The 57,671-nt window shown below is 71.1% G+C and carries 47 protein-coding genes (1 of these 47 running past the window's edge); 23 read left to right on the top strand and 24 right to left on the bottom strand.

Annotated features, from left to right (window positions below; all coding sequences use genetic code 11):
• Positions 1–247, bottom strand: the beginning of a protein-coding gene (locus tag K8612_RS36575) for a response regulator (RefSeq protein WP_223765637.1). Its footprint begins 2,348 nt before the window's first position; only the first 247 of its 2,595 coding nucleotides appear in the window; its start codon is at positions 245–247; the stop codon falls past the left edge of the window.
• 399 nt (positions 248–646) lie between these two features.
• Here K8612_RS36575 and K8612_RS36570 point away from each other — a divergent pair, with 399 nt between their 5' ends.
• The gene (locus K8612_RS36570) at positions 647–1,684 is read left to right on the top strand and encodes a fatty acid desaturase family protein (RefSeq protein WP_223765636.1); all 1,038 of its coding nucleotides are present in this window, start codon (positions 647–649) and stop codon (positions 1,682–1,684) included.
• 327 nt (positions 1,685–2,011) lie between these two features.
• Positions 2,012–4,177, top strand: coding sequence for a glycosyl hydrolase family 18 protein (locus tag K8612_RS36565; RefSeq protein ID WP_223765635.1), 2,166 nt, complete (start codon positions 2,012–2,014; stop codon positions 4,175–4,177).
• A 79-nt stretch (positions 4,178–4,256) separates the two neighbouring features.
• On the opposite strand, the gene K8612_RS36560 is transcribed toward K8612_RS36565, so the two are convergent.
• Entirely contained in the window at positions 4,257–5,006 is a 750-nt protein-coding gene (locus K8612_RS36560) for a lysophospholipid acyltransferase family protein (RefSeq protein ID WP_223739151.1), read from the bottom strand.
• A gap of 198 nt (positions 5,007–5,204) precedes the next feature.
• Between K8612_RS36560 and K8612_RS36555 the strand changes: the two genes are divergently transcribed.
• On the top strand, positions 5,205–6,098 hold the full coding sequence (locus K8612_RS36555) for an oxidoreductase (protein WP_223765634.1): 894 nt from the start codon (positions 5,205–5,207) through the stop codon (positions 6,096–6,098).
• A 7-nt stretch (positions 6,099–6,105) separates the two neighbouring features.
• Here K8612_RS36555 and K8612_RS36550 read toward each other — a convergent pair whose 3' ends face one another.
• The 3 genes from K8612_RS36550 to K8612_RS36540 all read right to left on the bottom strand — a co-directional run bounded on the left by K8612_RS36550 (position 6,106) and on the right by K8612_RS36540 (position 8,872).
• Complete coding sequence (locus tag K8612_RS36550) at positions 6,106–6,957, bottom strand: alpha/beta fold hydrolase (RefSeq protein ID WP_223765633.1); 852 nt, start codon at positions 6,955–6,957, stop codon at positions 6,106–6,108.
• A gap of 428 nt (positions 6,958–7,385) precedes the next feature.
• Entirely contained in the window at positions 7,386–8,147 is a 762-nt protein-coding gene (locus K8612_RS36545; protein ID WP_255672727.1) for an SAM-dependent methyltransferase, read from the bottom strand.
• Positions 8,148–8,311: 164 nt separating this feature from the next.
• Entirely contained in the window at positions 8,312–8,872 is a 561-nt protein-coding gene (locus K8612_RS36540) for a NifU family protein (protein ID WP_223739148.1), read from the bottom strand.
• Positions 8,873–9,012: 140 nt separating this feature from the next.
• On the opposite strand from K8612_RS36540, the gene K8612_RS36535 reads away from it, so the two are divergent.
• The 4 genes from K8612_RS36535 (at position 9,013) to clpA (ending at position 13,350) form a co-directional block, all read left to right on the top strand.
• Entirely contained in the window at positions 9,013–9,453 is a 441-nt protein-coding gene (locus tag K8612_RS36535) for a hypothetical protein (protein ID WP_223739147.1), read from the top strand.
• A gap of 63 nt (positions 9,454–9,516) precedes the next feature.
• Positions 9,517–10,677, top strand: coding sequence for a GNAT family N-acetyltransferase (locus K8612_RS36530; RefSeq protein WP_223739146.1), 1,161 nt, complete (start codon positions 9,517–9,519; stop codon positions 10,675–10,677).
• Between the two features lie 60 nt (positions 10,678–10,737).
• On the top strand, positions 10,738–11,064 hold the full coding sequence (locus K8612_RS36525) for an ATP-dependent Clp protease adaptor ClpS (protein ID WP_014399347.1): 327 nt from the start codon (positions 10,738–10,740) through the stop codon (positions 11,062–11,064).
• 3 nt (positions 11,065–11,067) lie between these two features.
• On the top strand, positions 11,068–13,350 hold the full coding sequence (clpA, locus tag K8612_RS36520; protein WP_223739145.1) for an ATP-dependent Clp protease ATP-binding subunit ClpA: 2,283 nt from the start codon (positions 11,068–11,070) through the stop codon (positions 13,348–13,350).
• 69 nt (positions 13,351–13,419) lie between these two features.
• Here clpA and K8612_RS36515 read toward each other — a convergent pair whose 3' ends face one another.
• The 8 genes from K8612_RS36515 to fabI form a co-directional block, all read right to left on the bottom strand.
• Positions 13,420–15,039 (bottom strand): methyl-accepting chemotaxis protein, encoded by a 1,620-nt coding sequence (locus tag K8612_RS36515; protein ID WP_223739144.1) that lies wholly within the window; start codon positions 15,037–15,039, stop codon positions 13,420–13,422.
• A gap of 43 nt (positions 15,040–15,082) precedes the next feature.
• Positions 15,083–16,150, bottom strand: a complete 1,068-nt coding sequence (locus K8612_RS36510) for a chemotaxis protein CheB (RefSeq protein WP_223739143.1) — start codon at positions 16,148–16,150, stop codon at positions 15,083–15,085.
• The gene (locus K8612_RS36505; protein WP_223739142.1) at positions 16,147–18,306 is read right to left on the bottom strand and encodes a response regulator; all 2,160 of its coding nucleotides are present in this window, start codon (positions 18,304–18,306) and stop codon (positions 16,147–16,149) included. The genes K8612_RS36510 and K8612_RS36505 overlap by 4 nt, the downstream gene beginning before the upstream one ends.
• Positions 18,296–18,841, bottom strand: coding sequence for a chemotaxis protein CheW (locus tag K8612_RS36500; protein ID WP_223739141.1), 546 nt, complete (start codon positions 18,839–18,841; stop codon positions 18,296–18,298). The genes K8612_RS36505 and K8612_RS36500 overlap by 11 nt, the downstream gene beginning before the upstream one ends.
• Positions 18,838–20,067, bottom strand: coding sequence for a CheR family methyltransferase (locus tag K8612_RS36495; protein WP_223765632.1), 1,230 nt, complete (start codon positions 20,065–20,067; stop codon positions 18,838–18,840). Before K8612_RS36495 ends, K8612_RS36500 begins: the two co-directional genes overlap by 4 nt.
• Complete coding sequence (locus K8612_RS36490) at positions 20,064–20,930, bottom strand: response regulator (protein WP_223765631.1); 867 nt, start codon at positions 20,928–20,930, stop codon at positions 20,064–20,066. The genes K8612_RS36495 and K8612_RS36490 overlap by 4 nt, the downstream gene beginning before the upstream one ends.
• A gap of 5 nt (positions 20,931–20,935) precedes the next feature.
• Complete coding sequence (locus tag K8612_RS36485; protein ID WP_120567417.1) at positions 20,936–21,313, bottom strand: response regulator; 378 nt, start codon at positions 21,311–21,313, stop codon at positions 20,936–20,938.
• 162 nt (positions 21,314–21,475) lie between these two features.
• Complete coding sequence (fabI, locus tag K8612_RS36480) at positions 21,476–22,309, bottom strand: enoyl-ACP reductase FabI (protein WP_223739138.1); 834 nt, start codon at positions 22,307–22,309, stop codon at positions 21,476–21,478.
• A gap of 313 nt (positions 22,310–22,622) precedes the next feature.
• Between fabI and K8612_RS36475 the strand changes: the two genes are divergently transcribed.
• From K8612_RS36475 to K8612_RS36465, 3 genes are all read left to right on the top strand, one after another.
• Positions 22,623–25,505, top strand: coding sequence for a 2-oxoglutarate dehydrogenase E1 component (locus tag K8612_RS36475; RefSeq protein WP_223765630.1), 2,883 nt, complete (start codon positions 22,623–22,625; stop codon positions 25,503–25,505).
• A complete protein-coding gene (gene odhB / locus K8612_RS36470; protein WP_223739136.1) occupies positions 25,495–26,700 on the top strand; it encodes a 2-oxoglutarate dehydrogenase complex dihydrolipoyllysine-residue succinyltransferase in 1,206 nt (401 codons plus the stop codon). Before K8612_RS36475 ends, odhB begins: the two co-directional genes overlap by 11 nt.
• A 165-nt stretch (positions 26,701–26,865) precedes the next feature.
• Positions 26,866–27,069: a cold-shock protein gene (locus K8612_RS36465; protein WP_014397260.1), complete on the top strand. Its 204-nt coding sequence runs from the start codon at positions 26,866–26,868 to the stop codon at positions 27,067–27,069.
• 107 nt (positions 27,070–27,176) lie between these two features.
• On the opposite strand, the gene K8612_RS36460 is transcribed toward K8612_RS36465, so the two are convergent.
• A complete protein-coding gene (locus tag K8612_RS36460) occupies positions 27,177–29,399 on the bottom strand; it encodes a S9 family peptidase (protein WP_223765629.1) in 2,223 nt (740 codons plus the stop codon).
• A gap of 119 nt (positions 29,400–29,518) precedes the next feature.
• On the opposite strand from K8612_RS36460, the gene K8612_RS36455 reads away from it, so the two are divergent.
• A complete protein-coding gene (locus tag K8612_RS36455; RefSeq protein WP_223765628.1) occupies positions 29,519–30,298 on the top strand; it encodes a UPF0489 family protein in 780 nt (259 codons plus the stop codon).
• 6 nt (positions 30,299–30,304) lie between these two features.
• Here the strand turns inward: K8612_RS36455 and K8612_RS36450 are convergent, their stop codons facing one another.
• Both K8612_RS36450 and K8612_RS36445 read right to left on the bottom strand, forming a co-directional pair.
• The gene (locus tag K8612_RS36450) at positions 30,305–32,287 is read right to left on the bottom strand and encodes a BamA/TamA family outer membrane protein (protein WP_223765627.1); all 1,983 of its coding nucleotides are present in this window, start codon (positions 32,285–32,287) and stop codon (positions 30,305–30,307) included.
• Between the two features lie 42 nt (positions 32,288–32,329).
• Positions 32,330–33,199, bottom strand: coding sequence for a cobalamin-binding protein (locus K8612_RS36445; protein WP_223765626.1), 870 nt, complete (start codon positions 33,197–33,199; stop codon positions 32,330–32,332).
• Positions 33,200–33,488: 289 nt separating this feature from the next.
• Between K8612_RS36445 and K8612_RS36440 the strand changes: the two genes are divergently transcribed.
• The 4 genes from K8612_RS36440 to K8612_RS36425 all read left to right on the top strand — a co-directional run bounded on the left by K8612_RS36440 (position 33,489) and on the right by K8612_RS36425 (position 39,430).
• The gene (locus K8612_RS36440) at positions 33,489–35,099 is read left to right on the top strand and encodes a serine/threonine-protein kinase (protein WP_223739131.1); all 1,611 of its coding nucleotides are present in this window, start codon (positions 33,489–33,491) and stop codon (positions 35,097–35,099) included.
• Entirely contained in the window at positions 35,096–37,657 is a 2,562-nt protein-coding gene (locus K8612_RS36435; protein ID WP_223765625.1) for a TonB-dependent receptor domain-containing protein, read from the top strand. Before K8612_RS36440 ends, K8612_RS36435 begins: the two co-directional genes overlap by 4 nt.
• Positions 37,654–38,826 (top strand): hypothetical protein, encoded by a 1,173-nt coding sequence (locus K8612_RS36430; RefSeq protein ID WP_223765624.1) that lies wholly within the window; start codon positions 37,654–37,656, stop codon positions 38,824–38,826. Before K8612_RS36435 ends, K8612_RS36430 begins: the two co-directional genes overlap by 4 nt.
• 121 nt (positions 38,827–38,947) lie before the next feature.
• Positions 38,948–39,430: a response regulator gene (locus K8612_RS36425; protein WP_223765623.1), complete on the top strand. Its 483-nt coding sequence runs from the start codon at positions 38,948–38,950 to the stop codon at positions 39,428–39,430.
• Between the two features lie 6 nt (positions 39,431–39,436).
• On the opposite strand, the gene K8612_RS36420 is transcribed toward K8612_RS36425, so the two are convergent.
• The 4 genes from K8612_RS36420 to K8612_RS36405 are packed head-to-tail and all read right to left on the bottom strand — an operon-like array spanning position 39,437 to position 43,595.
• On the bottom strand, positions 39,437–40,054 hold the full coding sequence (locus tag K8612_RS36420; RefSeq protein WP_223765622.1) for a sulfite oxidase heme-binding subunit YedZ: 618 nt from the start codon (positions 40,052–40,054) through the stop codon (positions 39,437–39,439).
• A gap of 3 nt (positions 40,055–40,057) precedes the next feature.
• The gene (gene msrP / locus K8612_RS36415; protein WP_223739126.1) at positions 40,058–41,047 is read right to left on the bottom strand and encodes a protein-methionine-sulfoxide reductase catalytic subunit MsrP; all 990 of its coding nucleotides are present in this window, start codon (positions 41,045–41,047) and stop codon (positions 40,058–40,060) included.
• 34 nt (positions 41,048–41,081) lie between these two features.
• A complete protein-coding gene (locus K8612_RS36410) occupies positions 41,082–41,825 on the bottom strand; it encodes a fatty acid desaturase (protein ID WP_223765621.1) in 744 nt (247 codons plus the stop codon).
• A gap of 60 nt (positions 41,826–41,885) precedes the next feature.
• Positions 41,886–43,595: a hypothetical protein gene (locus K8612_RS36405; protein WP_223739124.1), complete on the bottom strand. Its 1,710-nt coding sequence runs from the start codon at positions 43,593–43,595 to the stop codon at positions 41,886–41,888.
• 132 nt (positions 43,596–43,727) lie between these two features.
• On the opposite strand from K8612_RS36405, the gene htpG reads away from it, so the two are divergent.
• On the top strand, positions 43,728–45,701 hold the full coding sequence (gene htpG / locus K8612_RS36400) for a molecular chaperone HtpG (protein WP_223765620.1): 1,974 nt from the start codon (positions 43,728–43,730) through the stop codon (positions 45,699–45,701).
• A 63-nt stretch (positions 45,702–45,764) separates the two neighbouring features.
• Here the strand turns inward: htpG and K8612_RS36395 are convergent, their stop codons facing one another.
• The 4 genes from K8612_RS36395 to K8612_RS36380 all read right to left on the bottom strand — a co-directional run bounded on the left by K8612_RS36395 (position 45,765) and on the right by K8612_RS36380 (position 51,446).
• Positions 45,765–46,799, bottom strand: coding sequence for a 2-dehydropantoate 2-reductase (locus tag K8612_RS36395; protein WP_223765619.1), 1,035 nt, complete (start codon positions 46,797–46,799; stop codon positions 45,765–45,767).
• 24 nt (positions 46,800–46,823) lie between these two features.
• On the bottom strand, positions 46,824–47,477 hold the full coding sequence (locus tag K8612_RS36390; RefSeq protein WP_223765618.1) for a CPBP family intramembrane glutamic endopeptidase: 654 nt from the start codon (positions 47,475–47,477) through the stop codon (positions 46,824–46,826).
• Between the two features lie 78 nt (positions 47,478–47,555).
• Positions 47,556–50,024 carry a S8 family peptidase gene (locus K8612_RS36385; RefSeq protein WP_223765617.1) on the bottom strand — a complete coding sequence of 823 codons (2,469 nt, stop codon included), beginning with the start codon at positions 50,022–50,024 and terminating at the stop codon, positions 47,556–47,558.
• A gap of 171 nt (positions 50,025–50,195) precedes the next feature.
• On the bottom strand, positions 50,196–51,446 hold the full coding sequence (locus K8612_RS36380) for an NAD(P)/FAD-dependent oxidoreductase (protein ID WP_223739119.1): 1,251 nt from the start codon (positions 51,444–51,446) through the stop codon (positions 50,196–50,198).
• 185 nt (positions 51,447–51,631) lie between these two features.
• Here K8612_RS36380 and aroF point away from each other — a divergent pair, with 185 nt between their 5' ends.
• The 7 genes from aroF to K8612_RS36345 all read left to right on the top strand — a co-directional run bounded on the left by aroF (position 51,632) and on the right by K8612_RS36345 (position 57,653).
• The gene (gene aroF / locus K8612_RS36375; protein WP_223739118.1) at positions 51,632–52,657 is read left to right on the top strand and encodes a 3-deoxy-7-phosphoheptulonate synthase; all 1,026 of its coding nucleotides are present in this window, start codon (positions 51,632–51,634) and stop codon (positions 52,655–52,657) included.
• Positions 52,658–52,660: 3 nt separating this feature from the next.
• A complete protein-coding gene (gene trpD, locus K8612_RS36370; protein WP_223739117.1) occupies positions 52,661–53,677 on the top strand; it encodes an anthranilate phosphoribosyltransferase in 1,017 nt (338 codons plus the stop codon).
• The gene (locus K8612_RS36365; RefSeq protein WP_223765616.1) at positions 53,674–54,492 is read left to right on the top strand and encodes an indole-3-glycerol phosphate synthase TrpC; all 819 of its coding nucleotides are present in this window, start codon (positions 53,674–53,676) and stop codon (positions 54,490–54,492) included. Before trpD ends, K8612_RS36365 begins: the two co-directional genes overlap by 4 nt.
• Positions 54,489–55,121 (top strand): phosphoribosylanthranilate isomerase, encoded by a 633-nt coding sequence (locus tag K8612_RS36360; protein ID WP_223739115.1) that lies wholly within the window; start codon positions 54,489–54,491, stop codon positions 55,119–55,121. Before K8612_RS36365 ends, K8612_RS36360 begins: the two co-directional genes overlap by 4 nt.
• A gap of 11 nt (positions 55,122–55,132) precedes the next feature.
• Positions 55,133–56,338 (top strand): tryptophan synthase subunit beta, encoded by a 1,206-nt coding sequence (gene trpB / locus K8612_RS36355; protein ID WP_223739114.1) that lies wholly within the window; start codon positions 55,133–55,135, stop codon positions 56,336–56,338.
• Positions 56,335–57,126, top strand: a complete 792-nt coding sequence (gene trpA / locus K8612_RS36350) for a tryptophan synthase subunit alpha (protein ID WP_223739113.1) — start codon at positions 56,335–56,337, stop codon at positions 57,124–57,126. Before trpB ends, trpA begins: the two co-directional genes overlap by 4 nt.
• Before the next feature lie 185 nt (positions 57,127–57,311).
• Positions 57,312–57,653 (top strand): hypothetical protein, encoded by a 342-nt coding sequence (locus K8612_RS36345; protein ID WP_223765615.1) that lies wholly within the window; start codon positions 57,312–57,314, stop codon positions 57,651–57,653.
• The last annotated feature ends 18 nt before the right edge of the window (positions 57,654–57,671 follow it).

Raw genomic sequence — 57,671 nt, 5'->3', positions numbered from 1 at the left:
CCAGCGTCCGCTCCGTCAGCACCCGGAGGAACGACTCGCGCAGCATCCGGGCGCTGGCGTTGGCCGGGTCGTCCGGGTCGTGCGGGAACGCCTCGAAGATGGGGCGCCCGACCAGGTCCTCCAGCCGGCTGGCGGTCACCCGCAGATAGGCCGCGTTCGCCGTGACGTACCGCAGCTCGCGGTCCAGCAGCATGTAGGGATTGGGCGACAGCTCGAAGAGCTTCTGGAAGTCGAAGGGTGCCTGCATCCATTCACGGGGAGGTCGAGCAACCTCCCCGCCTTTCCCGGGCCGCGAACGCGGAAAGGGGTTCCCGTCCAGTGTACGGACGTCCCCTCCATCACACCGTCCAAAAGGCCCGGGGCCCACCTCTTCCCGGATGCCAGGCCTTCGGGGGGGCAGCCTTCTGGACACCACTCAACATCCGCTTTGCCCAGCCACCCCTTGGACCTGCCACGTCCGTCATGGCTGTAAGACTGAGCGGGTCTTTCAGACCTCGGAATTACTATGATATGAGATTATTACCGCAAGGCGGTGTAGTCCCACATGAACCGGGGTGTGCGGCAGGGGGTCGCCTTGGACGGGGGAGGAAACGACCTCCCGGCCTTCCGCCAGAGCGCTCGCGCCCGGCAGGAGGTCTGTCCCCAGATGCTCGCCGTTCCAGAACCGTTGTCGCTGGATGACTCGGAAGCGGTCACCTCCCGCGCGTTCGACCGTCGTGGCTTGACGGCGTCGGTGAGGAAGCTGTCGGTGGTGACCAACGCGCGGGGCCTGTGGGCGGTGGCGCGCCAATGGCTCATCATCGCGCTGTCGGTGGCGTTCGTGGTGCAGGTGGACCGGTGGTGGGCGTGGGTGCTGGCCGCGGTCATCATCTCCACGCGGCAGCACGCGCTCCTGAGCCTGGTGCACGAAGCCTCGCACCACCACCTGCTCACGCACCGCAAGGCCAATGACGTGCTGGCGGACCTGCTGTGCGCGTTCCCCATGAACATCACCACGGAGGGCTACCGCAAGGAGCACGCGGAGCACCACCGCTACGTCAACACGGAGAAGGACCCGTACTGGCGCACGGCGCAGCGCGACCATGCATGGATGTTCCCGCGCACGCGCGTGGGCACGGCGCTGGTGCTGCTGGGGGACATGGTGGGCTTCTTCACCCCGTCCCACGTGCGCATCATGATCCCCTGGTCCTATACGGGCCGCGCGCTGGGCAAGGGCGGCCCGCCGCCGTCCCGCGCGGAGCACGTGCGCTACGCGCTGTGGCTGACCGGCTTCATCACCTTCCTCACGCTCACGGGCGGCTGGCTCCACTACCTGCTCCTGTGGTCCATCCCGTCACTGACGCTGATGATGGTGGCCTTCCGCATCCGCGCGGTGGTGGAGCACCCCTTCACCCCCGCCACCCCGGATGAGACGCACGAGACGCGGGACGTGGCGGCGGCCACCTGGTTCGAGCGCTTCTTCATCGCGCCCTTCAACGCCAGCTACCACCTGTCTCATCACCTCTTCCCGTCCGTGCCCTACTACCACCTGCCCGCGCTGCACGCGCAGCTCATGCGGACGGGCCTCTACCGCCCCGGGGAGAACCACTTCCAGACGTACCTGGGCGGCGAAAAGAGCGCGTGGAGCTTCCTCACGTCCTTGGGCCGGAATAAAGGCCCTGATACATTGCCTGTAAATGATTGAAGCTGGATGCATCACAGACTGACAGGCTTTCCCCTGGAGGCGCGTTCGTGGCGCCTCCAGGCGTTTTTCACTCTCAAACCAGACGCTCGCCGCCCCGCTGATACAGCGGCCTGGCGTCCTTGAGACGTGTTGAAGTAGCCCACCCCGTGGCTTGAACACAGACGAAGAATCGCGATGTGTCCTTGCCTGCGATTCGCCAGGTCCCCCCTCACACGCCCGCCAATCCCGGCGCGGCGACAGGGCGACCGGGGGACCCCTGCCACGCGCCGCGAGCAGGGGAAGCGGTCCCCCCGGCCCACCCTCTTTCACCTGGCCGCAGGAGAGAACTTGAGAAGGCAGCTCATTGGGTTCCTCGTGGCGTTGGGCGCGATGCACACCGGCTGCGGTGGCGCGCCGGACTTCACGTCCACGGCGGGTGACGACGACTCGCTGGGGACGTCCGGGGACGCGCTCGCGAGCGCGACGACGATGTTCGACGACGCGCTCGGTTCGGGATGGCAGGACTGGTCCTGGGCGACGCACAGCCTTGGCGCGACCCGGCCCGTGTACGCGGGCACCCGCTCCATCTCCGCGACGTTCGGCCCCTGGACGGGCCTGTACTTCCACCACGCGGGCGTGCCCACCGCGGGCCAAGGCTTCGTGGAGTTGCAGGTGAACCCCGGCGCGACGGTCAACCCCGCCATCGCGCTCTACGCGAGCGTGGGCGGCGTGGCGAAGCCGCCCGTGGCGCTCAACCCCACCTGCGCGGGCGGCACCATCAAGGCCAACGCGTGGACGCTGTGCCGCATGCCGCTGAGCACGCTGGGCGCGGCCAACGCCAGCCTGGATGGCCTGGTGGTGATGGAGAACGCGGGCCGCAAGCTGGCCACGATGTACTTCGACAACGTGCGCCTGGCGGCGAGCACCACCGCCCCTTCCGCGCCCACGGCCCTGCAGGCCACGGGCTCCACCACGGACGTGGCCCTCACCTGGGGCACGGTGGCGGGCGCCACGGGCTACCACGTGTACCGCTCCACGTGGCAGACGGGCACGTACACGCGCCTCACCTCCACGGCGCTCACCTCCGCGGCCTACAAGGACACCAGCGCGGTGGCGGGCACGACGTACTGGTACGCCGTCACCGCGCTGAACGCGGTGGGTGAGAGCGCGAAGTCCACGGCGGTGTCCGGCAAGCGGACCGCCCCCACCGGCGTGAGCGTCAGCGTCACCCCCACCACCGCGACGCTGTCGCTGGGCGGCGTGCAGACCTTCACCGCGACGGTGACGGGCAGCACCAACACGGCCGTGACGTGGAGCGTCCTGGAAGGCGCCGCGGGCGGCACCGTCACCTCCAGCGGCACGTACACCGCGCCCCGGACGGCGGGCACGTACCACGTCGTGGCCACGAGCAACGCGGACGCGACGAAGAAGGCCACGGCGGACGTGGTGGTGACGGGCCCGGTGGGCACCACCAACAAGTGGGTGTCCGGCTACTACACGGGCTGGAACGCGGATGACTACCCGCCGGAGAAGGTGGACTTCAGCGCGATGACGCACATCATCGTGGGCCGCGTGACGCCGAACACGGACGGCACGGTGGACGCCATCTTCGACAACTCGAACGGCTCCGCCATCGCGAAGACGCTCTCCTCCCGCGCGCACGCCGCGGGGCGCAAGGCCATCATCATGGTGGGCGGCGCGGGCGAGCACGCCAACTGGGTGGGCGCCGCCTCCGCCGCGAACCGGGAGAAGTTCGTCCAGAGCCTGCTCAAGGCGATGGACGACCACGGCTACGACGGGCTCGACATCGACTGGGAGCCGGTGGAGGAGGTGGACAAGCCGAACCTGCTCGCGCTGGTGCAGCGGCTGCGTCAGGTGCGTCCCAACATGCTGCTGACGTTCCCCATTGGCTGGGTGAACAACAACTTCGCCACGGACGCGTCGCTCAAGTGGTACCCGCAGCTCGCCCAGTACCTGGACCAGGTGAACGTCATGTCCTACGAGATGATTGGCGTCTGGGACGGCTGGGAGTCGTGGTTCACGTCCGCGCTCACGGGCGAGTCCGGCACCCACCCGACCTCCGTGGAGTCCAGCCTCAAGGCCTGGGTGGCCGCGGGCATCCCCAAGGAGAAGCTGGGCATGGGCATCCCGTTCTACGGCCTCGCGTGGCGGCACATCACCGGCCCGCGCCAGCCCTTCACCAATTGGTCCGACTACGTGGGCGGGGACAACTCCTTCACGTACAAGAAGATCCTGGCGCTCTCCAAGACGGGCAAGCTCCAGTGGGACGTGGCGGCGCAGGCCAACTACGTCACGTTCGACACGCCGGTGGAGGACGGCACGGTGCGCTGGATCACGTACGACGGTCCGGAGGCCATCCAGGCCAAGGGCCAGTACGCCAAGGCGAACGGCTACGGCGGCACCATCATCTGGACCATCAACCAGGGCTGCACCGACCCCGCGACGGGCACCAACCCGCTGCTCACCGAGGTCAAGACGGCCTTCCTCCAGTAACCGCTGACGGCGTGAAGACGGACGGCCGCGTGGGCACCCGCCCGCGCGGCCGTTCGCGTTCGCGGGCGCATGGGGCCGCCTACGCGGAGGGCGGCACGGCGGAGGGCGGGGCCGTGGGGGCCACCGGGTCCGGGCCGCCGGCGTAGACGCCCTGGTACGCGGGCGGCAGCAGCGCGGCCACCCGGCGCATCATCGCGTCCACCAGCGCCTGGCGCGCGTCGGAGGCGCCGGACACCTCCGGCTCCAGGTCCTCCATGCGGAAGGCAGGCCCGAAGGTGACGGTGACGTCGGCGTGGAAGAGCCGCTCGCCGCCCATGTCCGCGTCGTTGATGGGCATCAGCTTCTCCGTGCCCGTGAGCGCCACCGGGACGATGGGCACGCCCGCGCGCTTGGCGATGAGCCCCACGCCCTTCTTCGCCTGGAGCAGGCCCGCGGAGCGGCTGCGGCCTCCCTCCGGGAAGATGAGGACGGACTGGCCGCCCTTGAGCAGCTCCACGCAGCGGCGCAGCGCTTCGATATCCGGCGAGTTGGGCGTGATGTCGATGGTGTCCATCGTCTCCGCCGCCAGCCGGGTCATCACCGTGCCGTGCAGCTTCACGCCCGCCAGGAAGACGACGCGCCGGGGCCGCAGCGCCCGGTAGAGCGTGAAGCCGTCCGCGTTGGACAGGTGGTTGCAGATGAAGAGGCAGGGGCCCGCCGGCAGGTCCTTCAGCCCGTACACCTTCGCGTGGGACAGCCGGCCCCACACCCCATGCATCAAACCGCGCACGACATGGCGGCGCACCCCGTAGGGGAGCAGCGACATCAGGGCGAAGAGAAGTCGAAGCACGGGCCGGCCCACCTCCTCCTGGAAGATGTAGTCCTGCCCGGTGGGGTGGGTCAGCGGTCCTCCGGGAGCGCCAGGCCGCCCGCCCGCCCTTCCGTCATCCAGTCAACGAAAGGCCTACCCCAGAGTCCGGATGCGGGGAGCGCGCCGCCCGCGCTCGCGCCCGCACGGCCCCGCACCCCGCGTGTTATGGGGTGGCGCATGAGCGCCGAAGCCACGCCCTCCCGGGCGAAGCGGCCCGTCGAGTACGAGGCCACCGTCACCGCCCTCCGGATGGAGACCCACGACACGGCGACGCTGTCGCTGGAGCTGGACGCGAGCGCGGGACCGCTCGACTACAAGGCCGGCCAGTTCCTCAACATCGACCCGCACCAGTTCCGGGCGCTCGCGCAGCAGTGCGCGTACCTGCAGGAGCAGAAGGGGCGCAAGGAGTCGCCGCGCTCGTACTCGCTCGCCTCCGCGCCGCACGAGCGGCACGTGGCCATCACGGTGAAGGACGAGGAGTTCATCCCCGGCGTCACCCGCTACCCGCCGCTGCTGTCGCCCCTGCTGGTGCACGGGCGGCTGGTGGGGGCGAAGCTGAAGGTGACGGGCTTCATGGGGCCGTACGTGCTGCCGGACGACGTGACGGAGCGGGCGGACCACGTGCTGCACGTGGTGGCGGGCTCCGGCGCGGTGCCGAACTTCGCCATCGTGAAGGACGCGCTGCACCGGGGGCTGAAGCTGCGGCACACGTTCCTCGCGTCCAACAAGACGTGGGGGGACATCCTCTACCGCGAGGAGCTGGCCGCGCTGGAGCGCTCGGCGCCGGACCGCGTGCGGGTGGTGCACACGCTCACGCGCGAGACGGATGAGGCGAGGTACGGCCCCCAGGTGCGCAAGGGCCGCGTCGGAGAGGCGCTGCTGCGCGAGCTGGTTCCGGCGCCCGACACCTGCCTCGTGTACGTGTGCGGGCCCGCCATCACGCCATGGGACCGGCGCAAGGCGCTGGAGACGCGCACGCCCGCCACGCCGCGCTTCATGGAGGCGGTGCTGGGCCACCTGCACGAGCTGGGCATCCCGGACAAGCGCATCAAGCGCGAGGCCTACGGCTGACCGGGCCTCAATGCGCCGTGACGTCCACGGGCGGCAACTGGTCCAGGAACGTCAGCACGCGCTCGGCCGTCTCGCGGGGGTGCTCCATCGGGAAGAGGTGCGAGGCGAGCGGCAGCGCGTCCACCCGCGTGCGCTTCATCTCCCGCTCCGCCCGCGCCAGCGCTTCGGGCAGCAGGATGTCGGAGCGCTCGCCTCGCAGCACCAGCGTGGGCGCCGCGTTGGCGCGGATGAGCTTCCAGGGGTCCGCGGGGAAGGTCTCGAAGATGCGGGCCTCCCACTCGGGCGGGAAGCGCAGGCGGAAGTCCCCCGCCTCCGTGGGCACCAGCCCGTGCGTGATGTAGTCGCTGAAGCAGTCCGCGTCCCAGTCCCGGAACAGCTTGCGCTGGCGGTACGCGGCGGCCGCCTCCTCGCGCGTCGCCCAGCGCTCCTTGCGCCGCAGCGCGCCCTGCACGATGGCGGCGCGGTCCATGCGGCCCATCAGCTTCATCAGGCGCATCGCCCAGAGCCGGGAACCGGTGACGAGCACGGGGTCCAACGCCACCACCGCGCGGAACAGCCCCGGGTTCGCGGCGGAGGCCATCAACGTGCTGGTGCCGCCCACGCTGTGCCCCACGCCCAGCACGCCCGAGCGCCCCCGCGCCTTCAGCTCGCGCGCGAGGTCCTCGCCCAGCTCCCTCCAGGACGTGAGCGCCTTCGGGTCCTGGCCCGGCACCAGCGGCCGCATGCGCAGCGACACCACGTGGTAGCGCGTCGCGAGCCGCGTGAAGAGCTTCCGGTACGTCTCCGGAGGAAAGCCGTTCGCGCAGGCGAAGTGCAGGAGCGGCCCGCTCCCACCCCAGTCATCCAGCTCCAAGGCCATGCCCCTTCCCATCCAACGACCCCCACCGCGTCACGCGGAGGGACTTCACGGCTCGCCCCACACGTCTCCGGTGCCCTGACGGCCACCGGCCGGCCCCATCCCGGGACGAGACTCCGTACCCCGACATTCAGACACCGCGAACGCCGCCCTGGGTCCTGCCGCCGGGCCCGACCTCCGGCATTGACGCCATCCTGACCGGCCCCCCTGACGTGCCCACGTCCTCCGACATCCGCCCGGACGCGTCCTCAAGGAACCCGGCGGTCTGGAATGTCGTCCCGTGCGCATCCCACGGACAGAGGGCATGTAACGCCTGCCCGGCCGCCTCGCACGGCCGGGGCGGCGGCCGTCCCGGTGCGGGGGAAACACGCCTCCCCCTCCCGTGAGGTCACCTGCCCCGCCCTACGGTCCAGGTCGGGACTGCTTGCGTTTCAGGGCTCCGGCGGCGACGCGGGCGTAGCGTCCGGCGCGGGCGCAGCGTCCGGCGTGGGCTCCGCGTCCGGCTCCGCGCCACCAGCGGCCGCGCCCGCGGGCGTGATGCCCAGCAGCCGCGTCAGCCGGGGCTGCACGCCCGTCTCCGCCAGCAGCGCCTGGAGCTGGAGGCGCGCGCGCCGGTTGTCCCGGTGCACCCGCCGCCCGAGGATGAGCTCGTTCTTCAGCGAGTGCTCCCACCCGGTCAGCTCCGTCACCGTCACCTGGTAGCCGAACGCCTCCAGCGTCAGCGCGCGGATGACGTTGGTCAGGTGCGAGCCGAACTCGCGCCGGTGCCACGGGTGCTGGAAGAGCAGCGACATGGAGCCGGCCGGCTTCGCCTTCTTCTCCTTCAACTGCGCGGCCACCTCCGCCTGGCAGCACGGCACCACCGCCACGTGGTCCGCGCCGTGCTTGATGGCCGCCACCAGCGCGTCGTCCGTGGCCGTGTCGCACGCGTGCAGGGCCATCAGCACGTGGATGCGCTCCGGGTACTCCGCCTGGTCGATGTGCGCCGTCTGGAAGCGCATCCGGTCGAAGTGCAGCCGCTCGGCGCGGCCCTTCGCGCGCTCGGTCAGCTCCGGCCGCCCTTCGATGGACAGGAGCTCACCGCCGCCCGCGTCCTTCAGGAACAGCTCGTAGACGACGAAGCCCAGGTACGCGTTGCCGCTGCCCGCGTCCACCACCAGGGGGTTCGCGTGGCGCGCCTGCACGTCCTCCATGGCGGGCCGCAAGAGGCCCACCAGGTGGTTGACCTGCTTGAGCTTGCGCAGCGCGTCCGCGTTGAGGTTCCCCTCGCGCGTGAGCAGGTGCAGCTCCCGCAGGAGCGCGGGGGACTGGTCCGGGAGCAGCTCCTTGCGGACCTGCGGCGCCTTGACGTTGCGTCTCAGACGGACACCACTTCGGTGACCTCCGGGATCATCTCCCGGAGCCGGCCCTCGATGCCCATCTTCAGCGTCGCCGTGGACGACGGGCAGCCCGCGCACGAGCCCTTCATGTGCAGGTACACGATGCCGTCCTCGAAGCGGTCCAGCGTGATGTCACCGCCGTCCTGCGCCACGGCCGGGCGGATCTCCTCGTCCAGGATGACCTGGATGCGCTGCTCCACCGTGCCGTCCGCGCTCGTCACTTGGCGCGCCGCCGCGACGGCCGCCTCGTCCACCACCGGCAGGCCCTCCGACAGGTGCGTGTCCAGCGTGGACATCACGGAGTCGTTGAGCTCGTCCCACTCGCCGGCCTCGCCCTTCGTCACGGTGACGAAGTTCGTGCCCAGCATCACCGCCGTCACGCCCTGGATGTCCATGAGCCGGAGCGCCAGGGGCGACTTCGCCTGCGCGTCGTCCCGGTTGGTGAAGTTCACCGCGCCACCGCCCAGCAGCTTGCGGTCCACCACGTACTTCAACGTGCTGGGGTTGGGGGTCCACTCGAGCTGGATGTTCACTGACATGCTGTTCTCCCTACGAAAGTCCGCTTCCTCTAAAGGGCGCCGGGCCCCATAGCAACCTGTCCGGCTGTCAGGCAAACGCCCCGCGCTGGCCTTTCACTCCGGATGGAGCCCCACCCGCCGCCGATGTAAGACACGGCACCATGCCCTACCCGCCGCGCCTCGCCCACCTCGCCACGAAGGCCGTGGTGGTGGCCAAGCTGAGCCCCACCTACGCGGACGCCCACCGGGTGGACGCCGAAGAGGCCTCGCAGCGCCTCTCCACCGCCCTCTCCGGGCGCCTGCTGACCTCCCTCCTGGAGGCCACCTGGACGCAGATGCTCGGGAGCACGAAACGTCTCAAGGAAGAAGGCCTCCTGGAGAAGGTGGCCGCCACCCTGAGCGACCGGCCGCAGCGGCCGGGCAAGGTGGCCACCGTGACGGCCGGGTGGAGCGCCTTCCTCATCCTCGTGGACCTGGAGGTGGGCACCGCCAGCGACGCCGCCCGCCGGGTCATGGAGTCCGACGAGGGCCGCAAGCGCGCCGCCGCGGGGCTCATGGAGGTCGCCGGCTTCCTCGCCCAGGAGCTCACGCGCGGCAAATAGGACGGCCGGCCGGTCGTGGCGGCAGCCGCCACCCGCCGTTATAGGCTGGCGCTCGCCACGTCCATGTCCGCCCCGCTCCCCACCACGCTGCGCCTGCTCACGTCCATCACCGACGTTCCCGCGTCGGCCTGGGACGCGCTCGTGGACCCGGGGTCGGTGCCGTTCCTGGAGTGGGGCTTCCTCGCGGCCCTGGAAGAGAGCGGCAGCGTGGTGCCCGAGCGCGGCTGGCACCCGCGCCACCTCACGCTGTGGCGGGGCGCGCGCCTGGTCGCCGCCGCGCCCGCGTACCTGAAGGACGACAGCCACGGCGAGTTCGTCTTCGACGCCGCCTGGGCCACCACCGCCGAGCGCGCGGGCATCCGCTACTACCCCAAGCTCGTCCTGGGCGTGCCCTTCACGCCCGCCACCGGCCGCCGCGTGCTGGTGGCCCCCGGCGAGGACGCCCCGTCCCGCGAGGCCGAGCTGTACAACGCCGCGCTGGAGTACGCGCGCGCCGAGGGGCTCTCCAGCGTCCACGTCCTCTTCCCCACCCCGGAGGAGCTGCCGGTGCTGGAGGCCCAGGGCTACGCGCTGCGCCTGGGCGTGCAGTACCTGTGGCGCAACGCGGGCTACCGGACGTTCGACGACTTCCTCGCCCGCTTCCGCTCCAAGCGGCGCCACCAGCTCCAGCGCGAGCGGCGCGCGGTGGCGGACCAGGGCCTCACCCTGCGCACGCTGCGGGGCGACGCGCTGGAGGAGGTGGACGCGGCCTGCGCCCACCGGCTCTACGTCTCCACGGTGGACCGCTACCCGTGGGGCGTCCGCTCCCTGACCGAGGACTTCTTCGTCCGCCTGCTCGCCGGCTTCAGGCACCGGTGCGAGTTCGTGGAGGCCCGGCGGGAAGGCCGCAGGGTGGCCGGCGCGTTCAACTTCACCGGGCCGCGCACGCTGTACGGCCGTTATTGGGGAGCGTTCGAGGAGCATCCGTTCCTGCACTTCAACGTGTGCCTCTACCACCCGGTGGAGGACTGCATCGCCCTGGGGCGCGAGCGCTTCGAGCCCGGAGCGGGCGGCGAGCACAAGCTCACCCGGGGTTTCGAGCCGCACCTCACGTACAGTGCGCATCTGTTCCTCCACCCCGGCCTGGACCGGGCGGTGCGCGGCTTCCTGGCGCACGAGCGGGCAGCCGTCGAGAGCGGCCTGCCCCTGTGGTGGGCGGAGACGGGTTTCAAGGAGCGGGTCTGAGCGGTTTCAAGCAGGCCCGCCAATGGTTCGCGAAGCGAAGGCAAGGGAGTCCGCAAGCCCATGGCTCAGAAGCACCAACACGATGACGGCCAGGTCGTCACGGAGGCCGTCCCCAAGCAGAAGCTGAAGAGGCCGACGCTCTACAAGGTCCTCCTGCACAACGACAACTACACCACGCGTGAGTTCGTCGTGGCCGTGCTCAAGGAGATCTTCCACAAGTCGGAGACGGATGCCGTGCAGATCATGATGCACGTTCATTACAACGGCATCGGTGTGGCGGGCGTTTATACCTACGACGTCGCCGAGACGAAGCTCAAGACAGTGGAGGCCGCGGCGAGGGACAACGGGTTCCCCCTGCGGCTGTCCATGGAACCCGAGGAAGGCTGAACCGTGGCGGGACCATCGATTGCCAAAGAATTGCAGGCCAGCTTCCGCACCGCGCTCGACGAGGCGCGGAAGATGCGTCACGAGTACCTGACCCTGGAGCACCTGCTCCTGGCCCTCACCCGTGAGTCGCGCACCCGCGAGGTGCTCAAGGGCTGCGGCGCGAACGTCAAGCGCCTGCAGGAGAACCTGACCTCCTTCCTGGAGGAGACGGTCGAGCGCCTGCCCGACGACGTGGACGCCGAGCCGCAGCAGACCATCGGCGTGGAGCGCGTGCTCCACCGCGCCGCCATGCACGCGCTGTCCGCGGAGCAGAAGTACATCGACGGGGGCGACGTGCTGGTCGCCATGTTCCGTGAAGAGGAGAGCCACGCGCTCTACCTGTTGCAGCAGGAGGGCGTCACGCGCCTGGACCTGCTCAACTTCATCTCCCACGGCACCACCAAGGACGGCGAGTCCGAGGGCGAGCCGCGCGCCACGCCCGCCGGGGACGACGAGGACGGCGAGTCCCAGAAGAAGAGCCCGCTGGAGGCGTACGCCATCCAGCTCAACACCGAGGCCAAGGCGGGCCGCATCGACCCGCTCATCGGCCGCGACAAGGAGCTGGAGCGCACCATCCAGGTGCTCTGCCGCCGCCGCAAGAACAACCCGCTCTACGTGGGTGAGGCCGGCGTGGGCAAGACGGCCATCGCGGAGGGCCTGGCGCTCCACATCACCGAGGGCCGCGTGCCCGAGGCGCTGAAGAACGCGGTCGTCTACTCGCTGGACATGGGCGCGCTGCTCGCGGGCACCAAGTTCCGCGGCCAGTTCGAGGAGCGCCTCAAGGGCGTGCTCAAGGCGCTCCAGGAGCTGCCGGACGCCATCCTCTTCATCGACGAAATCCACACCATCGTCGGCGCCGGGGCCACGAGCGGCGGGTCCATGGACGCGTCCAACCTGCTCAAGCCCGCGCTGGCGTCGGGCCGGCTGCGCTGCATTGGCTCCACGACGTTCCAGGAGTTCAAGGCGTCGTTCGAGCGCGACCGCGCGCTGTCCCGCCGCTTCCAGAAGATTGAGGTGGACGAGCCCAGCGTGGAGGACACCGTCAAGGTGCTGGAGGGCCTGCGCAGCCGCTACGAGGAGCACCACCACGTGAAGTACGGCGAGGGCGCGCTCCAGGCGGCGGCGGAGCTGGCGGCCAAGCACATCAACGACCGGTTCCTGCCGGACAAGGCCATCGACGTCATCGACGAGGCCGGCGCGGCCGAGCGGCTCAAGCCGGAGGGCGTGCGCACGGGCGTCGTCAGCGCGCACGACGTGGAGCAGGTCGTCTCCAAGATGGCCAAGATTCCGGCCAAGAGCGTGTCCGCGAGCGAGGGCGTCCAGATCCAGAACCTGGACAAGGAGCTCAAGGGCGTCATCTACGGGCAGGACAAGGCCATTGAAGAGATGGTGGGCGCCATCAAGCTGTCGCGCTCCGGCCTGCGCGCGCCGGAGAAGCCCATTGGCAGCTTCCTCTTCTCCGGCCCCACGGGCGTGGGCAAGACGGAGCTGGCGAAGCAGTTGGCGCAGAGCCTGGGCGTGGAGTTCCTGCGCTTCGACATGAGCGAGTACTCGGAGAAGCACACGGTGAGCCGGCTCATCGGCGCGCCTCCGGGCTACGTGGGCTTCGACCAGGGCGGCCTGCTCACGGACGCCGTGCGCAAGCACCCGTACGCGGTGCTGGTGCTGGATGAAATCGAGAAGGCCCACCCGGACCTCTTCAACATCCTGCTCCAGGTGATGGACCACGCGACGCTCACGGACAACAACGGCCGCAAGGCGGACTTCCGCAACATCATCCTCATCCTGACCACCAACGCGGGTGCGCAGGAGATGAGCACCAAGGCCATGGGCTTCGGTGACCCCAGCGTGGTGGTGGACGGCTCGCGGGCGAAGAAGGCCATCGAGCGCACCTTCACGCCGGAGTTCCGCAACCGGCTGGACGGGTGGATCCTCTTCTCCGGCCTGCCCCCCGAGGTCATCCTCAAGGTCGTGGACAAGGAGGTGCGCCTGCTCCAGAAGGTGCTCGACGAGAAGAAGGTCAAGCTGGAGCTCACGCCCGCCGCCCGCGCATGGCTGGCGGAGCACGGGTACGACCCGGCCTTCGGCGCGCGCCCCATGGCGCGGCTCGTGGACAACACCCTCAAGAAGCCGCTCGCGGAGGCACTGCTGTTCGGCTCCCTCAAGAGCGGGGGCGTGGCCCGCTTCGACGTCGTGGACGACGCCGTGAAGCTCCAGGCGGAGGCCACCGAGGCCGTGCCGGCTTGAAGCACGGCTGAGGCTTGAAGCACCCGAGGCCCCGGGCCCCCTTCATGGGGACTCGGGGCCTTCGTGTTTCTACTCCGGCTTGGACTCGACCTTGTACGCGCCCACGGCGCTGGAGAGCTGCTCGGAGATGATTTGAAGCGTGGTGGCCGCCTCGCCCGTGGACCCGATGCGGGCCACGGTGTCGTCCATCATCCTGGACAGGTCATTCACCGCCAGGGTGATTTGATTGATGCCCACGTTCTGCTGGTTCACCGCGGCGGCGATCTGCCGGACGGCGGCGGCGTTGTCCTGGACGATGGAGGACAGCTCGCGCAGGTTCTGCCCGCTGTCGCGCACCTGGGCCAGGCCCGCCTCCATCCGCTCCGCGCCGCGCTCGGTGATGCGCACCGCGGCGGTGACGGAGTTGGCGATGTCGTCCAGCAACTCCCGCACCCGCGTGGTCGCCTGGATGGACTGGTCCGCCAGCGCCCGGATCTCGCGCGCCACCACGCTGAAGCCCTTGCCGTGCTCACCGGAGCGCACCGCCTCGATGGCCGCGTTGAGCGCGAGCATGTTGGACTGGTCCGCCAGGTCCTTCACCGTCTGGGTGATGCCGCCAATCTGGCGCGTGCGCTCGCCCAGCTCCAAAATCTTCTCCGCGATTTCACCCACCTGCGCGCGGATGTCGTTGAGGCCCGCCATCGTCTGCTCGATGGAGGCCTCGCCCGCCCTGGCCAGGGCGTCCGCGCGCTCGGCGACGCTGAGCACGCTCTCCGCCTTCTGCGCGGCCAGCGTGGACGTCTGCTTTATCTCCTGCGCCGTCACCTGCGTCTCCTGGAGCGCGGCGGCCTGGCGGGAGATGGTCTGCGCCTGCTCGGTGGAGGACGCGTTGAGGTGGTCCGTGGACTGGGTGAGCGCGGTGGCGGCGTGCTGGAGGTTGACCGTCACCTCGCGCAGCTTGCCCACCATCTGCGAGAAGGAGTTGGACAGCCGCCCCACCTCGTCGTTGCCGCGCGCCTGGATGGGGCGGGTGAGGTCGCCGGACGACACGATGTGGCCCGCCACGGACGTGAGCTCCGCCAGCGGCCGCACGATGCTCCGGCCGAACAGCGCCGCCAGCACCACGCCGCCCGTCACCAGCAGCAGCGCGAACCCCAGCATTTCCCAGCGCAGCGAGTCCACCCTCGCGTCGATGAACTCGCGCGCCATGCCCACGTGCACGGTGCCCAGCCGCCCCTTCTCCGCCACGGCCGCCGCGACGTCCAGCGCGCGCAGCGTCTTGCCGCCGCGCAGGATGCGCACCTCCGGCACCACGCGGGTGCGGCCCTGGCCCACGCCGGGCTGCGCGTCGAGCGCGGCCTTCAGGTTCTCCGGGAAGCCGCCCTGGAACGAGTGCACCAGCACGAAGCCCGTGGGGTCCTGGATGAAGATGTAGGCCAGGTCCTCGCGCTCGCGGAACGTCTCCAGGAGCGGCTGGAGCGAGCCCATGCCCGCGGACACGCCCTGCTCCGCCGCGATGGCCAGGCTCAGCGCCACGGCCTCGCCCTCGCTGGCGTGGCGCTCCTCCAGGTTGGACTCCAACTGGCGGGTGGCGATGAGGGTGAGCAGCAGGGCCACGGAGGCGCTGATGACCGCCGTGACGAGCACGAACTTCGGCGCGAGCCCGAGCCCGCGCAGGAAGGAGACAGGGAGCGCGGCGGAGGGCTTCAAGGGAACACTCCCGGGCGACGGCGGTGTGTTGCTGGGAAACGGCTCACCGGGCCCCCCCCTCCGGGCCGCGGGCGGGACGGAATGACGGGCGCTGGCAGCTCTGCAGGATGAGGTCCGCCACCAGCGCCAGGGGCGTGCCCCCGTCGGTGGCCTTCAGCTCCACGGCGGCGCGGGGCATGCCGTAGACGACGCTGGACGCCTCGTCCTGGGCCAGGGTGACGCCCCCGGCCTGACGGATGGCCAGCAGGCCCCGCGCGCCGTCCTCGCCCATGCCGGTGAGCACGCCGCCGCCGCTGCGCCGGCCGTACGCCATGGCCAGCGAGTTGAGGAGCACGTCCCCGTTGGGACACGGGCCCCCCTGGCTGCGCTGCAGGCGCGCCAGGCCCACGCTGTCCACCAGCAGGTCGTGGCCATCCAGCGGGAAGTACACGCGGCCCGGCTCCAGCCGCTCGCCGTCGCGCGCCACGCCCACCTGGAGCTCGCACACCTGGGACAGCCAGCGCACCATGCCCTGGGTGAAGCCCACGGTGATGTGCTGCGCGACGAGCATGGGCACCGGCAGGTCGCGGGGCAGCTTGGACAGCACCTCCGCCAGCGCGGGAGGCCCGCCGGTGGAGGCGACCAGGCCGAACACGTCCACCCGCGTCCCGCTGGGCACCGGCGGCGGCGCCACGGCGCGCGGACGGCGGGAGATGACCGGCACCTCCGCCATCAGGCACACGGAGTGGGCCAGCTCCCGGCCCCAGCGGCGCAGCTCCTCCGCGTTGGTGACGTTGGGCTTGCCGATGAGCTCCAGCGCCCCGGCGCTCATCGCCTGGAAGCCCAGGTCCACGCCGCGCTGCTCCGCCACGGCGCTCACCACCAGGATGCGCGCGGGCGCCTGCGACATGATGTGCGCGATGGCCGCCGGGCCGTCCAGGCCGGGCAACAGCAGGTCCATGGTGATGACGTCCGGCCGCAACAGGCGCGCCAACTGCACGGCGCGGTTGCCGTCCCCCGCCCGGCCCACCACCTCAATGCGCGGCTCCTCCGTGAGGAGCGCGGTGAGGGTGTTGGCCATGGTGGGCGAGTCATCCACCACGAGCACGCGAATGGGCTTCTTGGAGCTCAAGCGCGGCTCCCCCTGCGGCTCATCACGTCCAGCACCTCCGCCAGCAGGCGGCCCGCGGCGCACTCGCGCTTGCTGAGGAAGCCGTCCGCACCGGACGACAGGCCCCGCTCGCGCGCCACCGCGCTGTCGTGCGCGGAGACCAGGATGACGGGCAGCGTGCGCGTGTCCTTGCGCTCGCGCAGCCGGGCAATGAGCTCGATGCCGTCCATCTCTTCCATGTCCAAGTCGCAGATGACGACGTCGTAGGTGTCCGCCTGCAGCCGCTCCAGCGCCCGCGCCCCGCTGGCCGCCAGGTGCACCTGGAAGCCGCCCGCCTCCAGCATCGCCCGGTGCAGCGCGCGCGCGGTGAGCGAGTCATCCACCACCAGCGCCCGCCGGCTCCCCGCGGACACCGTCACCTTCTCCGAATCCGACACCACCCAGTCCGGCCGGAGGATGAGCAGCAGCTCACCCCGGCTGAGCGTCGCCGCGCCCTGCCAGGCCGCGACCTCGCGCACCTCCGAAGGCAGCGGGCGGATGACCAGGTCCCGGTCCCCCACCACCGCGTCCACGCCCAGCGCCACGCGCTTGCCGCCGCTCTGCACGATGAGCAGCGGCTGCCCCTCGGCGGGCGGAGACGACGCGCGCAGGCCCAGCCGCGCGCCCAGGTCCACCACCGGCAGCAACTGCCCCTGGTGTTCCAGGTGCGTGCGGCGCTTTCCCACGCGCAGCATGTCCGGGCGCGCGAGCTGCGTGGACTCCACCGCCAGCATGGGCAGGCCCACGAACTGCTCCAGCGCGCGCACCATCAGCACCGGCGAGCTGCCCAGGTCCACCGGCAGGGTCAGCACGAAGCGCGTGCCCTGCCCGCGCGTGCTCGACACCTCGATGCGGCCCTGCAGCGACTCCACCGTGGCGCGCACCGCGTCCAGGCCCACGCCGCGCCCGGAGGTGTCCGTCACGTCCGAGCGCGTGCTGAAGCCCTCGCGGAAGATGAGCTCGCGCACCTGGTTGTCGTTGAGGCGCGCCGCCTCCTCCGCCGTGACCAGCCCGCGCTTCTCCGCGACCTTGCGCACCTGCGTAAGGTCGATGCCGCGCCCGTCGTCGCTCGCCTCCAGGTACAGGAGGTTGCCCTGCTGCTCCACGCGCAGCGTGAGCGCGCCCTCGTGGTGCTTGCCGGCCTTCTCGCGCTCGGCGGGCATCTCCAGGCCGTGGTCCACGGCGTTGCGCAGGATGTGCACCAGCGCGCCCTGGAGCTTCTCCAGCAGGCGCCGGTCCAGCGACACCTCCGCGCCCACCACGGACAGCCGCGCTTCCTTCCCCAACTGGCGCGACAGGTCGCGCACCATGCGCTGCAGCGGGTCCAGGATGGTGCGCGTGGGGCGCGTGGTGATGGCCTTGAGGCCGTCCTCCAGCGCGTCCACGATGTCGCTCGTCTCCTCGCCGTCGGTGCGCAGCGAGCGGCCCGTGCCGGACAGCAGCGTGCGCGCCTCCGCGGTCTCCGCCAGCAGGCCCTGCTTCGCGAGCAGCGCGGACACCCGCTCCAGCTCCCGGCTGCGCTCCTCCACCCGCAGGCGCACCTCGCGCAGGCGCTCCACCTCGCGCATCAGCGACGTCACCTGGCCCGCGCTCACGCGCCACCCGGCGTCCGCGGACTCCCCCGCGGGCTCCAGCGAGGCGGACAGCTCCGCCGGCGCGCCGGCCACCGCGGGCTGGGCGGCGGGCGGCGGCTGCGCGAAGGCGCCCCCCGGCAACACCGCGGCCTCCTCCGGCGGCGGCGCGGCGGCGACCAGTTGGGCCAGCGCGGCGGCGGGGTTCGGCAGGTCGTCCCCGCGCCCGTCCGCGTGCGCCTGGGCGCGCAGCATGAAGAGGTCCAGCCCGTGCAGCAGCACGTCCACCACCGGGCGCGGCATCTTCTGCGTGTGCGCCTTGAGCGGCGCCAGCGCGTCCTCCAGCTTGTGGGCGATGTCGCCCAGGTCCTGGAGCCCCAGCGAGGACGCGCTGCCCTTCAGCGTGTGCAGGTGCCGGCCCAGCCGGGTGTAGATCCTGGCGAGCGCGTCGTTCTCCAGCCCCTCGCGCTCCAGCTCCAGCAGGTCCATGGTGACCTTCTGGATGACCTCCTGGGCCTCCACGGCGAAGCCCGCCACCAGCGGTTGCAGCATCGGATCAACGGGCATGGCGCACTCCCCCGTCGGACCGGCCGAACAGGCGCTTCGGGTCGATGAGGTGGATGAGCTGCCGGTCGTGGGTGAAGACCTCCACCACCGGGCCCTCCGCCCGGGCGCGCGCGGCCTCCACGGACGCGAGCGGCAGCGTCGTGGGACGCGGAATGGCCTCGCAGTCGAGCGCGCACAGCTCGCCGTCGCCCCGGTCCACCACCAGCAGCACGGCCGGGTCCTGCCGCCACCCGTGGCCGCCCAGCAGCGACGCCAGGCTCAGCGCGGACAGCACCTGGCCCTGGAAGCGCAGCACGCCAATCACCGCGGGCGCGGACAGCGGCACCGGCGTCACCATGCGCAGGGGCAGCGCCGCGCGCAGCGACTCCAGCGGCAGCGCGTAGCGCTCCTCTCCCAGGGGGAACTCGGCGATCCAATGGACCGCCTCCTCCACCGCCGACTCGCCCTGCTCACGCAGGCGCGCGGCCCGGCGCGCGAGCAGGTCGCGCGTCTCCGACTCCAGGGTCTCGTCCACCACCAGCGGCGTCGCCTTCATTCCAGCGCCCCCAGATTCAGGTAGGCGTCAGCGGACGCCAGATAGAAGCGCGCGGGCAGCGCCTCCGGTCCATCCACCAGCGCGTCCGGTGGCAACTGCCCCGCCCGCGTGCGCAGCGCGCGCATCAGCGGGAAGGCCGCGTCCCGGGCCCCCGCGCGCTCGCGCAGCAGCGCCAGCTCCAGCAGGCCCGGCAGGTAGTCCGGCGCCTGCTTCACGAGCAGCTCCAGCACCGCCGTCGCCCCGGCCACGTTGCCCTCTTCAATGCGCTCCAGCGCCTGCAGGTGCATCCGCGCGGGCGAGGGCGGCGGGGACGGCGGCGTGGGCGACACCGGCGTGGGCGCGGACAGCCGCCGGGGCGCGGGCGTCATGCGCGGCGCGGGCACGGGCGGCGCCACGGGCAACTGCGCGAAGGGGCGCTCCTCCGGGCGGGGCTTGCGGAAGGCCTGCAGCTCCGGAGCCCCCTCGCGCGTGAGCCCCGGCGGCGCGCGGTCCACCTCCACCGTGCCCAGGAACAGCAGGCCCCCCGGCGCCAGCGCCCGCGCCAGGTGGACGATGGCCGCGTCCCGCGCGGACGGGGAGAAGTACGTGAGCACGTTGCGGCAGAGGATGAAGTCGAACTGCCCGAAGCGCTCCGGCAGGGGCGCCAGCAGGTTCGCCGGCGCGAAGCGCGTCACCTTGCGCACCTCCGGGAGGATGGACACCTGCCGCCCGTTGAGCAGCTCGTAGACGGGGTGCAGCGCGGGGGCGGACTCGCGCCGGGACCACGCGCCGTAGGTGCCGCGCCGCGCGGCCTCCAGGCTGGCCTCGTGCAGGTCCGTGCCCACCACCTCCACCGGCATCCCCGCGGGCGCGCACGCCAGCAGGCACGCGGCCAGCGAATAGGCCTCCTCGCCGGTGGCGCACCCGGCGCTCCAGCCGCGCAGGTGCATGGCGCCATGGCGCAGCGCCGCCGGGATGCCCTCCTGCGTGATGTAGCGGAAGTGCTCCGGCTGGCGGAAGAAGTACGTCTCCCCCACCAGGACCGCGCGCACCAGCGTGTAGGCCAGGGGCGAGCCCAACTGCTGCAACTCGCTCAGGACCTCCGTGGGCACGCGCCCCCGGGCCAGCTCCGCGCGCAGCACGCGCTCCACCGCCTCCTGGGCAATGGCGTCGTCCCGGAAGCCGGTGGTGTCCGCCACCACTTCCCGGGCACGGGCCAGAAGCCTCGGGTCGAGCCCCGCACTCATGCGCTCCGCTCTTCCTCCACCGGCGCGAGCAGCGCGGGCAGGTCACGCAAGAGTCCCCGCGAGATGAACACCTTCGGATCCAGGATGGGCAGCGCGCGGCCGCCCGTGCGCAGCATGCCCACGAGCCCCTCCTGCAACAGCCCGTGCTCCGCGCCGCCCACCTTCTCCCGCCGGTCGATGTCGCCCGCCTGGAACTCCTCCGGGTCCTTCACCGTGTCCACGGTGAGCGCCAGCGACACGCCCTCCACGTCGATGACCACCAGCATCCGCTCCGCGATGGGCGACTTGTGCTGGACGCCCAGCCGCAGCGCCACGTCCAGCACGCACACCGCCTGGCCGCGCAGCTCCACGTACTCGCGCAGATACGACGGCCCCGTGGGCAGGGGCCGCGTCAGGGGTTGCAGCAGGACCTCCTTCACGGAGTCCAGCGGCACGGCGAACTCGCGCTCGCCCACGCTCAGCCGCAGCACCAGCATGGCCCCGGAGCGCGAGCGCCGGCGCGCGTTCTCCAGCGCCTCGCCCACGCGCAGCAGCAGCTCGTCCGCGCGGAAGGGCTTGGCCAGGAACGCCTCCGCGCCCAGGCCCAGGCACGCCTCCGCGCGCTGCTTCTCCGAGGAGATGATGATGACCGGGATGTCCGCCGTGCCCGCGTCCGCCTTCATCCGCTGGAGCACCTCGTCCCCGTCCATCTCCGGCATGGACAGGTCCAGCAGCACCGCCGCCGGGTGCAGCCGCCCCACCTTGTCCAGCGCCACACGGCCATTGCTGGCCGTGTGGATGGTGTAGTGCCCGGAGAGGATGGCCCGCTCCAACGCCAGGATGGCGTCGCTGTCATCCACCAGCAGCAGCGTCGGCAGGCTCACGGTCTTCAGCCCCCGCTCAGGAACTGACGCACCGTCTTGGTCAGCTCGTCGTGGGACACCGGTTTCTGGATGAAGGCGTTGGCCCCCGCAGCCGAGCCGCGCTGGCGCAGGTCCTCTCCCTTCTCCGCCGTCAGCAGGATGACCGGCACCTTCTGCACCTGCGCCTGGGCGCTGGCGCGAACCTCCTTCACGAAGGTGATGCCATCCATGTTCGGCATGTTGATGTCGGCGATCACCACGCTCACCGGCACCAGCCGCAACAACTGCAGCGCGCGCTGCGCGTCCTCCGCCTCCACGATGCTGACCTTGAGGTTCATCAGGTAGATCTTGAGGATGTTGCGGACGGTCGGGCTGTCGTCCACCAGCAAGACGTTGGTGCTCACTGTGCCACGGCTCCTCGCGCCGGCGCCGCGAAGTGCGGGAGGTGCCTGCGCTGCATGGGTGATCCTACCGTGAGCAATCCAATCGGCGGAAGCGGGGGGGCTCCCGTCCGCCGGGGAGCCGGGCAGGCGGATGTCTGGACTTCCCAGGAAGGTTGGATGGCTTCAGCCCTCCTTGGGCGTGGGGTTCGCGGCGACCCCTTCTGGCGGTGCTTCCACCGTCTCCACCGGCGGTGCGCCCACCGCGTGGTAGCCGCCGTCGACGTGAATCATCTCGCCGGTGGTGGAGGACAGCCAATCGGACAGGAGCGCGCAGGCCGTCTTGGCCACGTGGTCGTGGCTGTCCTTGTCGCTCCAGCCCAGCGGGGCCTGCTTGCCCCAGTACTGCGCGAGCGCCTTGAAGCCCGGGATGCCCTTCGCGGCCACGGTGGCCAGCGGCCCCGCGGCGAGCGCGTTGACGCGGATGCCCTTGGGGCCCAGGTCGCGCGCCAGGTAGCGCACCGTGGCCTCCATGGCCGCCTTGCACACGCCCATCCAGTCGTAGATGGGCCACGCCTGCCGATTGTCGAAGTCCAGCGCCACGATGGAGCCGCCCTGGGTCATCAGCGGCGCGCACGCCACCGCCAGCTCCTTCACGGAGAAGGCGGAGATGCGGAACGCGGTCTGCACGCTCTCCCACGGGGTGTTGAGGAAGTTGCCGCCCAGCGCGTCCTCGGGCGCGAACGCGATGGCGTGCAGCACGCCGTCCACCCGGCCCCATTTCTGCCGCAGCGCCTCCGTCAGCGCCGGAAAGTGCGCCGGGTTCGTCACGTCCAGCTCCAGCACCTCCGTGCCGGGCTTGAGCCGCTTCGCGCTGCGCTCCGTGAGGGACTTGGCCCGGCCAAAGCCGGTGAGGATGACCTCCGCGCCCTGCGCGATCGCGTGCTCCGCGACGCCGAAGGCCAGCGACTGCGGGGTGAGCACGCCGGTGATGAGCAGCTTCTTGCCCTGAAGGAGCATGTCGGTACGTTCTCGAAAAAGTGGGTGGAAAGAGGGGGCGTGTGCTTACCACTCCTCAAACCGCCGTGGGGGCCCCCCAGCCCCGTGTCCCGTTCGCCTCGGATGTACGTCTGTTCAGCATGCCAGGGGCCCTGGCGGCTCGTTTGAGCCCCTCGCAGCGGGGGGATTCCGGTGCTCGGTGAAGCTGCGCTCACGCGGGGCATGACTCCATCTGCTCCCGGAAGTAAAGCCGGGCAGCCGTGCATGACGCGGTTCAACAAACCTGAGGCGAAAACCCCCCAACACGTCCCCCATCCAGTAAAAGACCCCCGCCATGGCGAATTTCCAGGACAGTTTCCTCTCGGGTGGAAACATCGACTTCATCGAGGGGCTCTACGCGCGCTTCCTCGAGGATCCGGGCAGCGTGGACGCGAGCTGGCGCGAAGTGTTCGAGCGCAACAACAGCACGGGCCGCCCCATCTTCAACACGAAGCTGCTGGAGGCCCCGACCCCCGCCGCACCGGAGGGCAAGGGCAAGGGCAAGGCGAACGGCGCCGCCGCGCAGGCCGCCGCCGCCGCGCCGCAGGCCCCGGCCGCGCCGGCCCAGGATATCGGGCTGCAGTCGAAGGTGGATCAGGCCATCACCGCCTTCCGCCTGCGCGGCCACCTGCGCGCGCGGTTGGATCCGCTGGACCGCCCGCGCCCGCAGCTCGGCCACGTGGCGGACGTGGCGCTGATGGATGAGAACCACTTCTCCGCGAAGGAGCTGGAGCAGGCGGTGGAGTGCAACGGCGTCTTCCCGCAGCAGCGCGTGCGCCTGGCGGACCTGGTCACGCGGCTGCGCCGCACGTACTCCGACCACATCGGCGTGGAGTTCATGCAGATGCTCGACAGCGAGCGTCGCCGCTGGCTCATGAAGCGCATGGAGCACAGCGACAACCGCACGCCGTTCTCCGTGGAGGAGCAGCGCCACATCCTCACCAAGCTCTCCTACGCGGAGGGCTTCGAGAACTTCCTGCACACGAAGTACGTGGGCGCCAAGCGCTTCAGCCTGGATGGCGGCGAGGCGCTCATCCCCATGCTGGACGCGCTGCTGGAAGTGGGCAGCGGCATGGGCCTGAAGGAGCTGGTCATCGGCATGGCCCACCGCGGCCGCCTCAACGTGCTGACCAACATCCTGGGCAAGAAGCCGGATCAGATCTTCAGCGAGTTCGACGGCCCCAAGGACCCCAAGGCGTACCTGGGCCGCGGCGACGTGAAGTACCACATGGGCTTCTCGTCGGACCACGCCACGCGCGCCGGCAAGAACGTGCACCTGTCCTTGGCCTTCAACCCCAGCCACCTGGAGTGCGTGGGCCCCGTGGTGGAGGGCCGCGTGCGCGCCAAGCAGGACCGCGGCGGGGACACCGAGCGCACGCAGGTGATGCCGCTGCTCATCCACGGCGACGCGGCCTTCATCGGCCAGGGCATCACGTCGGAGACGCTCAACTTCTCCGGCCTCAAGGGCTACACCACGGGCGGCACGGTCCACATCGTCATCAACAACCAGGTGGGCTTCACCACCGACCCGTCGGACTCGCGCACCAGCATCTACTCCACCGCCATCGCGCAGATGCTGGACATCCCGGTGTTCCACGTGAACGGGGATGACCCGGAGGCGTGCGTCCACGCGGCGCGGCTGGCGGCGGAGTACCGCCAGACGTTCAAGAGCGACGTGGTCATCGACCTCATCTGCTACCGCCGCTACGGCCACAACGAGGGTGACGACCCGTCCTTCACCCAGCCGGCGATGTACGACCTCATCCGCAAGCACCCGCCCGTGCGCGCGCTGTACGCGAAGGCGCTGGCGGAAGGGGGCCGCATCAGCGCGGAGGACTCGGACGCCATCAAGCAGCGCTGCTTCCAGGACTTCGACGCGGCGCTCACCCGCGCCCGCCAGGAGAGCCAGTTCAAGGAGCCCAACGCGCTGGAGGGCCTGTGGAAGCCCTACAAGGGCGGCCTCCTGAAGAACGCGCCCCAGGTGTCCACGGCGGTGGCCAAGGCCACCCTGCGGGACGCGCTCCAGAAGCTGGCCACGGCGCCGGAGGGCTTCAACGTCCACCGCGACGTGGAGCGCACGGTGCTCAAGAAGCGCCAGGGCATGCTGGAGAGCGAGGAGCTCCAGTGGAGCGAGGGCGAGTCGCTGGCGTACGCGACGCTCCTGTCGGAGGGCTACGGCATCCGCCTGTCCGGCCAGGACAGCGAGCGCGGCACCTTCAGCCACCGCCACGCGGTGCTGCACGACACGCAGACGGGCGCGGAGTACACGCCCCTGCGCCAGTTCGCGACCGGCAAGGCGACCTTCAACGTCTGGAACAGCCCCCTGTCGGAGATGGGCGTGCTGGGCTTCGACTACGGCTACAGCCTGGACGTGCCGGACGGCCTCACCCTGTGGGAGGCCCAGTTCGGTGACTTCGCCAACGGCGCGCAGATCATCATCGACCAGTTCATCGCCGCGGCGGAGAGCAAGTGGCGCCGGCTGTCCGGCATCACGCTGCTCTTGCCGCACGGCTACGAAGGCCAGGGCCCGGAGCACTCCAGCGCGCGCCTGGAGCGCTTCCTGGACCTGTGCGCCGAGGACAACCTCCAGGTCTGCTACCCCACCACGCCCGCGCAGATCTTCCACCTGCTGCGCCGCCAGGTGCTGCGCCCCGTGCGCAAGCCGCTGGTCATCATGTCGCCCAAGAGCCTCTTGCGCCGTCCGGAGGCCACCAGCCGCATGGACGAGCTGTCCACGGGCGCGTTCCAGGAGGTGATTCCGGACGCGAAGGCGGACGCCGCGAAGGTGAAGCGGCTGCTCCTGTGCAGCGGCAAGGTGTACTACGACCTGGCCAAGGCCCGGGACGAGCGCAAGGACGACACCATCGCCATCGTGCGGGTGGAGCAGCTCTACCCGTTCCCGCAGGACGAGCTGTCCCACCTGGTGGCGAAGCTGCCGGCGCTCCAGGAGCTGTACTGGGTGCAGGAGGAGCCGCGCAACGCGGGCGGCTGGCACTTCATGTTCCCCCGCCTGCACGACCTCCTCTCCGGCCGTTCGCAGCAGCAGACGGTGAAGCTGGGCTACATCGGGCGCGCCGAGGCCGCCAGCCCCGCCACCGGTTTCACGAAGACGCACGACTACGAGCAGCAGCTCATCATCGAAGAAGCCATCCTCCGAGGACCCCAGAATGGCCGTTGAACTGAAAGTCCCTCCGCTCGGCGAATCCATCACCGAGGCCGTCGTCGGCAAGTGGAACAAGAAGCAGGGTGAGGCTGTCGCCGCGGACGAGCCGCTCGTCGTGCTGGAGACCGACAAGGTCACCATCGACGTGCCGGCCCCCGCCGCGGGCAGCATCGCGTCCATCGCCTTCAAGGAGGGCGACAAGGTCCGCGTGGGTGACGTGCTGGGCACCATCGAGGCCGGCGCTGGCGCCTCCGCCGCGGTGGCCGCCGCCACGCCCGCGCCCGCCCAGGCCGCGGCGCCCGTGTCCGCGCCCGCCGCCGCTCCGGCCCAGGGCGACACGCGCATCACCCCCACCGCGAAGAAGATGGCGGAGGAGAACCGGGTGGACGTGGGCCAGTTGAAGGGCTCCGGCACCGGGGGCCGCATCATGAAGGAGGACGTGCAGGGTCAGCTCAACCGCCCGTCCGCCCCCCCGGCCCCGGCCGCGCCGTCCGGTCCCCGCCCCAACGCCGCGCGCGAGGAGCGCGTGCGCATGACGCCGCTGCGCAAGCGCGTGGCCGAGCGCCTCATCCAGGCGCAGTCCACCGCCGCCATGCTCACCACCTTCAACGAGGTGGACATGGGCGAGGTGATGGCGCTCCGCAAGAAGTACAACGACAAGTTCCAGGCGAAGCACGGGGTGAAGCTCGGGTTCATGAGCTTCTTCATCCGCGCGTCCGTGGAGGCCCTCAAGGCGTTCCCGCAGATCAACGCGGAGATCGACGGCGAGGACGTCATCTTCAAGCACTACTACGACATCGGCGTGGCCGTGAGCGGCAGCCGGGGCCTGGTGGTGCCGGTGGTGCGTGACGCGGACAAGCTGTCGCTCGCGGACCTGGAGAAGACGGTCGGTGACTACGGCGGCCGTGCGCGCAACGACAAGTTGACGATGGCCGACCTCACGGGCGGCACGTTCACCATCACCAACGGCGGCATCTTCGGCTCCATGCTGTCCACGCCCATCCTGAACCCGCCGCAGACGGGCATCCTGGGCATGCACAACATCGTGGAGCGCCCCGTGGCCCGCGACGGCCAGGTGGTCATCCGGCCCATCATGTACATCGCCCTCACGTACGACCACCGCCTGGTGGACGGCCGGGAGGCCGTGCAGTTCCTGGTGCGCGTCAAGGAGTGCATCGAGGACCCCGAGCGTCTGCTGCTCGACATCTGACTTACCCCCCCGCACATGACAGTGTTGGGGGCTCAAGTCGGGCAATCCCGGAGGGCCGGCTGGACTTCCAGTCGGCCCTTTCACTACAAATAGCTCTGTCTCCCCGGTCGTCGGGCAGAACGGGTGGCCTTCCCCACGGCTGCCCTGCAAACGCAAGGAAGCGCAATGGCAACTGGTACCGTGAAGTGGTTCAACGACGCGAAGGGCTTCGGCTTCATCACCCAGGACGGCGGCGGCGAGGACGTGTTCTGCCACCACACCGCCATCAACATGGATGGGTTCCGCACGCTGGCCGAGGGCCAGAAGGTGGAGTTCGAAGTCACCAAGGGCCCGAAGGGCCTGCAGGCGCAGAACGTCCGCGCGGCGTGAAGTGACGCGTCTCAGCCATTCCTCACGGACTGGTTGAAGCAACAGAGGCCCGGTCCCCGCAAGGGAACCGGGCCTCTGCCTTTTCAAGCCCTGGGGCCGCTCGCGGCCTACTTCTTCAGGTTCTGCTCGAAGTGGGCGATGACGCGCTCGTACTGGCGCTCGGTGATGAGCGGATCCGGCACCATGTGCGTGAGGCCGGACAGGGGCAGGAGCTGGTGCGGCTTGCCCGCGCGGAAGAGCGCGTCCGACAGCTTCAGCGTGTGGAAGAAGTACACGTTGTCATCCGCGGTGCCGTGGATGAGCAGCAGCGCGCCAATGGGGCTGTCCTTCTTCGCGTACGTCAGCAGGCTGCTGACCTCGTAGGCCTGGGGGGTCTCCTCCGGCAGGCCCAGGTAGCGCTCGGTGTAGTGCGTGTCGTAGTCGCGCCAGTCCACCACCGGGGCGCCGGACACCGCGGCCTTGAAGAAGTCCGGGCGCTTCAGCGCGGCCAGCGCCGCCATGTAGCCGCCGAAGCTCCAGCCGGTGATGCCCACGCGGGAGAGGTCCATCTCCGGGACCTCCTTCGCCAGGGCCTGCACGGCCTCAATCTGATCATCCAGGGTGACGGTGGCGAAGTCGTTCTTCACCGCGCGGTTCCACTCGGAGGTGCGCAGCGGCGTGCCCCGGCCGTCCACCTTCACCACCAGGAAGCCGTGGTCCGCGAACCACTGGCTGAGCAGGTGCGCGGCCATGGACTGGTGCACCACGGTGACGGTGGGCCCCGCGTAGACCTCCACGATGACGGGCAGCTTCTGGCCGGGCTTGAAGTCCCGGGGCTTCACCAGCGAGGTCCAGAACTTCTTCGGGCCCACCTGGCGGATCTCGAAGTTCGGCGTGAAGGACGGCTCCTGCGCCACCTCCGGCAGCTCGCCCAGCTTCGTGCCGTCGCCCTTGAGCACCACCGTGCGCGGCATGCTCTTGGGGCCCTGCGTGTTGAGGACGACCAGGCCGCCGTTCTTGGACACGAGCCCGTTCTCCACGGCCGGGCCGCTGGTGCCGGTGGCCACCTGCTCCGGCGCGCCGCCCAGCTTCACGCGCCACAGGTGGCTCTGCGTGGGGTTCGGGTCACCGGTGAAGAAGAGCGTCTTGTCCGCCTGCACGAAGCGCGACAGGTTGCGGTAGCCCGCGTCCGGCTTCACCACGGAGCGGTCCAGCTCACCGTTGGCCTTGCGCAGCTCCACCTCCGGGCCGCCGTTGCGCTCGGTGTACCAGAGGAAGCCGGAGCCATCCTCCAGCCACAGCGGGTAGTCCTGGGCCAGCTCCACCCAGGCGTTGTCCTTCTCCGTGTGGAGCACGCGCGTCTTGCCCGTGGCGGGGTCCACCGCCAGCACCTGCTCCTCCGTCTGGAGGCGGTTCTGCACCACCAGGGTGAGCGGCCCGCCCTTGTCCCACTTCACCGTGGCCAGGTACGGGTACTTCTGCGCGTCCCACTGCGCCCACACCGTCTTGCCGCCCGCGACGGGCGTAACGCCCAGGCGCACCTTCGCGTTGGCCTTGCCGGGACGCGGGTACGGGAAGATCTCCCCGCCCTTCTCCGGGTGCATCACGTCCACGATGGTGAGCTTCTCCACGTCGGACGTGTCGGACTCCGTGTACGCGATGGACTTCGAATCCGGGCTCCACCAATAGCCGGAGAAGCGGCTCATCTCCTCCTGCGCCACGAACTCCGCCAGGCCGTGCGTCTCCTGCGCGGTGCCGCCCTGCGTGACGCGCTTCTCCTGGTTGGCCGCCAGGTCCACCCGGTACACGTCGTTGTCACGGACGTACGCCACCTGCTTGCCGTCCGGCGACAGGCGCGGGTCGATGACGCCGGGGCCCGTCTTCAGCTCCGTGGACCTCCCCGTCGCGCGGTCCACCACGTAGAGCCGGCCGGACAGGGGCACCAGGAGCTGGGTGCCGTCCTCGGAGAGGCTGTAGGAGGTGAAGCCCCGGGCGCTGACGCGCATCCGCTCGCGGCGGGCCTTCTCCTCGGCGGACAGCGTCTCCTCCGCGCCCTTGAGCAGGGCCTCCGGCGTGAGCAGCTCCCGCGCCTGACCGTTGGCGACATCGAACGCGTAGAGCATCTGCACGTTGGACGTGGGGGACGTGCGCAGGAAGAGGACGGACTTCTCGTCCGGGGTGATGCGCGTGCCCACCGGGCGGCCGCTCTGGAAGCGGCGCGTTTCGGCGTACTGGCGCAGGAAGGTGTCCGGCTGCTTTTGCGAAGGGGCCATGGCGGAGGGTTTGCGCTCCTGGGCGATGGAGGGTGCGCTGCTCATGAGGAGAAGCGCGGCGGTAAGGACCTGACGCATGCGTAGCTGAATCCCCGCGCGGGGCGGGGCTCCTTTCGCGGGAAGGTGCGGGCAAGCCTACACTCCGGCCGCCGCGCGGCCCTGCCAACGTCCGGCCCTGGAGAGGATTCCCAACCCGCATGAACCCGAAAAATGACGACGCCTTGCGCCACCTCCGCCTCGCGGGCGTGGTGCGGCTGGGCCTGGGCGGTGGCCGGGGTCCGATGGACGCCTATGTGTTCGACCCGCATCGGCTCGCGCTGCCCGCGTGGGCGTGCGCCCTGGGCGACGCGGGCCCGCCTGCCCTGCTCGTCACGCTGGACCGGCACCTGGACATCGTGGTTCCGGAGCGCCCCGCGGACATGCCGGACCGCTCCGCCGGCCTGCACGCGCTGGATGAGCACGCGCGGTGGAAGCTGGACGTGCGCAACTACGACCACATCCTCGCGGCGATGGAGGCGAACCTCGTGGGCGACGCGTTGATCATCGCGCGCACCCGGCCCCGGGGCTCCTTCTCCGGGGACACCTACGTGGACACGCGCGGCCGCTCGCACCGCCTCGTGACGGTGACGACCGTGGACCGCGCGGCGGAGGCGTACCTGCGCCCCGGCCCCACGGACGCGGTGCGCGACGTGCTGGAGGCCGCGTCCGCCGTGCTGCTGGACGTGGACCTGGACTGCTTCACCAGCCTGAGCGACGCGGACCCCACCACCGTGCTGCCGTGGCCGAAGGCCGTCATCCGCGAGTTCCTCCTGCCGCCCGACTCGGAGCCCTTCTGGGACGCGGTGCTGGGCAAGGCGGTGGCGCTGACGCTCGCGCGCGAGCCCCACCACTGCGGCGGGCTGCTCGCGTCCGGAGAGCTGTTCCGCGACGTGGCGGAGGTCCTCTTCCGCGAATTGCTCCGCGTCGAACCGCCCTGAGCCGCGTCAGGGGGAGTCGAGGAAGCCGGGCCGGTACTCCGTCACCTGCCCGCTGCTGAGCGACAGGCGGCTGCCCACGGGGGGACGGTCGCCGTTGAGCACGTAGCCGAAGTCGATGCGGAACGGGAACACGTTGAACTGGGGGAACAGCACCCGCAGGCCCACGCCCACGGTGGTCACCATCTCCGGCCGCTTATTGAACGCGCTGCCCGAGTCCAGGAAGAACACGCCGCCCACGTGCACCGTGCGCACGACGAGCGGCGCGGTGCGGTACTCCAGGTTCACCAGCAGCAGCCGCTTGCCGGAGTACGCATCCACCGCCGCGCCGCGCAGGCCGTTGCTGCCGCCCAGGAGGCTCACGCGCTCGGACAGGTCGTCGATGTTCACGTCCAGCAGGCCGCGCGCCACGAAGCGCCCCCCGAGCACTCGCGGCGACACCTGCACCAGCTCCGCGGCCCAGCGGCGGTTCGTCCAGCCCTCCTTCACGCCCGGCCGCGGTGCATTCAACTGCTGGCGGACGGACGCGGCCGCGGACGCGGTGGTGAGCGCGTCCCCCCAGTGCACGCGGTAGCGCAGGGACAGCCCCCCTTCCGCGAAGTGCGCGGCGGACGGGAACACCGGCGGCGCGTAGCGCAGCGTGGCCAGCACCGAGTGCCCCAACTGGAAGTCCTCCGACAGCGTGTACGAGTCCACGTTGCGCAAGACGTCGTAGCGGGCCTCGAAGGCGCTCAAGGAGAAGTTCGCGTACCCCGCGTCCTCCGCGCGCGGCAGGTAGTTGCGGCGGAACCAGTCCGCCTGCGCGTCCGTGAGCTGGGACGCCACCGGCGCGGCGTAGGCGTAGTGGTAGGCCCCCGCGCCCATGCCCACGTTCCACTTGTAGCGCTGGCCGTAGGAGCGCGTGTACGTGGCGCCCGCGGCCACCTCGCGCGCGTTGTAGATGTACGGCACGGGCTCGCCGTCCGGGAACGGGAGCTGCCAGATGTCCGCGCCCCGGAACTGCCGCGCGGTCTCCATGTTCCACGCCACGGACGTGCTCAGGCTCCACGGCGTGGCCAGCGAATACAGCGGCCGGCTGACGACCAGGCTCCCCCGCGAGCCCTCCGCCCTCCCCGTGTCGCGGTTGATCAGCACCGCGGCGGACTCCGTCAGCGACCAGCGGCTGCCGAGCACGCGCCGGTCCGTGTAGCTCTGGCCGAGGCTGAACGTGTCCAGGCGCATGATGAAGTCCAGCGCCACCTTCTTGCCGCGCCCCAGGAAGTTCTGCTCCGTGCCTTGAAGGCGCAGGTAGAGCAGCAGCGAGCCCACGGCGGAGAACTCGTTGTTGAGCCGCAGGGACCACAGGTCCTTGGTCACCAGCAGCAGCGCGACCTTGTCCGGCGCGCTGCCCTTCACCGGCACCGCGCGCACCACCGAGAACAGCCCCAGCTTGCGCAGGTTGCGCACCGACTCCGCGACGAGCGCCTCCGAGTACGGCTGCCCCGGCGTAATCAACACCTCCTGGCGGACGACCTCGTCGCGGGTGCGGACGTGGAAGATGTTGAGCAGCGATGGATACGGATCCATCGGCGCGACCACCTCCTCCGCGGCGACGAGCACCTCCTCCAGCACCTTGCCCTGGGGCGCGGGCTCCACCTGGCGCTCGACCTCGCCCAGGCCCCACGCGATGAGCGCCTCCTCGTAGTTCTTCGTGCGCTCCGCGTCCGTGGCGGCCTCGGGCGCCTGCGTGCCCTCCGGCCCCACCGGGACCTGCTCCGCGCGGGGCGGCGCCGCGACCTCCGTGTTCGACACGCCCGACGGCTCGACGTCCGGCGAGCGCACCGGCGCGTCCGAAGGCACCACGTCCCGGGGCTTGCCGGAGCCTTCAGGCTCGGGCGGACGGGGCGCATCGGAGGGCAGCGACGGAGCGCCCTGCTCGGGCGACGCCTGCCCTGACGGAGTGCCCGTCGCGACGAGCAGGGTGACCAGCAGGACGGGCAGCGGGAGCGGCACGCGCGCATCCTGTCATGCGCCGGGCCTGCCGCCAGCCTCCCCTCACTCCAGCGCGGTGCGCAGGTCTCCCGGCCGGGCCATGGGCAGCTTCTCCCCCTTCGCGATGGCCGCCACGATGCGCGCCAGTTGATCCACCCCGTCCGTCAGCGCCGCCGGCCCCGGCTGGAGGATGTAGGAACTCCTCACTTCGTAGAGCTGGTCGTCCACCACCGCCCGCACGCCGGCCCACCCCGGCCGGGAGGCGATCTTCTCCCGCTTCGCCTTGCGCCCGCACCAACTGGCGATGACGCCCTCCGGGTCGCGCCGGGCCACCTCCTCCGGGTCGAAGATGCGGCCCTTCGCCCCCTGCGACGCGCGCGACTCCTGGCACACGTCCACCCCACCCACCACCTCCACCAGCTCCGAACACCAGCGGATGCCGGAGATGAGCGGCTCGTGCCACTCCTCGAAGAAGATGCGCGGCCGCTTGGGCAGCGACTGCGCCGCGTCCGAGTGGCGCTCCAGGTTCTTCTCCAGTCGGGCCGCCAGCGCCTCCGCGCCCTCCGCGCGCCCCACCAGCGCCCCGGTGAGCCGCACCGCCTGCAATATCTCCGCGAGCGAGCGCTGGTTGAACAGGTAGATGGGCACCCCGCGCTTGCACAGCTCCCGGCCGATGTCCGCCTGCAGGTCGCTGAACCCCAGCACCAGGTCCGGCTTCAGCTCCAAGATCCGCTCGAAGTTCGCGTCCAGGAACGAGCTGACCCGGGGCTTCCTGCGCGCCTCCGGAGGCCGCACCGTGAACCCCGACACGCCCACGACCAGGTCCCCCGCCCCGATGCGGTAGAGCACCTCCGTCGTCTCCTCCGTCAGGCACACCACCCGCCGCGGATAGCGCGGCGCCGACGACAACAGCTCGGACAGCCCAGCATTCATGCGGGGCACCCTAACCCGCCCGAGCCCCCCTCGCCGGGGATGACGCGACGCACCAGTCCCCACGAACTGTGCGGCAACGGACGCCGATTTCCTCGTTTTCCAACCCCCACCGGGGGCGCGGTGCGCACGGGAGGTGCGGGAGGGCGGGCGCGCCGCGCGGGCCGGAAACTCGGGGCTCGGGCGCGGCGATGATAGCGGCACGTCTCTTGGGCGGTTTTCAAAGGCGGTGCTAGCATCCGCCGGGTCCGAAACGACGTATGCGGTTCTTCTCTTCGCCTTGGGGGAACACATGATCGAAAGCGACGCCCCCCGCAAGGGCGCGCCAGCCGACGTGGCGGATCCCCTGCTCGGGCGGATCCTCAACGAGCGCTTCCGCATCCTGGAGACGCTTGGCGCCGGAGGCATGGGCCGCGTCTACAAGGCCATGCAGGCGCCGTTGGATCGCCTGGTGGCGCTCAAGGTCCTCAACCCGCAGTACAGCGGCGAGGGCAAGGACCCGGGCTTCCAGAAGCGCTTCTTCCTGGAGGCCAGCGTCACCGCGAAGCTGCGCCATCCGAACACCGTCACCGTCATCGACTACGGCAAGACGGAAGACGGCATCTACTACATCGCGATGGAGTACCTGGAGGGGCTGACGCTGTCGCAGTTGCTCACCCAGGAAGGGCCGCTGCCGTGGGAGCGCGCGCTCGCCATCGGGCAGCAGGTGGCCCGCTCGCTGCGCGAGGCGCACAAGGTCGGCCTCATCCACCGCGACCTCAAGCCCGCCAACGTGATGATCCTCAACCAGGAGGCGGATCACGACGTGGTGAAGGTCCTGGACTTCGGCCTGGTGAAGTCGTTCTCCGGCGACGCCGCCATGAAGGAGGACACCACCCTCACGCAGGCGGGCGTCATCCTGGGCTCGCCGCAGTACATGGCGCCGGAGCAGGCGCGCAACATCGCGGATCCGCGCAGCGACGTGTACAGCCTGGGCGTGGTGCTCTACCAGACGCTGATGGGCCGGCCGCCCTTCCAGGCGGCGCAGAGCATCGACGTCATCGTCAAGCACATCAACGACCCGCCGCCGCCCTTCCACACCGTGTGGCCGGACCACACCGTGCCCGCGGAGGTGGAGGCGCTGGTGATGAAGTGCCTGGCCAAGCGCCCCGTGGACCGCTACGCGTCCATGGACGCCGTGCTCCAGGGCATGCGCACCGCCGCGTCCGCGTCCGGCGTCAGCGGCGTCTTCGCCACGCGCACCGGCCTCAACGCGGTGGGCTCCGGCCCCCACAGCGGCCCGCACAGCGGCATCCACTCCGGCGCCCACCCGGCGCTGGGCTCCGGCCCCACGCCCGCGCCCAACACCATGGCGCTGGACATCTCCGTGGACGAGGCCGGCGGCCTGGCGGAGAAGAAGTCCAGGAAGGGTCTGGGCATCGCGCTGTTCGGCGTGTCCCTGTTCGTGGGGCTGGGCGTGGCGAGCATCTTCGTGCTGCGCGGCGCCCAGAAGCCCCCGCCGGAACCGGCCGTGTCCGCCCCCGTGGCGCGCACGCCCGTCGCGCCGCCGCCCACCCGTGAGGCCGCGCCCGTCGCGGAGGCCGCCGCGCCGCCGCCCGCCGCTCCCCGCCCCGTCCGCTTCGACGTGGAGAGCGACCCTCCGGGCGCGGAGGTGAAGATCAACGGCAGGGTGCGCGGCAACACCCCGCTGGTCATCAACCACACGCCGGACACGCCGGGGCTCGCTGACGTGGAGGTGTCGTTCGCGATGGACGGCTACCAGACCGTGAGCAAGACCTATTCGGGCGAGCCGGGCACCACCGTCAACGTCTCCATCAAGCTTCCGCGCATCAAGAAGCAGCCGGGACCGAAGCCCTCCCCCAAGGCTCCCAGCTCCCAGTACAAGGACGATCCGTACCAGTGAATCCCCCGACAGCCTTCCGACGTGGGGCGCTCCTCGCGCTGTGTCTTTGCGCGACCGAGGCCCTGGCGGACGCGCGACTTGAAGCGCGCCGCCACTTCCGCAACGGCATGAGCCTCATCGAGCAGAAGAACTTCGATGAAGGCATCGCCGAGCTGGAAGCGGCCTATGCCATCAAGCCGCACCCCAGCGTCCTCTACAACATCGCCCGGGCGTACCAGGACGCGGGCCGGCTGGACGAAGCGCTGGACGCCTACAAGCGCTACCTCGCCTCCAACCCGCCGGACGCCACCAACGTGCAGGCCCAGGTGACGCGCCTGGAGGCCACGCGCCAGGCCGCGCAGGCGGAGGCGCCGGAGCCCGGCGCCCAGCCCGGCACGGCGGGCTCCGCCACCGGCCTGCCCATGCCGCCGCCGCCCCCCACGAGCATCCAGGCCCAGCAGCAGTTGGCCACGCTCATGGAGCGGCTGGAGAAGGCCGTGGCCCGCGCGGAGTCCATGTCCGCCCAGCCCCAGGCCCCGCAGCAGCCCGCGGCCACGCCCGGCCCCACCACCGTCAGCTCCAGCGGCGGCGGCGAGTCCGGCGACACCTCCGGCGACCAGGGCCTGGTGCCGTATGAAGAGCGCGTGGTGACGGCGAGCCGCCGCGCCCAGTCCTCGCTGGAGGCGCCCAACGCCACCACCGTCATCACGGCGGAGGACATCCGCCTGTCGGGCGCCACCACGCTGCCGGAGCTCTTGCGCCGCGTGCCCGGCGCGGACGTGATGGCCATGGGCGTGGGCAGCGCCAACGTCAGCCTGCGCGGCTTCAACCAGCGCCTGGCCAACAAGGTGCTGGTGCTGGTGGACGGCCGCACGGAGTACCAGGACTTCCTCGGCCTCACGGTGTGGGCGGGGCTGCCCATCGGCCTGGAGGAGATCGACCGCATCGAGGTCATCCGCGGCCCGGGCAGCGCGCTGTACGGCGCCAACGCGATGCTGGGCGTCATCAACATCATCACCCAGGCCCCCGGCACCGGCCGGCGCGCGCGCTTCGGCGCCATGGCGGGCGGCGGCAACACCGTGCAGGGCTCCTTCGTCAGCCACGGCCAGAACGGCGGCCTGCGCTACCGCGCGTCCGCCGCCTACCGGCAGGAGGACAAGTGGAGCCGCGATTACGAGAGCGGCCGTCCGGACTTCGCCCTCCAGGGGCCCGCGGATCCCGACCTGGGGCAGCGCGGGGCTCGCGCCAACCTGTCCACCGTCTACACGTTCCAGGAGGGCCAGGCGATTGGCGTCTCCGGCGGCGTGCACCGCTACCTGACGGAAATCTATCCGCTGGGCCTCCTGCGCAACTACTACATCGACGGCCTGGGCGCGTACGCCAAGGCGGACGTGGAGCTGGGCGCGGTGAAGCTCAAGGCGTTCTGGAACCACCTGTCCGGTGACGCGGGCCCGCAGTACGAGGCCATCGGCCAGCGCTCGCTGGGCATCCAGGTCGCCTCCAACGTCTTCAACGGTGAAGCGCTGTACGCGCGCGGCTTCGAGCTGGCCGGCGAGCACCAGGTGAACATCGGCGTGGAGGGCCGCCTGAAGCGCGTGGCCTTCACCTACCTGGACGACCTGCGCGAGGAGTTCCACGCGGCGGCCTTCGTCCAGGACGACTGGCGCATCGTGCAGCCCTTGCGCCTCATCGTCAGCTACCGCGTGGACCGCCACCCGCTGCTCGACAAGGGCAACCCCGGCATCGCGCAGTCGCCGCGCCTGTCCGCGGTGTTCCAGCCCATTGAGGGGCACGCCTTCCGCGCGTCCGTGGCCACCGCCTTCCGCGAGCCCACGTTCCTGGAGAGCTACACCCGGCTGCCCGTGCCCGTGCCGGGCGTCAACGGCGTGAGCCTGCTGACCACCGGCAACCGGACGCTGCGCCCCGAGCGCCTCAACGCGCTGGAGTTGGGCTGGCGGGGTGAGTCCCCGCGCCTGGGCCTGGACTGGGACGTGGCCCTCTACCAGAACACGGTGAAGGACCTCATCGCCCTGTCGCCCGTGCAGTCGCTGCCCGCCGGCGAGTCCTACGACAGCGGCACCGGCAGCTACCTGCTGGGCCGCTCCATGTTCACCAACGAGGCCGCCATCTACACCGCGCGGGGCGTGGAGGCGGGCATCAACGTGTCCCCCATCGACGGCCTGGGCGTGAAGGCGAGCGCCGCGTACCAGCACATCAGCTCCGACCTGCCGGACGAGGGCCAGTGCGGTACGTGCAGCCAGACGCCGGCCTTCCGCCTCTTCGGCGGCGTCACCTACCGCACGCGCACGGACCTGGAGTTCGGCATCGAAGCGGCGTTCACCACCTCCACCACCTGGGTGGAGCGCGAGCCCTCCGCGTCCGACCCGACGCGCGTGGACCTCATCGCCAACAACCTCCCCGCGTACACCGTCGTCAACGCCCGCGTGGGCTACACCGTGGTGAAGGACTTCGTCTCCGTGGCGCTGCAGGGCAGCCAGCTCGGTGGCGGCCACGCGGAGCACCCCTTCGGCAACCGCATCGAGCGGCGCGTGTTCGCCAACCTCACGGTGACCCCATGAAGCGCGCCCTCCCCTTCCTCGCGTTCACGCTCGCGTCCCTGCTGTCCGGCGGCTGTGATGCCCCGGACGTGGTGCCCACGGCGGACGGCCGCCAGAACACGCGCTCGGCCCGCATCGAGGGCAACCTGGTGGTGCAGTCGCGCGCGCGCGGCAACGCCATCGTGTTCCTCTACGACGCGGCCAACCCGCCGCCGCCCGCGGGCTCCGGCCGCCCGCTGGCCTTCACCGTCGTCACCGCCGAGGAGCTGTTCGGCGCGTCCCTGGGGGACACCTCCCCGGGCCCGTTCACCGCGCCGTTCGCGCTGAGCCTGGTGGAGCCGGGCCGCTACCTGCTGCGCGGCTTCATCGACGCGGACACCTGCCGGAGCGTCCCGCAGCCCTGCCACGTGTCCGACTTCAACCCCTGGTACAGCGTCACCGCCGAGCCCAACGCGGGCGACGTGGGCGGCGGCGCGGTGGACCCCCTCACCAGCGCCACGCGCATCCTGGAAATCACCACGGACGCGGACGGCTGGCCCCAGCCGCTCACCGGCGTCTCCGTGTCCTTCGCGGACTCGGCCACCGTGCCCTTCGACCGGCCGGCGTTCCAGACCGCGGACCCGCGCGAGTTCGCCGCCTCCACCACGCCCACCAAGCTGCTGACGCTCACGCCCCAGGTGCTCACCGGCGCGGTGGATCAGCGGCCGCCCGGCTTCTGGGTGCAGTTGGCGGACGCCAACAAGGACGGCGTCCCGGACGACGCCAACGGCGACGGCAAGCCGGACATCGCCTGGCCGCGCGTCATCGTGCGCAAGCTGGCGGAGGGCGTGCCGGGCTACGTGGACGACACGGACCACGACCGCGACGGGCAGCCGGACGCGGTGGTGCTGGCGGCCGGGCTGGTGCCTGATCCCCTGCTCGTGGCGCTGCTCGACGAACAGGGGAAGCCCCGCCCGCAGCCCGTCTTCGTCCCGCAGTTGCTGGTGGCCATCCGCGCGCAGGCGCTGGACGCGCGCGACCCCGCCGCGCCCACGCCGCTCGCGACCGTGCCCCCGGGTCGCTACAGCGTCACCCTGCTGCAGTCCACGGGTCAGACGTGGCGGCTTCCCAACGAGCTGGACCCGGCGCTCGCGGAGGCCGTGGGGCTGCCAGGCGTGGCGTCCCAGGCCTTCGTTCTGGAGGTCCGCTGAGGTCGTTTCGGCCCTCCCGAAATCGCGGCGTGGCGCCCTGGGTTGCTTTGACTTCGCAGGGCCCTTCCGCGACCATGGGCGGAGCCGCTGGAGGCGTTTCCTCCCCGAGGTTTTGATTCCGATGAAGGCCGGCCCTCTCTCCACCCCCGAAAACGCGCCCTCCCGTCCCACGGGGAGCACGCCCACGGTCCGTCCGGCCGGGGGGACCGGTCCGCAGCGCGTGTTGCTGGTGGACGACAGCCGCTCCATCCGGACGCTGCTGAAGATCTACCTCATGGCCCGCAGCTTCGAGTTCCTGGAGGCGGAGTCCGCCGAGGAGGGCCTCAAGGTCGCCGAGGCGGAGCACGTGGACCTCATCCTCACCGACTTCCACATGGACGGGATGAACGGCGCGGACTTCGCCGGGCAGATCCGCGCCAGCACCAACTCCAGGCTGTCCAAGGTCCCCATCCTGATGATGACGGGCGACCCGAACGTGGCGGAGGTGCGCGCGCTGGGCCAGAAGGCCGGCATCAGCGCCTTCGTGCGCAAGCCGGTGAGCTGCGCGCAGTTGATGACGCTGGTGGACACCATCCTCCCGCTGCCCCGCGCCGCCGCGAAGTAGCCCGCTTCAGGCCGGGCGCTCCCGCGCGAGCGCCCGCCGCTTTCGCAGCGCCTCGCCCACCCGCACCGCGAAGAGCAGCGCCAGGACGGCCCCGTAGAGCACCGGCTCCGTGACGTCCTTCTTCACCCGCCACACGAAGTGCACCACGCCCAGCACCGCGGCCACGTAGGCCAGCCGGTGCAGGCGCTGCCACGCGGGGAAGCCCAGCCTGCGCACCCACGTGTTCGTGGAGGTGACGGCCAGCGGCACCAGCAGCAGCAGCGCGGTGAAGCCCACCGTGATGAAGGGCCGGGTGAAGACGTCCTCCGCCATGGCGCGCGCGTCCAGGCCCTGATCCAGCACGGCGTAGGTGAGGAAGTGCGCCGCCGTGTAGGTGAAGGCCAGCAGGCCCAGCGTGCGGCGGATGCGCGCGGGCCACGTCCAGCCCGTCACCAGCCGCAGCGGCGTGCACGCCAGGGACGCCACCAGCACCGCCAGCGCGAGCAGGCCCGTCTGGTTGAGGGCGAACTCGATGCCGTTGGCCCCCAACTGTCCCTGCGCCCCCTGCACCGCGAGCAGCAGCAGCGGGGAGAGCCCTCCGACGGCGATGGCGGGGTTCAGCCAGGGGAGCTTGGAGGAGGCCATCGGTCAGAAGTCCCGCTTCAGGTCCATGCCGCTGTAGAGGCCGGCCACCGCGTCCGCGTAGCCGTTGAAGGGCAGCGTGGGCCGGCGCGAGCCCTCGCCGATGCGGCGCTCCGTGGCCTGGCTCCAGCGCGGGTGGTCCACCGCCGGGTTCACGTTGGCGTAGAAGCCGTACTCGCGCTTGTTGGCGAGGTTCCACGTCGTGGGCGGCTGCTCGCGCGTGAGCGTGATGCGGACAATGGACTTGATGCCCTTGAAGCCGTACTTCCACGGCACCACCAGCCGCAGCGGGGCGCCGTTCTGCGCGGGCAGTTGCTTGCCGTACAGGCCCGTGGCCAGGAGCGTCAGCGGGTGCCGGGCCTCGTCCAGGCGCAGCCCCTCCACGTAGGGCCAGTCCAGCACCGGGCTCTTCTGGCCGGGCAACTGCTCCGGGTCCTCCAGCGTGGTGAAGGCCACGTATTTCGCGAAGGACGTGGGCTGCACGCGGTCCAGCAGCTTGCCCAGGGGCAGGCCCAGCCACGGAATCACCATGGACCAGGCCTCCACGCACCGCATCCGGTAGACGCGCTCCTCCAGCGGGAAGGCGGAGATGAGCTGATCCACGTCCACGGTCCACGGCTTGTGGACCTCCCCGTCGATGACGACGGTCCACGGCCGCGTCTTCAGCAGGTGCGCGCGGCGGGCCGGGTCGTTCTTGTCCAGGCCCAGCTCGTAGAAGTTGTTGTAGGTGGTGACGTCCTCGTAGGGCGTGCGCGGCTCGTCCGTGCTGAAGAGGCCCTGGGCGGGCACCACCGGCTGGTCCACCGCGCCGGCGTCCGGCACGAAGCCGTCCATGGGCCGGGTGCGCTTCATGCCCAGCAGGTACAGCCCGCCGCCCACCACCGCGGCCGTGCCCGCGAACAGGCCCGCGTTCTTGAGGAACTCGCGGCGGCGCACGTAGAGCTTCTCGGGCGTCACTTCGGAGCCGGGGGGCTCGGGAGGGAGCTTGTCGCGCATGGCTCCCTCTATAACGCCCCAGCCCCTTTTCCGGTTACCGCCGGGCGTCCTTCACCCGCCACAGCCGCCACCAGGGCGTGCCGGGGGACTGGTGGTGCTCCCAGTGGTAGCCGAAGAAGAAGCACGACAGCAGGGCCCACGGGTGGTTGCGCGGCAGGGAGCGCGCGTGGTGCGGCGCCATCCCCTCCGTCTCCGGGCGCCGGTGCGGCAGGTACGTGCCGAAGAAGAACAACTGCACGGTGGCCAGCACCGACGGCAGCACCCAGAAGGCCAGGATGCGCGCCTGGGGCACGCCCAGCCACAGCAGCACGTTGAACTTCAGCGCCATGACCGCGATTTGAGGCCACGTCGTGTAGCGGACCATGAAGGCCCCGAACCACGGCCAGAAGGCCTTCCCCCGGGCCGCGAAGTCCGGGTCGTGCTCGCCGGTGGGGTCCGCGTGGTGCGCGCGGTGGTTCACCACCAGCCGGCGGTAGGACAGCCCCGCGAAGAGGAAGCAGGCCAGCCCCCCCACCGCCGCGTTCACCCGGCGGTTCAGGGACACGGTGCCGTGCATGGCGTCATGCCCGGTGATGAAGAGGCCGGTGGACAGCCACATCTGCGACAGGACGTGCAGCCAGGGGAGCGGTGAGGCCCACGGCTGCGCGGGCCCCGCCAGGAGCCACGCCAGGTGCCCGCCCCACGCGCCCACCACCGCGAGCGCGAGCACGACGCCCCACGGGTCGGGGGCAGCGGGATGGGTGGAGGGCTCGGGCGCCATGGCTCCCTTACTGGCCATGCCCCGCCCCCCGCGCACGAAGAAAAGCGCGCGGGCGGGGCGGAAGGCGCGGCCGGGACGCTACTTCGCCGCCGCCGGGGCGCCGAAGTCCTTCACCAGCGCGTCGGCGGTGACGTAGCGCGGCTCGATGTCCACCGGCACGTTCTTCAGCCGCTCCAGCACCTTCTGCACGGAGGGGCGCACCACGCCCTGCTTCGCGAGCAGCGCCTCCGCGGCGGCGCGATCGCCCTGGGCCTGCAGCGACATGAGCTGGTTGGTCAGCGACGTGACGGCCGCCTGCATCTTGTCCGGCACCACTTCGAACGTGCCGTCCGCGTTCACCTTCACCGCGCCGGTGTCCAGGAAGTGGTTGAGCTGGAGCGCGATGCCCTTGCCGTGCGCCTCGTCGATGCCGAAGCGGATGGAGCGGAACGCGGACGCGAGGAACGTCGTGTACATGGTCCGCTGCAGGCCCTTGTCCAGCGTGCCCTTGTCCACCAGCCGCTGGAGCGCCCACAGGCCGGAGATGTCCGCCTTGGCCTCCTCGATGGCGCTGGAGGACGCCTGCAGCGCCTGACGCACCGTCGTCTGCTTCCCGGCCACGGTGACGTTGTGGGGCCCCAGGCCGTGCATCAGCTCGTGCATGAGGATGTGCGTGAAGAAGGCGTCGAAGGACACGTCCTTGCGGTCCTTCGCGGGCAGCGCCACCTTCGCGATGGGCACCAGCACGCGCTGGAACTTGGCCTCCTGGATGTTCTTGAGCATCACGCGCTTGGTGCCCTTCTCCGCCGCCACGCGCTCGTCGTTGGGCAGGTTGAAGGCCGCCGTCTGCACGCCCCGGTTGCCGTCACCGGAGGAGTAGAGGCTGTTGATGACGCGGATGGGGGCGAGCGCGCCCAGCTTCGGGTTGCGCAGGTTCGCGTCGATGGGGAGGTTGTTCTCCAGCTCCTGGAGCTCCGCGCTGAACTTCGCCAGCTTCTGCGTCTCCGCGTCGTCGCGCACGCCGATGAAGGCCTCGAACGCGGCCTTGTAGTTGAACCAGCCGTCCTCGTAGACCTCGTAGGGCCCGATGGTGGGCTCCACGCTCGCGTCCAGCTCCATCCACGCGACCTCGCTCGCGTAGTAGTCGTTGGACAGGAACGCCGCCGCGCGCGTCTCCAGGAAGCGCTTCAGCGTGGGCTGCTGGGTGAGCGCCGCCGCCTCACGCAGGAGCTGCGCGGCCATGCCCAATTCGCCCTGGTACTCCACGCTGTAGGGCACGCTCATGAACTTGCCGTCCGGCCCCCTGCGCAGCGTGGTGAAGAAGCCCGTGGCCGCGTGCTGCTGCGCCTCCGGCAGGCTCTTCACCCACGCCTCCACCTCCGCCTTGGTGGCGCCGGCGGGATAGAAGTTCCCCTCGTCCGGCTTGGGCGGCACGCCGGGGATGAACGGCTTCGCCTCGTCCAGGCGGGACCAGGGGCCCTTGTTGAGCAGGAACGCGTGCAGCCGCTCCTTGCCCAGGGGCGTGGTGTCCTTCACCAGGTCCAGGAGCAGCGTCGGGTTGCCCGCCCACGCCTGGCCCAGGAAGAGCGGGTCCATGATGCGGGCGGCCTGGAGGACCTTGGCCAGGGCGCGCTTCTCCGCGTCCGGCAGCTTGGAGACGTCCACCTTGACGTCCACGGGGGCGAAGCGCGCGGTCATCCGCTTCAGCGTCGGGGCGTCCGGCAGGCGGGCGGGGGCCTCCTGGGCGGGGGCGGCGCCCGACAGGAGCAGCGCGCCGAGCAGGGGCAGCAGGGTTCTGGACTTGGGCATGCCCCCTTCCCTACCCCAACCCGCCCCCTCCTCCCAGCGACGGATGTGGGTGGATTCCCTCTTCTCGACAAGTCCGCCGGCATGGTTATGGGGAAGGGCATTGGCGCGTTCCGTCAGCGCCCGGAGGCCTTCATGTCCGCAGAGACCCACCCCCAGCGGGAAACCCATTCATTCCAGGCGGAGATCCAGCAGCTCCTGAGCCTGGTCATCAACTCGCTCTACAGCCACCAGGAGATCTTCCTGCGCGAGCTGGTGTCCAACGCATCCGACGCGCTGGACAAGCTGCGCTTCCGCTCCATCACGGAGCCGGAGCTGCTCAAGGACGAGCCCGCGCTGGAGCTGAGAATCGTCCCCGACGCCGACAAGGGCACCCTCACCATCGAGGACACCGGCATCGGCATGACGCACGACGAGCTGGTGAAGAACCTGGGCACCATCGCGCACTCGGGTTCGCGCGAGTTCCTCCAGGCGCTGGCGCAGAAGGGCAAGAACGACGTGCAGCTCATCGGCCAGTTCGGCGTGGGCTTCTACAGCGCGTACCTGGTGGCGGACCGCGTGGAGGTGGTGAGCCGCGCCGCCGGTGAGACGTCCGCGTGGAAGTGGGCGTCGGAGGCGCACGGCACGTTCACGGTGGAGCCCGCGGAGAAGGCCACGCGCGGCACCGCCATCACGCTGCACCTGAAGGCGGACCAGAAGGAGTTCCTGGACGAGTGGAAGCTGCGCCAGCTCATCACCCAGTACTCGGACTACGTGGGCCACCCCATCAAGCTCCAGGTGACCAAGCACGTGGGCAGCGGGGACACGCAGGCCACGGAAGCAGCGCTGGAGGTGGTGAACAAGGCGAGCGCCCTCTGGCAGCGTCCGAAGAGCGAGATCACGGACGAGCAGTACCAGGAGTTCTACAAGCACCTGACGCACGACTACGACAAGCCGCTGGCGTGGACGCACTTCAAGGCGGACGGCACGCAGCAGTTCACCGGCCTGCTCTTCGTGCCCAAGCACCCGCCGTTCGACCTGAACTCGCAGCAGCAGCGCGGCGTGCGGCTGTTCGTCAAGCGCGTGTTCATCATGGACCGCTGCGAGGACCTGGTGCCGCAGTGGCTGCGCTTCGTGCGCGGCGTCATCGACTCGGACGACCTGCCGCTCAACGTGTCGCGTGAGATGTTGCAGGACTCGGCGGTGGTGCGCGCCATCCGCAAGCACGTGGTGAAGAAGTCGCTGGACCTCCTGGAGAAGCTGGCCAAGGACAAGCCGGATGACTACCGCGCGTTCTGGGAGTCCTTCGGCACGGTGCTGAAGGAGGGCCTGACGCTGGAGACGGAGTACCGCGAGAAGCTGGGCGCGCTGGTGCGCTACGAGTCCTCGCGCGAGGAGGGCCTGACGTCCCTGGCGGACTACGTGGGCCGCATGAAGGAGGGCCAGGAGGCCATCTATTACGTCTACGGCGAGAGCCGGAAGGCGGTGGCGGACAGCCCGCACCTGGAGGCGCTGAAGCAGCGCGGCTACGAGGTGCTCTTCATGACCGACCCGGTGGACGAGTGGGCCGCGCAGGGCCTGCGCGAGTTCCAGGGCAAGCCGCTGGTCTCCGCGCTCAACGCGGACCTGAAGCTCCAGTCCACGGAGGAGGAGAAGAAGGCCAAGGAGCAGGTGTCGGAAGGGCTCAAGGGCCTGACGGACAAGATGAAGGACGTGCTGAAGGAGGACGTGCGCGAGGTGCGCGTGTCGGACCGGCTCACGGACTCGCCGGTGTGCCTGGTGGTGTCCGAGGGCGGCACGCCGGCCTACCTGGAGCGCCTGCTCAAGGAGCGCGGCAAGGGGATGCCGCGCATCAAGCGCATCCTGGAGGTCAACCCCAAGCACCCGGTCATCGAGCACCTGCGCTCGCTGCTCGCGAGCAACCCGGCCGCGCCGCAGGTGGGCGAGTGGATCGAGCTGCTCCACGACCAGGCGCTGCTCACGGAAGGCAGCCCGCTGAGCGACCCGAACCGCTTCGCCCGGCGCATGACGGCGCTGCTCACGCAGGTGGCCTCGGGCAACGGCATCCCGGCCGCCCAGGTTCCGCCGCCCGCCGCGACGGCGCCCCAGACGCAGCCGCAGTCCACCTGAGCCCAGGACGTTCCCATGCGTGCGCGGGTCACGAGGCCCGCCACGCACGGGGCGTGGGCTTGCTCACCCCCAGTTCTCGGCCTCCGCCTGCTTCAGGTCCGCGAGCAGCGCCTCCCCGGTCCACGCGCGGCGGTTCCCACTTTCCGCCTCGCGGATGAGCTCCACGAGCCGTGCGTTCACCGGCGCGGAGAGGTGGTGCTGATGGGCCAGACGGACGACCTCGCCGTTGAGGTAGTCCACCTCCGTCTTGCGGCCCGCGTGCAGGTCGTCCCACATGGACGAGCGCGCCTTCGGGTCGATGGCCAGCATCTTCTTCGCCAGCACCGCGAACACCGCGTCCGGCGCCCCCAGCAGCAGGGGAATCCACCCCGGCGGCAGCGGCGTCAGCTTCGCGGGCTTCACCCCGGCGAGCCCCAGCACCGCCAGCGCCTCGCCCTGCGCGAGCGCCAGGCACCGCCGCCACGCGCGCTGGGACAGCTCCTCCTTCAACGGCAGGTCCGCCAGCGCGTTGAGCGCGTTGTTCAGGTTGAACAGCAGCTTCGCCCACTGCACCGCGACGATGTCCGCGTGCTGCTTCAGCGCCAGCCCCGCGCGGGCGAAGGCCTCCGCGAACGGCGCGAGCCCCGCGTGCCGCTCCACCTCCAGCGTGCCCTCCGACCCCGCGTGGAAGTGGCCCTGCCCCTGCGCCGCGACGTTGAAGGGCACCATGCCCGTGAGCACCGTGTGGCCGGGCAGCAACCCGCGCAGCACCGCCGCGTTGTGCAGCCCGTTCTGGAAGCTGATGACCCGTGCCCCGGGCTTGAGCCTCGGCGCGAGCGTCCGGCCCGCCTCCTCCGTCGCCGCGGACTTCACCGTGACGAGCACCAGGTCCGCCGTGGCCAGCGCCTCCGGCCCCGTGTCGATGCGCACGTCCGCCGCGGGCACCTTCAGGTCCGCGCCCTGCCAGTCCGTCAGGCGCAGGCCGTGCGCGCGCACCTCCGCCACGATTCGTTCACGGCCGATGAAGCGCACCGCCGCGCCCGTCGCGGCGAGCCTCCCGCCCACGTAACAGCCGATGCTGCCCGCGCCGAAGATGACCACTTCCGGAGTCGAAGCCATGGGCGCGCATTGTGGCACGCGCGCTCACGTCGCGGGCCACACCACGACGATGAGCACGTCCCACAACGCATGGCTCACCCAGGCCGCGGCGGGCGTCCGGCGCCACTCGGTCAGCGCGCCCCAGGCGAGCGACGTGGGCAGCGCGGCCATGGCCAGCAGCGGCTCACCGAAGCCCAGCAGCACGACGCTCGACAGCACCGCCGACCCCGCGACCGCGCCCCACCGCCCCAGCCGGGGACGCAGCGCGCCCTGCACCCACCCGCGCCAGAACAACTCCTCCGCCGGGACGAGCAGCAGCACCAGGGCCAGCGCCGTCCCCAGCGAGCCCGTGCCGAACGTCGAGTAGACGGATTGCAGCGGCGAGCAGAGCGCGTCGGTGAAGCCGCCGCAGAACGCCCACAGGAAGGCCCTCGCGCCCGCGTACAGCACCACCGCCTGGGCGGCCCCCCACGCGGCATCCGGACGCGACAGCGGGGGAAGCGGCCTGCGCCAGGGGCCCATCGCGCGCCACGTCACCGCGAGCCAGACGGCGCAGAAGACGGAGGCGACGGCGAAGAAGCGCGGCGGGTGCACGTGCACCAGCGCCGTCCAGGACAGCACGCCGCCAGCGGCCGCGACCCGCCAGAGTGGCAGGGCCGCGTCACCGGCTGACGGCGGTCCAACGGGAGAAGCAGTCATCGCGCGCGGCAGCGTACTCCGGCGCGAGGGCCACCGGCGGGCGCGTTCATCCCCCCGCCCGCCGGTGAAGGCTTCACGTCACGGCGTGAGGCACACGCCGTTGCCCGAGCCATCGTCGCCGCACACGTAGCCGGAGCCGGTGCGGCACTCTCCCGCCACCCCCGGCGTGCACGACGCGAAGCAGAAGGCGCTGCTGCCGCTGGAGCTGCTGTAGCAGGCGGACCCCGCCGGGCAGCTCGACGTGAGGCAGTCCTGGGTGCAGTAGCCCCCCGGGAAGTACTGGCCCGTGGCACACAGACCATCGGTGCCGCAGTCGCTGTTGCGGGTGCAGGCCTCGCCAATCTTCGAGTCGGACCCGTCGCCCTCGTCCGGGGACTGGTACGGCACCAGGGTGAAGCTGATGCCGCTGGTCGTCTTGCCCTGGGTGACCGTCACGGTCTCCACCTGGGTGGTGTCACGCCAGAAGCCCACGCGGTCGCCGCTGTTGAAGTACTTCCCGTCGCCGGTGTCGTCGATGGACGCCAGCACCAGGTAGTCGCGCGGGGTCATCTTCAGGCTGTAGTTGTACCCACCGGCCGCGGGCACCAGGGAGATGCCGTCGTCGTCGACCTGCACCTCGCCCGCCGCGTCCAGGTACGCGAACCCGATGACGGCGTCCTTCTCATCCGTGGCGCCCACGCGGAACTTCACCAGCACCTGCGCGGTGCCCGCCCCCGACGCGCCGGTCAGGTCGAGCTGCGCCACGTAGCTGCCCGGCGCCAGCGAGCCCGGGGTGACGGTCACGTTCAGCGACGTGGACTTGTACGCGGGGACCGACAGCGAGGTGCTGGAGACGGACACCGCGGAGGCGTTGGTGCCGGTGACGGCCACGCCCACCTGCAGCGTGCCGCCGCCGTTGTTGCGCACCGTCAGCGCCTGCGAGGACGCACCGGAGAAGGACAACTGCGTGGTGCTGATGGCCAGCTTCGGGGGCAGCGACGTGTCCCCGCCGCCCTTGGCGCGCAGCACGGCGGCGTACGCGTCCACCAGGCCCGCGCCGCAGCCCTCGGCGCACTGGCTGGTCGTGTCCGCGGTGGCCTTCAGGATCTCCTCCACGTCCGCCGACGTGAGCGAGGGGTCCTGCGCCAGCATCAGCGCCACGATGCCCGCCACGTGCGGGGTGGCCATGCTGGTGCCCTGGTACCACTCGTAGGAGGGCTCGTTGTTGCTGTTGGGCAGCGTGGACAGCACGCCGTCCGGGAAGCCGTCGCCGTTGCGGTCCTCGCTCGTCTGGCCACCGGAGGCCATCACGTCCACCTGCGCGCCGAAGTTGGAGTAGCTGGCGCGCTTGCCGTTGAAGCGCGCCGCGCCCACGCAGATGACGTTCTGCTGGTTGCAGGGGAAGCTGCTGGAGGTGTTCACGTTCTCGTTGCCCGCGGCCACCACGATGATGGCCCCGCGCCCGTTGGCCGCGTTGATGGCGCTCTGCATCTCCGCCGACGCCGAACCGTCACCGCCCAGGCTCATGTTGATGACCCGCGCGGGCGTGGTGTTCAGCCGCACGCCGGGGACGTTGCCGCCGCTGGCCCAGGTGACGCCCGCGATGATGTCCGCCAGCGAGCCGCCCTGCGTGCCCAGCACGCGCACCGGCAGGATGTTCTGGCCGGACCAGGTGACGCCCGCCACGCCCACGCCGTTGTTGGACGACGCGCCAATGGTCCCCGCCACGTGCGTGCCGTGGAACGACGAGCCGCCGTTGGGCAGATCCTTGCCGTTGTCCGTCGGGTCCGCGTCCACGCCATCGCCGTCGCCCGCGTTGGTGAGGCTGGAGATGAGGTCCATGCCGGGCAGCATGCGCGAGTTCAGGTCCGGGTGCTTCGTGATGCCGGTGTCCACCACCGCCACGACGATGGACGCGCTGCCCGTGCCCAGGTCCCAGGCCGCCGGCAGGTTCATGTTCTTGTAGTGCCACTGCCGCGCGTAGAGCGGATCATTCGGCACCGCCAGCGCCCGGACCCGCAGGTTGCTCTCCGCGTTCTTCACGCCCGGCACGGCCTGCACCTGGGACAGCACGCGCACGTGCTCCGCCTGGGTGAGCGCGCGCACGGTGGGCGTGCCGCCGGACATCGCCTGCGGCTGGCTCACCTCGTAGCGCAGCAGGTGCTGCGTATCGCTCAGGTAGGCCTGGTGCACGACGTGGTAGCCCGCGATGCGCGCCTGCGCGACGGCCTCCTCCGCGGACAGACCCGGCGTGTCGAAGCGGAGGATGATCTCCCCCGGCAGCAGCGACGCCTCGTGCGTCAGCGGCTTCCCGGGAATGCCCGTGCGCCACACGCCCCGCGCGGCCAGGGCCTTGGAGACCTTCTGGGACAGGTCCTTCGCGCCCGGCAGGGAGAAGAACGCATCCAGCGACGACCCGGCGTTCGCGGCGGCGGAGCCGGCCTGGAACGGCTGGAGGGACCCTGAAACGGTCCCCTTCGGCGGAGCGGTGTCGTCGTCATCGTCTTTGTTGTCGCCGGGACAGGCCACGAGACCGAGCAATCCCAGGAGGGCAAGGCGGCGGAGCATGAACGGATTCCTTGGAAGAACGAGGGTGTGCGTCCGACCCTAGGTCCGCTGCGGGCAACGCGTCCAGCCGTCAGGGGCCCGGCCGGCCGGTCACCCTCCCCTCCGCGATTTCCCCCTCGCGCGAGCTGTTGCCTGGCAGGCAACGTGCTGCTTCGCGGACCCCAGGGAGACCTACCTCCCCAGGTCCTGCAACACCGCCTCCGCCGCGCGGCGCCCCGACGCGAGCGCGCCGTCGATGGACGCGTTCTCGCGGTGGTCTCCGCACACGTAGAGCCCCGCGGCCAGCCGCACGGGCCGGTGCGGCTCCACCAGCGCGGACGGAGGCTGCGCGGGCAAGGCCTCCGCGAGCGTGTACGTGCGCAGGTGCCGCCACGCGGACACCGCCGCGCCGAACCACTCCGTGAGCTGCGCGCGCACGCGCGCCTCCAGCGAGTCCGCGCCGCCCGCGTCGTCCACCACCGACACGGACACCAGCGCCTGACCCGGGGGCGCGTACGCGGCGGACACCTCGCTCATCACCGCCACGTTGTTCACCGGCCCGCGCCCCTCGCCATCGAGCACGAGCCAGGGCCCCTCCACCGGCGGCTCCGGCGCCGCGAAGTACAGGCACGTCACGCGGTTCATGCGGGGCGCGGGCATGCCCACGAGCAGCGACGCCGCGCTGCTGGGGTCCGTCGCCACCACGACCGCGTCCGCGTGCAGCATCTCCCCACCCGGCAGGAGCACGCGGTGCCCCCACGCCTCCTCCACGCGCACGCGCATCCGCAGCGCGCCCGAGGGCAGCTTCGCCGCCAGTTGCGCGGGGATGGCGCCCATCCCCTGCGCGGGCACGGCCGCGTACCCCGTCGCGAACATCCGGAACACGAACTCCAGCATCCGGCTGGACGTCGTCAGCCCCCGCTCCAGGAAGATGCCGCCGAGGAAGGGCGTGAAGAACGCTTCGAGCATCTCCTCGGAGAAGCCCAGGTCCCGCAGGAAGCGCCGCGACTCCTGCTGGGGCCGCTGCCACAGGTCCTCCAACTCACCGGACGTGGCGTGCTGCCGCAGCTCCAATACGCGCAGCTTGTCCGCCAGTCCCCCTGGCGCGTCCAACAGATGTGACGCCGCCGTGACGGGACGCCGCAGCGGGTCCGCCAGCGTGTGCAGCCGCCCACCCCGCCACACCTTCGCGCCGGGGATGAAGCGTTGGAGTGAGAGGGCCTTCAGGTCCAGCACCCGCCGGCCTTCCGGGTAGGCGGTGAGGTACACCTGGAAGCCCCGGTCCAGCAGGAACCCCTCGTGCGAGTCGGTGCGCACTCTGCCGCCCGGCGCGTCCCCCGCTTCCAGCACGTGCGCGTCCACGCGCGCCTCGAGCAGCGCCGTCGCGCACGCCAGGCCCGCGAGCCCTCCCCCCACCACGATGACCCCGGGCCGCTTCGCCATGGTCCGCCTCCCGTCCGAGCGTGCGGACCCTGGCTTGATAACGCCAAGACGTGCAAGCGAGACTCTGGTTCGGTTGCGGGCATCCGACAGTTACGGCAAAGGTTGCCGTGTGCACGGTGCTCCAGGCACACCCACGCTGGCATTCGCCCGCGTGCCCTTTGGAGAGAAAGAGCAGGAGTTCCCCCATGTTGATCGTGATGCGCCCAGACGCGACGGCCCAGGACATCGAGCGAGTGAACGATGAGATCCGCCGCCGTGGCTGGCATCCGCACGCGATACCTGGGGGCTCTCGCACCGCCATCGGCATCACCGGCAACCCCGGCGCGGTGGAGCCGGAGCCCTTCCGCGTGCTCCCCGGCGTCGCGGACGCGGTCGCCATCTCCCAGCCGTTCAAGCTGGTCAGCCGCGAGGTGAAGCCGGAGGACAGCCTGGTGCGCGTGGGCGACCTCACGCTCGGCGGCGCCGCCATCCACGTCATCGCCGGCCCCTGCTCCGTGGAGTCGCGCGAGCAGATCATCTCCACCGCGCAGGCGGTGAAGCAGGCGGGCGCCACCATGCTGCGCGGCGGCGCGTTCAAGCCGCGCACCAGCCCCTATGAGTTCCAGGGCCTCAAGGGTGACGGCCTGGCGCTGCTCGCGGAGGCGCGCAAGGAGACGGGCCTGCTGGTGACGACGGAGGTGAAGGACACGGCGACGCTGGCCTCCGTCGCGGAGCACACCGACATCCTCCAGGTGGGCGCGCGCAACATGCAGAACTTCAGCCTGCTGGAGGCGGTGGGCGAGACGCGCAAGCCCGTGCTGCTCAAGCGCGGCATCAGCGCCACCATCAAGGAACTCCTGATGGCGGCCGAGTACATCGTCGCGCGCGGCAACACCCAGGTCATCCTCTGCGAGCGGGGCATCCGCACGTTCGAGAACATGACGCGCAACACGCTGGACCTGAACGCGGTGCCCATGCTCAAGGCGCTCACGCACCTGCCGGTGTTCGTGGACCCGTCGCACGGCATCGGCGTGCGCAAGGCGGTCCCCGCGATGATGCGGGCCGCGGTCGCCGCGGGCGCGGACGGCCTCATCGTGGAGGTCCACCCGGATCCGCCGCGCGCCCGGTCGGACGGCTTCCAGTCGCTGGACTTCTCCGAGTTCGAGAAGGCCATGGGTGAAGTGCGGGCCATCGCCCAGGCGATGGGACGCGAAACGGTCAGGCTGGGATAGGCCATGACCCTCAAGGAAGCGCTGGGCAGGGTGGTGAGCCGGCGCGACCTCTCCCGCGAGGAGATGGCCTCCGTCATGGGCCAGATGCTCGCGGGCGAGGCTTCCGCCGCGCAGGTCGGTGCGCTGGCGGCCGCGCTGCGCATGAAGGGGGAGACCGAGGACGAGATCCTCGGCGCGGCGGAGGCCATGCGGGCCTGCGCGGCGAGGATTGCTCCCCAGGCGGAGGTGGTGCTCGACACCTGCGGGACGGGGGGTGATGGGGCGCACACCTTCAACATCTCCACCGCGGTGGCCTTCGTGGCCGCCGGGGCGGGGGCGACGGTGGCCAAGCACGGCAACCGCGCGGTCTCCAGCCGCTGCGGCAGCGCGGACGTGCTGGCGGCGCTGGGCGTGTCCATGGAGCGGGCGCACGCGCAGGTGGCGCGCGACATCGACGAGCACGGGGTGGGCTTCCTCTTCGCGCCCTCGCACCACAGTGCCCTGAGGCACGTGGCGCAGGCGCGCAAGGACCTGGGCTTCCACAGCGTGTTCAACCTGCTGGGGCCGCTGACGAACCCCGCGGGGGCGCGCTACCAGCTCCTGGGCACGTTCGACCGGCAGCGCGTGGAGCAGACCGCGCGCGTGCTGGGGCGGCTGGGCAGCCGGCGCGCCTGGGTGGTGCACGGGCACGACGGGCTGGATGAGATTTCGCCATGCGCGCCCACGGAGGTCGCGGAGCTGTGCGCGGACGGCACGGTGCGCCGCTTCACGGTGACGCCGGAGGACGCGGGCCTGAGCACGGTGCCGCGCGAGTCCATCGCGGGAGGCGACGCGGAGGAGAACGCGAAGCGCCTGCGCGCGCTGCTCGCGGGAGAGCGCGACGGCGTGCGCACGGCGGTGCTGCTCAACGCGGCCGCCGCGCTGCTCATCGTGGGGCTGGTGGACACCCTGAAGGAGGGCGTGAAGCGGGCCGAGCACGCCATCGACTCCGGGGCCGCCGAACGCAAGCTCGCGGCGCTCATCCAGAGGGTCGCGGCATGACGACCTCCTCCTCGGCCGCGAAGCCCGTGGACGCGCCCGGCACGCTGGACGTCATCATGGCGCGCAAGCGCCGGGAGCTGGGCACCCGGCCTCCTCCCACGCACGGCGCGCATCCCCCGACGCGGGACTTCGCCCAGGCGCTGGTGCGGCGCGTGCTCGGACATCCGGTCAACGTCATCGCGGAGGTGAAGCGCAAGAGCCCCTCGGGCGGCGCCTTCCCGCACGCGGACGTGGTCGCGGTGGCCCGCTCCTACGAAGCCGCCGGCGCCTGCGCCATCAGCGTGCTCACCGACGGGCCGGACTTCGGCGGCAGCCTGGAGGACCTGGTCGCGGTCCGGGCCGCCGTCTCCATCCCCGTCCTGCGCAAGGACTTCCTCGTCGCCGCCAGCGAGGTCGAGGAGAGCGCGGCCTGGGGCGCGGACGCGGTGCTGCTCATCGCGGACGCGCTCGGGGACACGGAGCTCCGGGAGATGATCGCCGCCGCGAAGCAGGTGCGCGTGGCCGCGCTCGTGGAGGCCCACACGGAGGCGCACGCCGAACGCGCGCTCGCCGCGGGCGCCAGCATCATCGGCCTCAACAACCGCGACCTCGCCACGCTGAAGACGGACACCGGCACGGCGCTCCGGGTGATGCCCGCGCTGCGCGCCCAGTCCACCGCCCTGGTGGCGGAGAGCGGCCTCAAGAGCCTCGCGGACCTCACCGCCGCGCGCGACGCGGGCGCCAACGCCGTGCTCGTCGGCGAATCGCTCCTGCGCGACGCGGACCCCGGCCGGGCCCTGCGACGGCTGCTCGGGCTGGAAGGCGGCGGGACATGAGGACCCTGGTGAAGGTCTGCGGCGTGACGCGCGTCGAGGACGCCGAGGGCGTCTGGGCGGCGGGCGTGGACGCGCTGGGGCTCAACTTCCATCCGGGCTCCCCCCGCTTCGTGGACCTGGCCAGGGCGGTGAGCATCGCGCGCACCCGGCCCCCGCTGGCCGCCCTGGTGGGCGTGTTCGTCAACGCGACCCGCGACGACGTGCGCGTGCGCGTGCGCGAGTGCGGCCTCACCGCCGTGCAGCTCCACGGCGACGAGTCCCCGGAGGACTGCTCCGGCTACGGCGTGCCCGTCATCAAGGCGCTGCGCGTGCGCGGGCCGGACGACGTGGAGAAGGCCAAGAGCTACGTGGGCGTGGGCGATGTGTCGGGCCTGCTCCTGGACGGCGCGGCCCCGGGCTACGGCGGAGGCGGCGTCACCTTCGACTGGTCGCTGGTGAAGCAGCTTGCGCGCTGCGGCCTGCCCGTGCTGGTGGCGGGCGGCCTCAAGCCTTCCAACGTGGCCGAGGCCATGAGGGCCACCCGGCCCTACGGTGTGGACGTGGCCAGTGGAGTGGAGTCCTCCCCTGGCATCAAGGACCTGGACGCGGTGCGCGCCTTCGTGCGCACGGTCCGGTCCCTCAACCCCTGAGGAGTCGTGCCATGACGACGGACACTGCCGTGGGCCGCTTCGGCCGCTACGGCGGACGCTATGTGCCGGAGACCCTGGTCCCGGCGCTGCTGGAGCTGGAAGAGGCCTACGCGAAGGCGCAAGCCGACGCGTCCTTCGGCGAGGAGGTCACCCGCGTGCTGCGCGAGTACGTGGGCCGGCCCACCACGCTGACGCCCGCGCACCGCCTCACGGAGGCCTGGGGTGGCGCGAACGTGTGGCTCAAGCGCGAGGACCTGGCGCACACGGGCGCGCATAAAATCAACAACACCGTGGGCCAGGTGCTGCTCGCCCGGCGCATGGGCAAGAAGCGCATCATCGCGGAGACGGGCGCGGGCCAGCACGGCGTGGCCACCGCCACCGCGTGCGCGCTCTTCGGCCTGCCCTGCGAGGTCTTCATGGGCGCGCTGGACGTGGAGCGCCAGGCGCTCAACGTCTTCCGCATGCGCGCGCTGGGCGCGGTGGTGCGGCCGGTGGAGTCGGGCTCGCGCACGCTCAAGGACGCGATGAACGAGGCCATGCGCGTCTGGGTGTCGCAGGTGCAGGACACCTACTACGTCATCGGCAGCGCGGCGGGCCCGCACCCCTACCCCACCATCGTGCGTGACTTCCAATCCGTCATCGGCCGGGAGATTCGCGCCCAGACGCTGGCCACCATGGGCCGGCTGCCGGACGCCATCATCGCGTGCGTGGGCGGCGGCTCGAACGCCATCGGCGCGCTGCACCCCTTCATCCCGGACACGGCGGTGCGGCTCGTGGGCGTGGAGGCCGCGGGCCACGGCCTGGACTCCGGCCAGCACGGCGCGTCGCTGACGCTGGGCACGGAGGGCGTGCTGCACGGCTCGCGCTCGCTGGTGCTCCAGGACGAGAACGGCCAGATTCAAGAGGCGCACAGCATCTCCGCCGGCCTGGACTACCCGGGCGTGGGGCCGGAGCTGGCGCACCTGGCGAAGACGGGGCGCATGGAGGTGCGCACCGCGACGGACGACGACGCGCTCGCCGCCTTCTACGAGGTCGCGCGCACGGAGGGCATCCTCCCCGCGCTGGAGACGTCGCACGCGTTCGCCGCGGCGCGCGCGCTGGCCCGCGACCTGGGCAAGGGCAAGCACCTGGTCATCAACTGCTCGGGCCGGGGTGACAAGGACGTGGCGACCATCTCGGCGCGCGGCGTGCCGCCGGCCACGGGGGTGAAGTCATGAGCACGGAGCTGGGCAAGGCGTTCGCGAAGGCGAAGGCCCGGGGAGAAGGCGCGCTGGTGGCGTACGCGATGGCGGGCGACCCGGACCTGCCGAAGTCCGTGGACGTCTTCGCCGCCATGGTGGAGGGCGGCGCGGACGTGCTGGAGATCGGCGTGGCGTTCAGCGACCCCATCGCGGACGGCCCCGTCATCCAGGCCGCGTCCGAGCGGGCCCTGAAGGCCGGCGCCACGCTGCGCCGCGTGCTGGATGAGGTCGTCCCGGAGGTGCGCCGCCGCTGCCCGGAGACGCCGCTGGTCATCATGACGTACGTCAACGTGGTGATGGCCATGGGCGAGGAGCGCTACGCGAAGCTCGCGCGCGAGCGGGGCATCGCGGGCACCATCCTCCCGGACCTGCCGCCGGAAGAGAGCGCGAGCATCCGCGCCGCGTTCGACAAGGAGGGCGTGGACCTGGTGCCCCTGTGCGCGCCCACCACGCCGCCCGCGCGCGCGGAGGCCATCGCGAAGGACGCGAGGGGCTTCGTCTATTGCGTGTCCGTGGCGGGCGTCACCGGCATGCGCTCGGAGCTGCCGCCGGACCTGTCCCAGCGGCTGGACCTGGTGAAGCGCGCCGCGTCCGTGCCGGTGGTGGCGGGCTTCGGCATCTCCAACGCGGACACGGCCCGGCCGCTGGTGGCCCACGCGGACGGCGTCGTCGTGGGCAGCGCGCTGGTGAAGGCCGCCCACTCGGACGGCCCGGCCGCGGCGAAGCAGCTCTGCGCGGACATCAAGCGCGGCCTGAAGCGCTGACTTCACGCCCACCCAATCCCTTCCACAGACAAAAACAACAGCCAAGGCAGTTCAGACCCACCATCTGCCTTTGCGAGTCAGCGGGCACCCATATTGAGCAAGGCATTCTCCAAATGTATTCTTTGCAAACCGGGATAATTGCCCTTCCCGGCCAAGCAAGAAATCGTGCGATTGGAGAAGCCACCATGCTGCGTACGGTCCTGGTTGCCTCGACGCTGTTCCTCGGTTCCTTCATCCCTCAGGTTGCCTCTGCCTGCACCATCACCTGCTCGGGGGGCTCGTGCACCGGCTCCTACAGCTGTGAGTGCCAGACGAACGGCACGCCCAAGTGCAAGGACAGCAGCGGGGGTGGTGGCTGCTTGGTGCAGGAGCCTGCCTGCTTCGAGTCCGCGACGATGAACTCCCAGGAGTTCATCCGCCGGGTGGAGTCGCAGCTGGGTGATCAGCTCGCCGTCAGCGAGCTGCGCCGAGGTCGTGTCAATTGGAGTGGAAACGCGTCAGGCGGCGCGACGAGTTCCCTGCGGTAGCATGACGAGGTTGCCGTC

It is taken from the genome of Corallococcus sp. AS-1-6 (genome assembly GCF_020037015.1).
GTDB lineage: Bacteria > Myxococcota > Myxococcia > Myxococcales > Myxococcaceae > Corallococcus.
This window is presented reverse-complemented; position numbering and strand designations above follow the sequence as displayed.

Coding starts and splice junctions, on each gene's coding strand:
- K8612_RS36570 (WP_223765636.1), top strand. CDS start 647: ATGCTCGCCGTTCCAGAACCGTTGTCGCTGGATGACTCGGAAGCGGTC.
- K8612_RS36555 (WP_223765634.1), top strand. CDS start 5,205: ATGAGCGCCGAAGCCACGCCCTCCCGGGCGAAGCGGCCCGTCGAGTAC.
- K8612_RS36550 (WP_223765633.1), bottom strand. CDS start 6,957: ATGGCCTTGGAGCTGGATGACTGGGGTGGGAGCGGGCCGCTCCTGCAC.
- K8612_RS36545 (WP_255672727.1), bottom strand. CDS start 8,147: ATGGAGGACGTGCAGGCGCGCCACGCGAACCCCCTGGTGGTGGACGCG.
- K8612_RS36540 (WP_223739148.1), bottom strand. CDS start 8,872: ATGTCAGTGAACATCCAGCTCGAGTGGACCCCCAACCCCAGCACGTTG.
- K8612_RS36535 (WP_223739147.1), top strand. CDS start 9,013: ATGCCCTACCCGCCGCGCCTCGCCCACCTCGCCACGAAGGCCGTGGTG.
- K8612_RS36530 (WP_223739146.1), top strand. CDS start 9,517: ATGTCCGCCCCGCTCCCCACCACGCTGCGCCTGCTCACGTCCATCACC.
- K8612_RS36525 (WP_014399347.1), top strand. CDS start 10,738: ATGGCTCAGAAGCACCAACACGATGACGGCCAGGTCGTCACGGAGGCC.
- K8612_RS36505 (WP_223739142.1), bottom strand. CDS start 18,306: ATGCCCGTTGATCCGATGCTGCAACCGCTGGTGGCGGGCTTCGCCGTG.
- K8612_RS36500 (WP_223739141.1), bottom strand. CDS start 18,841: ATGAAGGCGACGCCGCTGGTGGTGGACGAGACCCTGGAGTCGGAGACG.
- K8612_RS36495 (WP_223765632.1), bottom strand. CDS start 20,067: ATGAGTGCGGGGCTCGACCCGAGGCTTCTGGCCCGTGCCCGGGAAGTG.
- fabI (WP_223739138.1), bottom strand. CDS start 22,309: ATGCTCCTTCAGGGCAAGAAGCTGCTCATCACCGGCGTGCTCACCCCG.
- K8612_RS36475 (WP_223765630.1), top strand. CDS start 22,623: ATGGCGAATTTCCAGGACAGTTTCCTCTCGGGTGGAAACATCGACTTC.
- odhB (WP_223739136.1), top strand. CDS start 25,495: ATGGCCGTTGAACTGAAAGTCCCTCCGCTCGGCGAATCCATCACCGAG.
- K8612_RS36465 (WP_014397260.1), top strand. CDS start 26,866: ATGGCAACTGGTACCGTGAAGTGGTTCAACGACGCGAAGGGCTTCGGC.
- K8612_RS36460 (WP_223765629.1), bottom strand. CDS start 29,399: ATGCGTCAGGTCCTTACCGCCGCGCTTCTCCTCATGAGCAGCGCACCC.
- K8612_RS36455 (WP_223765628.1), top strand. CDS start 29,519: ATGAACCCGAAAAATGACGACGCCTTGCGCCACCTCCGCCTCGCGGGC.
- K8612_RS36445 (WP_223765626.1), bottom strand. CDS start 33,199: ATGAATGCTGGGCTGTCCGAGCTGTTGTCGTCGGCGCCGCGCTATCCG.
- K8612_RS36440 (WP_223739131.1), top strand. CDS start 33,489: ATGATCGAAAGCGACGCCCCCCGCAAGGGCGCGCCAGCCGACGTGGCG.
- K8612_RS36430 (WP_223765624.1), top strand. CDS start 37,654: ATGAAGCGCGCCCTCCCCTTCCTCGCGTTCACGCTCGCGTCCCTGCTG.
- K8612_RS36425 (WP_223765623.1), top strand. CDS start 38,948: ATGAAGGCCGGCCCTCTCTCCACCCCCGAAAACGCGCCCTCCCGTCCC.
- K8612_RS36420 (WP_223765622.1), bottom strand. CDS start 40,054: ATGGCCTCCTCCAAGCTCCCCTGGCTGAACCCCGCCATCGCCGTCGGA.
- msrP (WP_223739126.1), bottom strand. CDS start 41,047: ATGCGCGACAAGCTCCCTCCCGAGCCCCCCGGCTCCGAAGTGACGCCC.
- K8612_RS36410 (WP_223765621.1), bottom strand. CDS start 41,825: ATGGCCAGTAAGGGAGCCATGGCGCCCGAGCCCTCCACCCATCCCGCT.
- K8612_RS36405 (WP_223739124.1), bottom strand. CDS start 43,595: ATGCCCAAGTCCAGAACCCTGCTGCCCCTGCTCGGCGCGCTGCTCCTG.
- htpG (WP_223765620.1), top strand. CDS start 43,728: ATGTCCGCAGAGACCCACCCCCAGCGGGAAACCCATTCATTCCAGGCG.
- K8612_RS36395 (WP_223765619.1), bottom strand. CDS start 46,799: ATGGCTTCGACTCCGGAAGTGGTCATCTTCGGCGCGGGCAGCATCGGC.
- K8612_RS36390 (WP_223765618.1), bottom strand. CDS start 47,477: ATGACTGCTTCTCCCGTTGGACCGCCGTCAGCCGGTGACGCGGCCCTG.
- K8612_RS36385 (WP_223765617.1), bottom strand. CDS start 50,024: ATGCTCCGCCGCCTTGCCCTCCTGGGATTGCTCGGTCTCGTGGCCTGT.
- K8612_RS36380 (WP_223739119.1), bottom strand. CDS start 51,446: ATGGCGAAGCGGCCCGGGGTCATCGTGGTGGGGGGAGGGCTCGCGGGC.
- aroF (WP_223739118.1), top strand. CDS start 51,632: ATGTTGATCGTGATGCGCCCAGACGCGACGGCCCAGGACATCGAGCGA.
- trpD (WP_223739117.1), top strand. CDS start 52,661: ATGACCCTCAAGGAAGCGCTGGGCAGGGTGGTGAGCCGGCGCGACCTC.
- K8612_RS36365 (WP_223765616.1), top strand. CDS start 53,674: ATGACGACCTCCTCCTCGGCCGCGAAGCCCGTGGACGCGCCCGGCACG.
- K8612_RS36360 (WP_223739115.1), top strand. CDS start 54,489: ATGAGGACCCTGGTGAAGGTCTGCGGCGTGACGCGCGTCGAGGACGCC.
- trpB (WP_223739114.1), top strand. CDS start 55,133: ATGACGACGGACACTGCCGTGGGCCGCTTCGGCCGCTACGGCGGACGC.
- trpA (WP_223739113.1), top strand. CDS start 56,335: ATGAGCACGGAGCTGGGCAAGGCGTTCGCGAAGGCGAAGGCCCGGGGA.
- K8612_RS36345 (WP_223765615.1), top strand. CDS start 57,312: ATGCTGCGTACGGTCCTGGTTGCCTCGACGCTGTTCCTCGGTTCCTTC.